Origin of the sequence: Butyrivibrio hungatei, from assembly GCF_900101605.1 — a bacterium.
GTDB lineage: Bacteria > Bacillota > Clostridia > Lachnospirales > Lachnospiraceae > Butyrivibrio > Butyrivibrio hungatei_B.
Genome location: NZ_FMUR01000006.1, coordinates 1 through 57671, shown reverse-complemented (window position 1 = coordinate 57671; position 57671 = coordinate 1). Strand labels below are relative to the sequence as shown.

59 protein-coding genes and 1 pseudogene (1 of these 60 running past the window's edge) are annotated in these 57671 nt (G+C 39.0%); 52 read left to right on the top strand and 8 right to left on the bottom strand.

The features are described 5' to 3' along the window. Positions 1 to 737, top strand: the 3' portion of a protein-coding gene (locus tag BLP87_RS05100; protein WP_074461740.1) for a hypothetical protein. Its footprint begins 412 nt before the window's first position; only the last 737 of its 1149 coding nucleotides appear in the window; its start codon lies off the left edge, out of view; it ends in the stop codon at positions 735 to 737. Positions 738 to 755: 18 nt separating this feature from the next. On the opposite strand, the gene BLP87_RS05095 is transcribed toward BLP87_RS05100, so the two are convergent. Next, on the bottom strand, positions 756 to 1469 hold the full coding sequence (locus BLP87_RS05095) for a hypothetical protein (protein WP_074461739.1): 714 nt from the start codon (positions 1467 to 1469) through the stop codon (positions 756 to 758). Positions 1470 to 1698: 229 nt separating this feature from the next. On the opposite strand from BLP87_RS05095, the gene BLP87_RS05090 reads away from it, so the two are divergent. Both BLP87_RS05090 and BLP87_RS15990 read left to right on the top strand, forming a co-directional pair. Continuing rightward, entirely contained in the window at positions 1699 to 3264 is a 1566-nt protein-coding gene (locus tag BLP87_RS05090) for a hypothetical protein (protein WP_176756605.1), read from the top strand. 199 nt (positions 3265 to 3463) lie between these two features. After that, on the top strand, positions 3464 to 3631 hold the full coding sequence (locus tag BLP87_RS15990) for a hypothetical protein (protein ID WP_176756604.1): 168 nt from the start codon (positions 3464 to 3466) through the stop codon (positions 3629 to 3631). Between the two features lie 65 nt (positions 3632 to 3696). Here BLP87_RS15990 and BLP87_RS05085 read toward each other — a convergent pair whose 3' ends face one another. After that, positions 3697 to 4734 (bottom strand): PD-(D/E)XK nuclease family transposase, encoded by a 1038-nt coding sequence (locus BLP87_RS05085; RefSeq protein WP_074461737.1) that lies wholly within the window; start codon positions 4732 to 4734, stop codon positions 3697 to 3699. A 258-nt stretch (positions 4735 to 4992) separates the two neighbouring features. On the opposite strand from BLP87_RS05085, the gene BLP87_RS05080 reads away from it, so the two are divergent. The 19 genes from BLP87_RS05080 to BLP87_RS04990 all read left to right on the top strand — a co-directional run bounded on the left by BLP87_RS05080 (position 4993) and on the right by BLP87_RS04990 (position 24374). After that, positions 4993 to 5802 carry a HipA domain-containing protein gene (locus BLP87_RS05080; protein WP_027209156.1) on the top strand — a complete coding sequence of 270 codons (810 nt, stop codon included), beginning with the start codon at positions 4993 to 4995 and terminating at the stop codon, positions 5800 to 5802. Then, positions 5789 to 6577, top strand: a complete 789-nt coding sequence (locus BLP87_RS15710) for a hypothetical protein (protein ID WP_083334487.1) — start codon at positions 5789 to 5791, stop codon at positions 6575 to 6577. The genes BLP87_RS05080 and BLP87_RS15710 overlap by 14 nt, the downstream gene beginning before the upstream one ends. 113 nt (positions 6578 to 6690) lie before the next feature. Then, a complete protein-coding gene (locus tag BLP87_RS05070) occupies positions 6691 to 7563 on the top strand; it encodes an alpha-1,2-fucosyltransferase (RefSeq protein WP_074461736.1) in 873 nt (290 codons plus the stop codon). A gap of 84 nt (positions 7564 to 7647) precedes the next feature. Beyond that, positions 7648 to 9456, top strand: a complete 1809-nt coding sequence (locus BLP87_RS05065) for an ABC transporter ATP-binding protein (protein ID WP_074461735.1) — start codon at positions 7648 to 7650, stop codon at positions 9454 to 9456. 30 nt (positions 9457 to 9486) lie between these two features. After that, complete coding sequence (locus BLP87_RS05060) at positions 9487 to 10530, top strand: alpha-1,2-fucosyltransferase (protein ID WP_074461734.1); 1044 nt, start codon at positions 9487 to 9489, stop codon at positions 10528 to 10530. Between the two features lie 44 nt (positions 10531 to 10574). Further along, positions 10575 to 11336 (top strand): DUF5672 family protein, encoded by a 762-nt coding sequence (locus BLP87_RS05055; protein ID WP_242846594.1) that lies wholly within the window; start codon positions 10575 to 10577, stop codon positions 11334 to 11336. Continuing rightward, positions 11333 to 12373 carry a glycosyltransferase gene (locus BLP87_RS05050; RefSeq protein WP_074461733.1) on the top strand — a complete coding sequence of 347 codons (1041 nt, stop codon included), beginning with the start codon at positions 11333 to 11335 and terminating at the stop codon, positions 12371 to 12373. Before BLP87_RS05055 ends, BLP87_RS05050 begins: the two co-directional genes overlap by 4 nt. Before the next feature lie 3 nt (positions 12374 to 12376). After that, the gene (locus BLP87_RS05045; protein WP_074461732.1) at positions 12377 to 13330 is read left to right on the top strand and encodes a glycosyltransferase family 17 protein; all 954 of its coding nucleotides are present in this window, start codon (positions 12377 to 12379) and stop codon (positions 13328 to 13330) included. A 5-nt stretch (positions 13331 to 13335) separates the two neighbouring features. Continuing rightward, on the top strand, positions 13336 to 14520 hold the full coding sequence (locus BLP87_RS05040) for a hypothetical protein (protein ID WP_074461731.1): 1185 nt from the start codon (positions 13336 to 13338) through the stop codon (positions 14518 to 14520). Beyond that, positions 14505 to 15944, top strand: coding sequence for a DUF3329 domain-containing protein (locus BLP87_RS05035; protein ID WP_074461730.1), 1440 nt, complete (start codon positions 14505 to 14507; stop codon positions 15942 to 15944). Before BLP87_RS05040 ends, BLP87_RS05035 begins: the two co-directional genes overlap by 16 nt. Positions 15945 to 16011: 67 nt before the next feature. Continuing rightward, complete coding sequence (locus BLP87_RS05030; protein WP_074461729.1) at positions 16012 to 17004, top strand: glycosyltransferase family 2 protein; 993 nt, start codon at positions 16012 to 16014, stop codon at positions 17002 to 17004. Between the two features lie 6 nt (positions 17005 to 17010). Further along, positions 17011 to 18219, top strand: coding sequence for a polysaccharide pyruvyl transferase family protein (locus tag BLP87_RS05025; protein WP_074461728.1), 1209 nt, complete (start codon positions 17011 to 17013; stop codon positions 18217 to 18219). Then, positions 18216 to 19145 (top strand): alpha-1,2-fucosyltransferase, encoded by a 930-nt coding sequence (locus BLP87_RS05020; protein WP_026514501.1) that lies wholly within the window; start codon positions 18216 to 18218, stop codon positions 19143 to 19145. The genes BLP87_RS05025 and BLP87_RS05020 overlap by 4 nt, the downstream gene beginning before the upstream one ends. Then, the gene (locus BLP87_RS05015) at positions 19145 to 20692 is read left to right on the top strand and encodes a lipopolysaccharide biosynthesis protein (protein WP_074461727.1); all 1548 of its coding nucleotides are present in this window, start codon (positions 19145 to 19147) and stop codon (positions 20690 to 20692) included. Before BLP87_RS05020 ends, BLP87_RS05015 begins: the two co-directional genes overlap by 1 nt. A gap of 2 nt (positions 20693 to 20694) precedes the next feature. Then, a complete protein-coding gene (locus BLP87_RS05010) occupies positions 20695 to 21813 on the top strand; it encodes a glycoside hydrolase family 88 protein (protein WP_074461726.1) in 1119 nt (372 codons plus the stop codon). 155 nt (positions 21814 to 21968) lie between these two features. Then, positions 21969 to 22226 carry a hypothetical protein gene (locus BLP87_RS05005; protein ID WP_026514504.1) on the top strand — a complete coding sequence of 86 codons (258 nt, stop codon included), beginning with the start codon at positions 21969 to 21971 and terminating at the stop codon, positions 22224 to 22226. A 105-nt stretch (positions 22227 to 22331) separates the two neighbouring features. After that, on the top strand, positions 22332 to 22988 hold the full coding sequence (locus tag BLP87_RS05000) for a hypothetical protein (RefSeq protein WP_074461725.1): 657 nt from the start codon (positions 22332 to 22334) through the stop codon (positions 22986 to 22988). Between the two features lie 91 nt (positions 22989 to 23079). Next, positions 23080 to 23637, top strand: a complete 558-nt coding sequence (gene rbr / locus BLP87_RS04995) for a rubrerythrin (protein ID WP_026656696.1) — start codon at positions 23080 to 23082, stop codon at positions 23635 to 23637. Positions 23638 to 23909: 272 nt separating this feature from the next. Further along, positions 23910 to 24374 carry an Hsp20/alpha crystallin family protein gene (locus BLP87_RS04990; protein ID WP_074461724.1) on the top strand — a complete coding sequence of 155 codons (465 nt, stop codon included), beginning with the start codon at positions 23910 to 23912 and terminating at the stop codon, positions 24372 to 24374. Positions 24375 to 24452: 78 nt separating this feature from the next. Here BLP87_RS04990 and BLP87_RS04985 read toward each other — a convergent pair whose 3' ends face one another. Next, on the bottom strand, positions 24453 to 24929 hold the full coding sequence (locus BLP87_RS04985; protein WP_026656698.1) for a hypothetical protein: 477 nt from the start codon (positions 24927 to 24929) through the stop codon (positions 24453 to 24455). After that, positions 24926 to 25138, bottom strand: a complete 213-nt coding sequence (locus BLP87_RS04980) for a helix-turn-helix transcriptional regulator (protein WP_074461723.1) — start codon at positions 25136 to 25138, stop codon at positions 24926 to 24928. The genes BLP87_RS04985 and BLP87_RS04980 overlap by 4 nt, the downstream gene beginning before the upstream one ends. A gap of 274 nt (positions 25139 to 25412) precedes the next feature. Between BLP87_RS04980 and BLP87_RS04975 the strand changes: the two genes are divergently transcribed. The 3 genes from BLP87_RS04975 to BLP87_RS04965 all read left to right on the top strand — a co-directional run bounded on the left by BLP87_RS04975 (position 25413) and on the right by BLP87_RS04965 (position 27149). Beyond that, complete coding sequence (locus BLP87_RS04975) at positions 25413 to 25613, top strand: hypothetical protein (protein WP_074461722.1); 201 nt, start codon at positions 25413 to 25415, stop codon at positions 25611 to 25613. Then, complete coding sequence (locus BLP87_RS04970; RefSeq protein WP_081811933.1) at positions 25597 to 26454, top strand: mechanosensitive ion channel family protein; 858 nt, start codon at positions 25597 to 25599, stop codon at positions 26452 to 26454. Before BLP87_RS04975 ends, BLP87_RS04970 begins: the two co-directional genes overlap by 17 nt. Positions 26455 to 26522: 68 nt before the next feature. Continuing rightward, a complete protein-coding gene (locus tag BLP87_RS04965; RefSeq protein WP_026656701.1) occupies positions 26523 to 27149 on the top strand; it encodes a thymidine kinase in 627 nt (208 codons plus the stop codon). A 50-nt stretch (positions 27150 to 27199) separates the two neighbouring features. Here BLP87_RS04965 and BLP87_RS04960 read toward each other — a convergent pair whose 3' ends face one another. After that, positions 27200 to 28279, bottom strand: coding sequence for a hypothetical protein (locus BLP87_RS04960; RefSeq protein ID WP_074461721.1), 1080 nt, complete (start codon positions 28277 to 28279; stop codon positions 27200 to 27202). A gap of 420 nt (positions 28280 to 28699) precedes the next feature. Here BLP87_RS04960 and glnA point away from each other — a divergent pair, with 420 nt between their 5' ends. The 15 genes from glnA to BLP87_RS04885 all read left to right on the top strand — a co-directional run bounded on the left by glnA (position 28700) and on the right by BLP87_RS04885 (position 44192). Continuing rightward, positions 28700 to 30034: a type I glutamate--ammonia ligase gene (glnA, locus tag BLP87_RS04955; protein ID WP_074461720.1), complete on the top strand. Its 1335-nt coding sequence runs from the start codon at positions 28700 to 28702 to the stop codon at positions 30032 to 30034. Between the two features lie 51 nt (positions 30035 to 30085). Continuing rightward, the gene (locus BLP87_RS04950) at positions 30086 to 30640 is read left to right on the top strand and encodes an ANTAR domain-containing response regulator (RefSeq protein ID WP_074461719.1); all 555 of its coding nucleotides are present in this window, start codon (positions 30086 to 30088) and stop codon (positions 30638 to 30640) included. Positions 30641 to 30865: 225 nt separating this feature from the next. After that, entirely contained in the window at positions 30866 to 31153 is a 288-nt protein-coding gene (flgM, locus tag BLP87_RS04945) for a flagellar biosynthesis anti-sigma factor FlgM (protein ID WP_027209144.1), read from the top strand. Between the two features lie 32 nt (positions 31154 to 31185). Next, positions 31186 to 31704 carry a flagellar protein FlgN gene (locus tag BLP87_RS04940; protein WP_242871815.1) on the top strand — a complete coding sequence of 173 codons (519 nt, stop codon included), beginning with the start codon at positions 31186 to 31188 and terminating at the stop codon, positions 31702 to 31704. Between the two features lie 134 nt (positions 31705 to 31838). Continuing rightward, positions 31839 to 33497: a flagellar hook-associated protein FlgK gene (gene flgK / locus BLP87_RS04935; protein ID WP_074461718.1), complete on the top strand. Its 1659-nt coding sequence runs from the start codon at positions 31839 to 31841 to the stop codon at positions 33495 to 33497. Positions 33498 to 33581: 84 nt separating this feature from the next. After that, positions 33582 to 35435 (top strand): flagellar hook-associated protein FlgK, encoded by a 1854-nt coding sequence (locus BLP87_RS04930; RefSeq protein ID WP_074461717.1) that lies wholly within the window; start codon positions 33582 to 33584, stop codon positions 35433 to 35435. A 177-nt stretch (positions 35436 to 35612) separates the two neighbouring features. Beyond that, positions 35613 to 37724 (top strand): flagellin N-terminal helical domain-containing protein, encoded by a 2112-nt coding sequence (locus tag BLP87_RS04925; RefSeq protein WP_074461716.1) that lies wholly within the window; start codon positions 35613 to 35615, stop codon positions 37722 to 37724. Positions 37725 to 37816: 92 nt separating this feature from the next. After that, positions 37817 to 38275, top strand: a complete 459-nt coding sequence (fliW, locus tag BLP87_RS04920; protein ID WP_074461715.1) for a flagellar assembly protein FliW — start codon at positions 37817 to 37819, stop codon at positions 38273 to 38275. 24 nt (positions 38276 to 38299) lie between these two features. Next, complete coding sequence (csrA, locus tag BLP87_RS04915; RefSeq protein ID WP_026656710.1) at positions 38300 to 38515, top strand: carbon storage regulator CsrA; 216 nt, start codon at positions 38300 to 38302, stop codon at positions 38513 to 38515. Between the two features lie 92 nt (positions 38516 to 38607). Continuing rightward, the gene (locus BLP87_RS04910; protein WP_074461714.1) at positions 38608 to 39792 is read left to right on the top strand and encodes a CgeB family protein; all 1185 of its coding nucleotides are present in this window, start codon (positions 38608 to 38610) and stop codon (positions 39790 to 39792) included. A 211-nt stretch (positions 39793 to 40003) separates the two neighbouring features. Then, positions 40004 to 40477: a flagellar protein FlaG gene (locus tag BLP87_RS04905; RefSeq protein ID WP_074461713.1), complete on the top strand. Its 474-nt coding sequence runs from the start codon at positions 40004 to 40006 to the stop codon at positions 40475 to 40477. Positions 40478 to 40592: 115 nt separating this feature from the next. Then, complete coding sequence (fliD, locus tag BLP87_RS04900; RefSeq protein ID WP_074461712.1) at positions 40593 to 42137, top strand: flagellar filament capping protein FliD; 1545 nt, start codon at positions 40593 to 40595, stop codon at positions 42135 to 42137. A 64-nt stretch (positions 42138 to 42201) separates the two neighbouring features. Next, positions 42202 to 42603 (top strand): flagellar export chaperone FliS, encoded by a 402-nt coding sequence (gene fliS / locus BLP87_RS04895; RefSeq protein WP_242871814.1) that lies wholly within the window; start codon positions 42202 to 42204, stop codon positions 42601 to 42603. Between the two features lie 3 nt (positions 42604 to 42606). Continuing rightward, positions 42607 to 43086, top strand: a complete 480-nt coding sequence (gene flgN, locus BLP87_RS04890) for a flagellar export chaperone FlgN (protein ID WP_074461711.1) — start codon at positions 42607 to 42609, stop codon at positions 43084 to 43086. 275 nt (positions 43087 to 43361) lie between these two features. Then, positions 43362 to 44192: a flagellin N-terminal helical domain-containing protein gene (locus BLP87_RS04885; RefSeq protein WP_074461710.1), complete on the top strand. Its 831-nt coding sequence runs from the start codon at positions 43362 to 43364 to the stop codon at positions 44190 to 44192. A gap of 183 nt (positions 44193 to 44375) precedes the next feature. Here the strand turns inward: BLP87_RS04885 and BLP87_RS04880 are convergent, their stop codons facing one another. Further along, positions 44376 to 44660, bottom strand: coding sequence for an HU family DNA-binding protein (locus BLP87_RS04880; protein ID WP_026513843.1), 285 nt, complete (start codon positions 44658 to 44660; stop codon positions 44376 to 44378). Positions 44661 to 44847: 187 nt separating this feature from the next. Between BLP87_RS04880 and BLP87_RS04875 the strand changes: the two genes are divergently transcribed. The 3 genes from BLP87_RS04875 (at position 44848) to BLP87_RS04865 (ending at position 46273) form a co-directional block, all read left to right on the top strand. Next, on the top strand, positions 44848 to 45567 hold the full coding sequence (locus BLP87_RS04875; protein WP_074461709.1) for an Rpn family recombination-promoting nuclease/putative transposase: 720 nt from the start codon (positions 44848 to 44850) through the stop codon (positions 45565 to 45567). Positions 45568 to 45571: 4 nt separating this feature from the next. Further along, complete coding sequence (locus tag BLP87_RS04870; protein ID WP_074461708.1) at positions 45572 to 45922, top strand: helix-turn-helix domain-containing protein; 351 nt, start codon at positions 45572 to 45574, stop codon at positions 45920 to 45922. A 90-nt stretch (positions 45923 to 46012) separates the two neighbouring features. Next, positions 46013 to 46273, top strand: a complete 261-nt coding sequence (locus tag BLP87_RS04865) for an HNH endonuclease (protein ID WP_051199161.1) — start codon at positions 46013 to 46015, stop codon at positions 46271 to 46273. A 35-nt stretch (positions 46274 to 46308) separates the two neighbouring features. Here BLP87_RS04865 and BLP87_RS04860 read toward each other — a convergent pair whose 3' ends face one another. Both BLP87_RS04860 and BLP87_RS04855 read right to left on the bottom strand, forming a co-directional pair. Next, a complete protein-coding gene (locus BLP87_RS04860; protein WP_074461707.1) occupies positions 46309 to 46734 on the bottom strand; it encodes a DUF3990 domain-containing protein in 426 nt (141 codons plus the stop codon). Between the two features lie 91 nt (positions 46735 to 46825). After that, entirely contained in the window at positions 46826 to 47671 is an 846-nt protein-coding gene (locus BLP87_RS04855) for a PD-(D/E)XK nuclease family transposase (RefSeq protein WP_074461706.1), read from the bottom strand. A gap of 273 nt (positions 47672 to 47944) precedes the next feature. Between BLP87_RS04855 and BLP87_RS04850 the strand changes: the two genes are divergently transcribed. The 9 genes and pseudogenes from BLP87_RS04850 to BLP87_RS04810 all read left to right on the top strand — a co-directional run. Beyond that, complete coding sequence (locus BLP87_RS04850; protein ID WP_074461705.1) at positions 47945 to 48790, top strand: Rpn family recombination-promoting nuclease/putative transposase; 846 nt, start codon at positions 47945 to 47947, stop codon at positions 48788 to 48790. A gap of 683 nt (positions 48791 to 49473) precedes the next feature. Continuing rightward, positions 49474 to 50007 carry a hypothetical protein gene (locus BLP87_RS04845; protein WP_074461704.1) on the top strand — a complete coding sequence of 178 codons (534 nt, stop codon included), beginning with the start codon at positions 49474 to 49476 and terminating at the stop codon, positions 50005 to 50007. A 42-nt stretch (positions 50008 to 50049) separates the two neighbouring features. After that, a complete protein-coding gene (locus BLP87_RS04840) occupies positions 50050 to 51072 on the top strand; it encodes a hypothetical protein (RefSeq protein WP_074461703.1) in 1023 nt (340 codons plus the stop codon). A gap of 137 nt (positions 51073 to 51209) precedes the next feature. Beyond that, a complete protein-coding gene (locus BLP87_RS04835; RefSeq protein ID WP_074461702.1) occupies positions 51210 to 52241 on the top strand; it encodes a hypothetical protein in 1032 nt (343 codons plus the stop codon). Between the two features lie 17 nt (positions 52242 to 52258). Continuing rightward, complete coding sequence (locus BLP87_RS04830) at positions 52259 to 53536, top strand: Coenzyme F420 hydrogenase/dehydrogenase, beta subunit C-terminal domain (protein WP_074461701.1); 1278 nt, start codon at positions 52259 to 52261, stop codon at positions 53534 to 53536. 17 nt (positions 53537 to 53553) lie between these two features. Further along, positions 53554 to 54660 (top strand): polysaccharide pyruvyl transferase family protein, encoded by a 1107-nt coding sequence (locus BLP87_RS04825; protein WP_074461700.1) that lies wholly within the window; start codon positions 53554 to 53556, stop codon positions 54658 to 54660. Positions 54661 to 54807: 147 nt separating this feature from the next. Next, positions 54808 to 56262 carry a hypothetical protein gene (locus BLP87_RS04820; protein WP_143002091.1) on the top strand — a complete coding sequence of 485 codons (1455 nt, stop codon included), beginning with the start codon at positions 54808 to 54810 and terminating at the stop codon, positions 56260 to 56262. Between the two features lie 30 nt (positions 56263 to 56292). Further along, positions 56293 to 57477: a glycosyltransferase family 32 protein gene (locus BLP87_RS04815; protein ID WP_083334483.1), complete on the top strand. Its 1185-nt coding sequence runs from the start codon at positions 56293 to 56295 to the stop codon at positions 57475 to 57477. Between the two features lie 5 nt (positions 57478 to 57482). After that, positions 57483 to 57671 (top strand): annotated as a pseudogene (locus tag BLP87_RS04810) (hypothetical protein); the annotation flags it as partial.

Here is a 57671-nt window from a genome sequence, read left to right as displayed (position 1 = left end):
CGTTGCCTTCCAAACATGTAGGAAACGGATATTTTATTACAATGGCCGATGGTGGAAGTTTCACAGAACTGACTCATTATGAGCCGGCAATAAATGATATGGGAATCATTGCATATCTTAATGGGAATTATAAATCGAACAGAGGTAGTTGTTGGGATCTTTATATTCTAAAAGAAGGCGGTGTTCCTAATATTCATAAAATTAATGATTACGAAGATTGTTATGGTAATCCAAATTATATGCATTCATCACTGGATTATAGCGATTATGATTATGACGTTGACTTTAACTTTAAATATTTTAAAGGAGAGGGCGGTCTGGTAATGAATGAGCTTGGACTTAAGTATGCGGATCTCGTAAAGTCACATGATGGAGAAAATTGGCTAGAGGAACTCACATGGCGATCTGTTGGTGAAATGGTATTTATGAACAGTAAAATTTATTCTACGAAGAATATCTCGTCGGAAATGTCACATCTTTTAAGTGATGTGACAATGACGGTTTGTATTTATATCAATGAAAATGAAAATATTGATACAATAGAGGATTATATTAATTCTTATGGTTATGATAGAGATGGCTTTATAGGAATGATTCAGGACAGAGTCATGTTTGAAGATAAATATGTCAGATATAACGGGAAAATATCGCATAATCAAATTATAACCGATGATGGTTCATCCATGCCCTGTGATGAATTCTATGAACTTGTGAGGGACGTGCTCAAAAACAGCTAAAAAGAAAATGGTATTAAATCAGTATTCACTTAGAGCAGTAATAAATTCTTCTTTGTTACAACCGTCGCAAAATGAATATATAGCTGCTTTTTCGTCATATATTTTTTTCAGTTTTTCATAATATGTTTTTTCATCGACTTCTACATCGTCTATGGCATAGTGAAAATCAAGAAATTTTCCTGCTTCGTCATCCCAACTGCCAAGATCATATGTATATCTTCCGCCTGAAAAAATACATTTCCATTTTCCTTCCGAAAGGGAATAAACTATATCATAATATTGTCCTTGGCACCCATTCGAATTACATAGAAGTCCTTTTTTTTCAATATACGAAAAACCCAACATAAGCGTATGAAGTATGTTTACTTCTCCATGATGAAATGAAACAATCAGACATCCGTCTGCTTCACAATAACCCTCAATAGCAAGTTCGGGAATATCATCGTCATCTACATAAATGAGCCTATAACGCGGGAAATCTGGGGCGGTTTCAATGTATGCTTTATATCCTTCTTGCCATGAAGAAAACCCTTTTCCAAATATCCACTGATTTTCGTGGAAGTCATCGCCGTCGCCATCGTTGGAAATACCAATGGATGCGATATCTTCATCGTGCGTAGAAGTAGAGCCGGCATCAGTGGATATGTCGTTTGCTATATCGGTTTTTGTATTTTGGCATCCTGCAAGCAAAGCTGTTATGCAGATCAGTATTATAAATGCTTTCTTCTTCATAAAAAAATCTCCTAAATGGGAATCAAATTAGTATCCGGCTTATGCATTGTTTACAGTCTTCCTGTCGGTGCGCGCGCCCCTATTAAATCGCATTATACAGTATAACTCATTTGTAGGACTTATTTTGATTATGCGGGGGTAAATCACAAAGAATTCACAATGGCCTTGCAGACTAAAATGTATAATAAAAGCCGTGAAGATTTGTACTATGAAGGATATTTGGAATCAAATGCAGAAAAAGAAAATAATAACAATAATTTCAATAATATTACTTGTGTTAGGATGCAGTTACATAGCATCAAGTAATATACTCTCGAAAAAAAGCGACAAAGAAATTACGTTGTCAAAGGCAGAGCTAAAGAGATTTACAGAAGCGTTTAATACAGATGAGTACAAGGGTTTCCTCGAGAAAACTTTTAACAAACAAGATGAAATAGACTGGGATGTAATGCTTTGTTCGGAAAACGGACTTGTTAAGGAAGTTACTGATGATAGCGAAATAAGAGCGTACAGACGTATAAAGTGCAAAGATAGAATCCCCAATGTTTTGTATTCCGTAAATAAAGAGACTCTTACGGATTATATTAAGAAATACACTGGGAGAGATGAATGTCGGGATGATACGCTTACTTCATGGATATATATTGATGAATTTGATTCTTTTTATTCTGAACATTTAGCAAGTTTAAAAAACACATATACATGCACAGCGGGAAAGAGAAAAGGAGATCATTATGTACTGAGATTTCAGGTGAACTCTGATTCAGACAAGCATTATGGACTTTTTGCCGACAGAGTCATTTCTTTTACTAAATCGGATGAAGACTTTCTCATGGAATCTAATGCTATTCAATGGGATGATCATTGTGACAAAGAGCATTGCTATGAGGCAAAATTGTCACGCGTTCAATTTAACGAGCCGATTAAACTTATCACGTATCCTGCGGAATTAGACGACAGAGTTTCTATTATTCTCACAAAAAATAACCGTTTTCTTACAGAACTGAAGATGAGCTGTGAAAAATCATCGTGGAAAGAAACTCGTTTAATAAAAATTATTGACGTTGGTTTTTTTGATTTTGATGAGGATGGGGTAAAAGATATTATTATTATCGCGGACAGCGAATTCGGAAAACAGGTTCTTCTTTACAGTACAGGATCTCTTTCTACGTTCATACAGCGTAATGAAGATTCTTTTGAGCCTGAATGGATAATCGATGAAAATACAATGTCTAAAATTGGAGGAGACTTTACTGTTGAAAGCATGAAGAATATCTTTTCCGGTATAGATGGTGTATACAGTAGCTATGAAGAGTGCTACACGGCAATTGCCAAAAAGTATTATTTTGACATCGATTGGAATTATTGGAAATATAATCTTATATATGCTGACGATGATGATATTCCGGAACTGGTAGTTGATCATCCCGGCTTTTTTATGTCTCTTTATACGTATGAAAACGGTCATGCCAGGTGTTTAATGAATCATTGGGGATATGGTATGGGAGGGAATCCGGGATACCAATATGCCCCTGGGAAGGGTATATATCATGCAGAAGATGGCAGTATGTCAGGTTCATATGAGGAATATATGTCAAAACGAGACAAGGGCGAATTGGTACCGGATTATGAAATTGAAGATGCGGAGAAGTATCATAATTGTACTGAGAAAGAAATGACCGATGAAGAGATTATCGCAGAAGTGAATAAAATCAAGAAATATAGATTTGAGCAAATTGAAGGGACTATGAGATTTGAAGAACTTATGGGTTCACTAAATGGAGCTGAAGATTGAGACGTATAAAGGAGCATTTGGTACGAAAAAATTGTTTGTAGAAATAGCAATAGGTATAGCATGTTGTCATTTTCTCGCAGGATGCGCTAAATCTGAGATAAAACAGCAAATGAAACAGCAAGTAATCCGGAAAATATGGCTGTGACAACCTCAGAGTGTGTTGCAGAGATAGAACGACTTAAAGAGACGGAGGCGATTTTTGTTATATGAGCCTGAGGCCGGTCGGGGATATATTGAGACAAGAAAGTTTAGTGAATTTATCAAGTGTGCCGGAATGGTTGTTGGGTCAGCTATTCTGCTTATTTTAAATTATCGCAGGGTGGAGAAGAAATATAGGAAGAGAGCCAAGGTAAAAAAGTACGATTGAAATAAATTACGTCCCTTTCAAGATAGACCGAAAGGGACGTAATTCATTAGCTGTTATTATCAAAATTATTTTTTAGATTGCTCATACTCCTTGAGCTTTGCCTTGAGAGTTTCTATTTCAAGATTCTTATCAGCGATAGTGGCATCTCTGGCGGCAATAGTAGCTTTGTTATCGGCAATAGTGGCATCTCTGGCGGCAATAGTAGCTTTGTTATCGGCAATAGTGGCATCTCTGGCGGCAATAGTAGCTTTGTTATCAGCAATAGTGGCATCTCTGGCGGCAATGGTAGCTTTGTTATCAGCAATGGTGGCATCTTTTTTTGAGATTTCCTGTTCGAACTTCTCTGCTGCATCTGTGTATCCGGCAGTATATTGAGAGTTCATCTGTTCTCTGTAACGACGCTGACCTTCGAGAAGGTCTTTTGCACGGTTGTCGTAATTAAGTTCAAAGATCAAGTTGCCTACCTCCTTTATATCGGGATGATCCTTTGCCAGAGCCTTAAATTCTTCCCAAGTTGTTGCGTTGAAAAGTTTTGCCCAAAAGACAAGATTATTGCTGATATCTTCTTCTGTAGCAATATCAATGTGGTTTAATTGTAGCACATTTATACCGAATTTATCAGTGTATAAATCGTGGCTTTTCAGATTGGTAAGACGATATTTGGAATAAAATTCCTCTGTAGCATTTGGAAGAAGCTTTTGATCGGTGATGCAAAACAGTGTGGTGGGCTTTATAAGAGAATAGTCTTCTCCGCTGCCGATGTTGTCATATGCGCGGCAAAGATACAGTATTGAACGTGAAGTCCAGTATTTATCAGGATATACTTGAAGCTCAATGTTAAGAATTTCATCGTTGTTTAGAGTGAGTTTGATATCCATGATGGTTTCTTTACCTGTACTGTTAAGATCAATCGGATTGGTTACTAACAGCTTTTTGACATCCTTCGGAGTGATTCCTTTAAGAGCACATACGAGCCCCATAAGCGCATTTTCAGATTTTTGCATGACGTAGTGGAACATCATGTCGCTCATTAGCGTAAATTCAATTTCGCCTGTTGCCGTTTCATAGGTGAGATTTTTTGATTTACCGTTTACTTCGGTCATTTAGATAATTCCTTTCAGATTAAAATAGAATAGGCATTATGCCCTGTTGTCGGCATTGAATGGCTGTTGAAAAGCCGCCGACTGAATAATGATATCAGATAAATCTTAAGAAATACCGTCGAAATTTCTTAAGATTTTATGTATATGGTAGATTTTTGTGTGGGGTTAAATACGAAAATTCTATTTGACGCGCGTCAAATAGAATTTTATAATATAGAAAACATTTGACGCACGTCAAATAAAAACAAAGGATGTAATATGGCAAAGGTAATAAGAGAAACTCAGGATCTTACATATTTAAATTGGTCGCATGTGCGAAATTCTTCCGGAACGGCAGGGACTTATCTGAAATCGAGTTCGATCATAGGCGGTCACAAGAAGTATTATAAGCTTTCAAACTTTGATTTGGAAAAGGGGATAGTGGGACATGAGTGTATAAATGAAATAATAGTGGATAGACTTCTTGATATTCTTGGAGTGGAACATCTTGAGTATGAACTGATAAATGCTGATATTGAGATTGATGGAAATATATACAACACGTATCTTTGTGCATCATATGATTTCAAAGAGCGTGGAGAGAGTAAGGCTTCGCTTGATGATTTCTACAGACTTAATGCGCAGCCTGGAGAATCACATTATGATTTCTGCATTAGGATGGGATGGAGAGAGTATATCGAGAATATGCTGGTAATTGATTATCTTATCCTTAATCGAGACAGACATGGAGCTAACATAGAAGTGCTGAGAAATGCAAGAGCGCATACCGTTAGGGTTGCGCCTCTGTTCGATCATGGATTGTCTCTGTTATGTTCTTGTTCGTCGGATGACGATGCAAAAAAATTTGACATAATGGGAGATAAACAATGCAATAATTTCATAGGCAGCAGATCAACTTTTGAGAATCTGTCTCTTTTATCCACCAAAGGAAAAACGCTGAAAGGAATACTTGAGGCTAAGCATAAAGAAGAGATATTCAAGGATCTGGAGGGGGTATTGTCAGACTTTTTTATTGATACTATTTGGAATATGATCTATGGAAGGTACAAGGTTTATGAAAATCTATGATATCTATGATGAAGATAATAGTCTTGATATAGGCGTTTTACTGTACCATGAAAAGAGCAAGTCGTTTATGATTGAGCTTAGAAGCGAACTTGATGAGTGGACAGCGCCGCTTCTTTTTGCGAGTTTTGTGAAAAAAGAAATCTATACAATCCCAAGGGAAGCGAGTTTGATGTGGGTGAGAGAACGTGTTATTCCCATAGGAAGGCAGAATATAGGCAATATACTGTCTACTCACAAGCTGAAAGAGTATGATGAAATGAAATTTTTGGAATTGGCGCAAGGACGGTGTTCACAGGATGGACTGTGCATACGGAAGATAGATGAGCTCCCTGAATTTGTTGCGGAGAGGGATGCGCATAATCTGGTTGATTGTACAGCGCTTGCAGGAGATTTTTTGCTGTGTTTTTTTAAAGATAAAACAGTAAAAAAAATATCCCTATCAGACATTGCGGACTTTCAGGGAGTAGATAAGGTAATCGCAAACAGAGGACTTTATGAGTCATGTAGCCTCGGATGGGGGGGGTATTATGTTACGTTCAACGATTCCATAGATATTCCGTCATGGATTCTTTATGAGAAAGGACGAATTATTGATGTTTCTTATGAGGATATTCTTACTTTTATAAGTAAGAATATTGTCGATACGACTAAGGCATGTGAGCTGCTTGAGTGTACAAGGCAGAATCTTTCGTATCTGGTTAAGCAGCATAACATAGAGCCTGTTATGACCGGAGTTAATGGGAATCTTTATCTCAAAAGTCAAATCACCGGCTGACCGCAAATGTCAGGACATTCATAGATGTTTGAGTATATATACATTCTGGGTTATAATGATGTAGTGTATGCGAAAAAATAGATGCTATACGGGGAACTTCATTCGGAGGGTGTATGATTATCATTCAACTTAAGGGCGGTCTGGGTAACCAGATGTTCCAATATGCGCTGTATATAGCGCTGAAAAACAGAGGCAAGACCGTAAAGATTGATGATGAAACGGGATTTGTAAATGACAAGCTAAGGACTCCGGTTCTTGCCGGATATGGGATTGATTATGATAAGGCCACTAAGGAAGAAGTTGTTGCTCTTACGGATTCCAAGATGGATATCATAAGCCGTATCAGAAGGAAACTTACCGGAAGGAAAACCTTTAGAATAGATGAAGTATCGGGAAGATTCGATCCCAAGATACTTGAACTTGAAGATGCGTATCTTGTCGGATATTGGCAGAGTGATAAATATTTCTCGCAGGAGAGTGATATCAGGGATATCAGACATGCTTTTGAGAAGAGACCTCAGGAACTTATGAGCGATGCTGTGAGCTGGTCAGTGCTTCAGCAGATAGAATGTTGTGAGTCTGTCAGCCTTCATGTGAGAAGAACCGATTATATAGATGCGCAGCATAAGCATGTTCACAATCTGTGTTCGGAAAAATATTACAAAGATGCGGTAAACAAGATACTGCAGGAGTATCCCGACGCTGTATTTTTTATCTTTACCGACGACAAAGAGTGGTGTAAAGAGCACTTCAAGGGACCAAATTTCAATGTTGTTGAACTTGAAGAGGGTGAAGGAACTGATATAGCCGAGATGATGCTTATGAGCAGATGCAAGCACCATATTATAGCGAACAGTTCATTCAGCTGGTGGGCTGCATGGCTTAATGATGCACCTGACAAGCTGGTACTTGCTCCTTCCAAGTGGATAAACAACAAAGATATGGATGATGTCTATACGGACAGAATGACAAAGATTGCGATCTGAGCAATGCGGAATTAAATGATACGGAGCAATCTACATATCATTCAGGAAAAATACAAAAGAGGGATATAAGAAAACGTACAGATTATGAGTAATACCGATAATAAAAAAGTCAGTTTATTTTCAAAACTCAGATATATATTTGATAGAAAGCAGAAGGGACAGTTGGTAATATTGGCTGTCCTTATACTCTTTGGTGGTATTTTTGAAACATTTAGTATTTCAATGATGATTCCTGTTATGGCAGGCATTATCAATCAGGATAAGCTCCAAAGTGCCATTGAGGATAACAAAGTTCTAAGAATTATTGCAGAAAGTCTTAATCTCGGTACGGGATCCGAACTGGCTGCTAAATTGACGGTTTGTCTGATTGTTTTGTTCCTGGTAAAAAATGCATATCAGATATTTCTTATCTACAGGCAGAATACCTTTATCACAAGAGCAAGAAACGACATGATAAGCAGAGTCATGAGGGAATTTTTGAACAGACCTTATGAGGATTATCTCGGTGCAGATATTCCGACTGTTTTTAGAATTACAGACAGTGATATACCAAGAACATTTACGCTTATGTTATCGCTTTTATCGCTTTCTACGGAATTGGTCGTTTCCATGGGACTTGGAATGGTGCTTATTATAACCGATCCGATCTTGACGGTTATATGCGTGTTTGTTTTTGTTGCATTAACTCTTTTTAATACCAAAGTTTTAAAGCCTAAGCTTAATAAGACGGGAAAAGAGAATCAGGAAACCCAGTCAAGGATTGCAAAGTGGAGACTGCAGGCAATATATGGTCTTAAAGATGTTAAAGTTCTGAACAGACAGGATTTCTTTATAAGAAATTATTATGAGTCAGGTAAAGTCGGTGCGGATCTGGCAAGGGATTACTCCGTACTTAATAATATGCCGAGAACTCTTATAGAGACCGTGTTTGTAGCTGTTGTCCTCTTGTATGTTCTCTTTTTTAAGTTGAATTCAAACGGTGTACAAAATGCAGGCGATGTTGATAAATTGATAATCGCGCTCGGACTTGTTGCTACAAGGCTTATGCCCGCGGTTAACAGGATAAATACTTATATTGCCGAGATTGCCTACAACCAGTACAGCCTTGATTTTGTATATAACAATCTCACGGATTCAATGAAGATGGATAAGGCGATGAGAGCGGAGAGAGCTGCAATCGCAGGTCCCGAGCTTCATTTGGAAAAAGAGATTGAGATAAAAGATATCACTTTTGCTTATCCGGACGCTGAGACAAATATATTTACCGGAGCAAATATGGTTATTCCTAAGGGAAAATCAGTCGGTATCATAGGACCTTCGGGTGCCGGTAAATCAACTGTTGTGGATATTATCCTCGGTCTTTTGCATGTGCAGAGCGGTGAGATTCTCTGCGACGGAAGCAATATATTCAGTAATTACGATTCATGGCTTGCGCAGATAGGTTATATTCCTCAGACAATCTACATGGTTGATGAGTCTATAAGAGAGAACATTGCATTCGGTATAGATGCAGACAAGATTGATGAGGACAGAATCTGGGAAGTTATGGAAGAAGCCCAGCTTGCTGAGTTTGTAAAGAGCCTTCCGGAAGGACTTGACACGAAGATCGGTGACAGAGGTGTGAGACTTTCAGGCGGACAGAGACAGCGTATAGGAATCGCGAGAGCTCTTTATCATAATCCGGAGATACTTGTGTTTGATGAAGCTACAAGTGCTCTTGATAACGAGACGGAGGCTGCCGTTATGGAGGCTGTCAACAGCTTCCACGGAAAGAAGACAATGATCATCATAGCCCACAGACTCAATACTATTGAGAACTGTGACATCATCTATGAGGTTAAGGACGAGAAGATCACACAGACTACTCTCGAAGGCAGAAACGTTATTCACTGACGCTTTGCTTTTTCAGAAGGAAAAGATAATATGATCGGAACAGAATTTATAAAAGGATACGGACTTGGAAATCAGCTCTTTTTCTATGTTGTGACAAGGTGCATGGCTGAGGAAAAAGGTGTGGATTTCGGTTTCATAAATCCCGGTCAGGTGGGAAACGTTTTTCACTCGAATAAGGGAATGTACTTTATGGACATTGACCTTGGAACTGAGATACCGCCTGAGGACAGAGATAAATATACAATCTTTAATGAGCAGGACGATCGCCTTTACATGGGCAATTCAAGGCACGACATGAGTAACGGGTGTTACATAAGCGGTGCGGACAAAAGACTTTTTGAGATTGAGGACAATACTCTTATCTATGGAAATCTTCAGGATGAGAGTTATTTTGAGAAATATAGGGACAAGATAAAAGACTGGCTCAAGGTTAAGCCCGAGGCTGAGTCATATGAATATACAAGCGACGATCTCTGCATCATCAACATAAGAGGCGGCGAGTATACAAATCACCCCGAGCTATATCTTGACAGAAAATACTTCTTAAATGCGATAGAGCATATGAAGAAGATAAATCCAAATATGAGATTCATGGTGGTAACTGAGGATGAGGAAGCTGCAAGAAAGGTGCTTCCGGAGTACGAATGCCATCATTTCGATATGGGAAAAGATTATGTTACTTTGAAGAATGCGAGATATCTGATCTTGTCGAATTCATCTTTTTCCATAATGCCGGTGCTTTCAAGTACGGAACTTAAGTATGCTATAGCGCCAAAATATTGGGCTAGACATAATATCTCAGACGGCTTCTGGTCCTCTGAGCAGAATATATACAGTTTTTTGCATTATCAGGACAAAAAAGGTCGTATATTTGAGGCAGACGAGTGCAGAAAAGAACTTGAAGAATATAAAAAGAGATCTGTGCTCTATGCAAGAAGAAATATAAGGCCCGGCAAGATAAGGCTCTTTTGCCAGATAATCAGAAGAAAGAGCCTGTACGGTGTCTTTTACCTAAAGAAGATTATCAGAAGCCTTGAGAAGAGAGTCGGAATTATCAAGAAATATCAGTGTTGATCGGATTATAAATTTGATCAAAGTGCGATAGACAGAGGAACGAAATGGAAAAAAAGATTAAGCTCCCTCAGGTTACGCTCTGTGCCATGACGAGTGTCAACGTCTATGAGACTGTGCAGGCGCTTAAATACAGCATGAGGGAAATCGAGTTTGGTGACGTTGTTCTGGTTTCGGATAAGAAGCCTTTTTATCTGCCCAAGAATATCAGATTCAGCTATACATCTAAGCTCGACAGTATCGATAAATTTAATTACAAAATGGTCTATGAACTTAAAGACCACATAAATACTGATTTTGTGCTGCTTGTACATGCGGACGGATTTGTTATTCATCCCGAGAACTGGAATGACGAGTTTCTTGAGTACGATTATATCGGATCGCCCTGGCCGCTTCCGAAGAACGATTATGCATACAGGGACAGCAAGGGCACGATATGCAGAGTCGGAAACAGCGTCTCCATAAGGTCCAAGAGACTTTTGGAATTCCCTTCCAAGTATAACCTTAAGTGGGAAAGAGTTGACGACGGATTCTACAACGAAGATATTTTTATCTGCTGTCATTCCAAGAATGCGATGGAGGAAAAGGGCTTTAAGTGGGCGCCTTTTGAGCTTGCTCTTACATTCGGAAGAGAGCATCCGTTACCTGAAAATAAGGGCATAGAGCCGTTTATTTTCCACAAGTGGTGGGGAGAAAATGCAAATTATCCCAGATTTTACAGCCCGAAGAAACGCTTTAAGATGGCTGTCAGACCGTTCCTGTTTTGGAGAAAGACAAAGAAGTGGAAAGAGGAGCATAATATCACATGATCTTTTCAATCATAGTTCCCGTGTGCAACGGCGAGAAGTATATCCGTGAGGCGGTTGATTCTGCGCTTGCACAAAAAGTAAATAGCGAGGATATGTTTGAGATCATTCTTTCCGAGAACGGTTCGAGCGATAGAACTCCTGAAATATGCGATGAGTACGCCGCTACAAATGATAATGTTTCGGTAATTCACAAGGGAAAGATCGGGCTTTATCAGGCGAGGCAGGAGGGAATAAAGGTCAGTAAGGGCGATTATATCCTTGCTCTTGATGCCGATGACAAGCTCGTTCCCGGAATGTTGTCGAAGCTCGCAGGTCTTATCAGGGATTATGAGAAAAAAGGAAGTACTCCCGAGCTGATTTTTTTCAATGCGACGGAACTTGACGGAGATAACGCGAGGCTAAAAGATTTTTCTTTTACAAACGGAAAAATTTACAGCGGTGATGAGAAGCGCGCCTTTAAAGAACTTGTATTAAAGGGTGATTACCTGAATGCCATGTGGATAAAGTGTATTCACAAGAGTATTGCGTTTATAGATACCGAGAGGATAGGTCTTAACTACGGCGAGGATCTTCTGCAGACCGCGGAGTACGTGGACAGAGCCAAAGGGATAGCCTACTTGGATGAAATCCTGTATTATTACAGAAGAAACGAGCAGAGTCTTACTGCAAGCTACAACAGAGCATTTCTTGATAACCAGAAGATTGTCTGGGGAGAAGTGGACAGATTGGGGAATAAATGGGGGCTTAACGATCTCTTTGATATCCTTGATAAGAGAAAAAGTCTTACCTGTGCCATTGCGGTAGCCAAGATTATTTATTCGGGGCTTTCGTACAGGCAGAAGAAGGTGAAGCTTTCAGAATTGTTCCATGATGATTTTTATAAAAAATATTATGCTGAGACTCTTCCGGCTTTTGCTCCCGAAGAAGACACCCATGTGCATGGGCTTATGATATCGGATGAGGGTAAAGCGCTTTACAGAGAGGCTTTTGTTAGTACCGTTAAGACTGCGGTCAAGAAGATTATAGGCAGGGCATAACAGATGGTTTATGATTTAATACCATTTTTCAACGAACTTGATATATTAAAGCTAAGGCTTGGAATTCTCGATAAGTACGTGGATAAATTCATTATTGAAGAAGCTACGGTGACTTTTTCGGGAGAGCCCAAGGAACTTTGTTTTGATAAGAACAGAGAGCTTTTTAAGGATTATCTTCACAAGATAGTTTATATAACGGTTGATGATACACCTATGGATATCTCAACGCATGAAAGAGATTATTATCAAAAGAACTGCTTAAAGCGCGGACTTGAAGAAGTGGGCGCGACGGCAGACGATGTGCTTATCTTCGGAGATGTCGATGAGATACCGAATCCGTCCGTTCTTGAGAATATTATCGCAAGCTTTGACAAGAATAAGGTATATCATTTGGCTCAGAGAAACTTCTATGTTTACATGAACATGGAAGAGAAGTCGGGAAAGCTTTTGTCCATAACGGGAGAGTTTCCGGAAATAGCTGAAAAAGACAGAAAGTGGCTTGGAACCAAGATCACGTCACTTGATAATATCCCTAAGGAAGGGATTGTAAGGCTTCGCGATATCATCCCCGTAACTGATGAGAGGTCGGTGCGAGTTGCGGACGGCGGATGGCATTTCGGATATATGGGCGGATACAAAGAGACCAATCCCGCAAAGAGGATAGGAATCAAGGTAAAGGCTGCCGCACATCAGGAACACAATGACAAAGAGGTTCTTGCGGAGACTATGGATCATCTGGTTCTCGGTCAGGATATTTTCGGCAGGGCTGCAAAGTTTGAAAGAGGCGAGATAGATGATTCATATCCTGCATATCTTCTTGAGCATATGGATGAATACGGACATCTTGTTATGCCCGGGATAACTGCAGCATCAAAGCTCTATCATTACTTGGATATTACGGCGGGAAGATTTATGAGAAAAGCTTTTCGCAAGATAAAAAGAATTCTTAGCAGGTAGATAACATGAACTTTTTAAGTGAAGAAAAAAAGGCTAAACTTAGTGAAGTTTTATTTTACGTTGCGCTTACCATAGAGCTTGGTATAATGCTTTTGGAAAAGTCTGTTATTCATATGTACAGTTATCAGAGCTATGTATATCGGCTGACTTTTCTTATGACACTTATTGCGGTGCTTTTATTAAAGCATGACAAGAAAGAGTGGATAATAATAGGCGCTGTATGTGCTTTTACTTTTATAAGTTACAGGATCTCGGGAAAAAACGATCTGCTCAGATATGCGGTATTTATGATGGCCGCAAGGGATATCGACATTAAAAAGGCGATGAAGTACATCTTGTATGTTTCGGCAGCGGGGTATTTTCTGATAGCTTTTTTATCCGTGATGGGAAAACTTGGAGTTACGGCTCAGCCGCCGCATGATTACGGAAGAGGTGTCGTGGAGATGCGGTATGAGCTTGGCTTTGGCCATCCCAACACTTTTTACGGAAGTGTGTATGCGTTTGTGCTTCTTTGGATGTGGATTTACGGGGAAGCCGCTACTTTGAGAGAGTGGCTGCTTGTTTTTACTCTTAATTTTATGTCATGTGTTATTTCGGCAAGCAGAACAGGTATGCTGATAAGTTTTATGACATTTGGCATCGGCTTTTTGGCAAGGTATTGCAAGAAAATCGGAGAAAGTAAGATTGTATATATACTTACGGCACTTGTCACACCTGTTTTCTGCGTCGCTTTTTCCGTGTGGTCGGCTATTGTAAGTAAAGTGCCACGTTATGAGTTTGAGCATAAACATTATAAGTTTATCGAATGGATCGATTCAAAGCTGAATAACAGGATACATGACCTGTACAGGGAGACCGAGAAACATGCCGGTTCTATTTGGACATGGAAGCTTTTTTCTGACGGAAGTAGCGAAGAGACATTTGATATGGGCTGGGTAAGGATTTTTTACTGGTACGGAATAATTCCGGCAATTGTTATCGCGGCACTTATTGTTTTGATCATATATATTTGTTATAAGAAAAAAGATATTTGGACTTTGGTAATAATCTTATCGCTTTCAGTCTACACGATCGTGGAAGCGACATTTGTGTCGGAATACATTGGCAGGTTGTTTATTCTTCCCGTGATAGGAGCGTATCTTGGGGAGTTTGTAAGTAGAAAAAAGGATGGAGAATGTCTGAAAAGTTAAGGAAAAAGATTTTTTATATACTGATGGCGGCAGCCTTCTTGTCGGTGCTTATTTATGCGTTTCTCACTCCGAATATGTCGGATGATCTTAATTATGGAAGAGACGTGGCGGAGGCTGAGAATTTTTTTGATCTCTTTAAGCAGGAACATGAGCACTATATGAATCACGGCGGTAGAAGTGTCGCGCATTTTATTCTGAGAGTATTTTTGTTTATGGGGACCAAGAGCGTGTTTAATGTGGTCTCTGCAGTTGTATTTACGATTCTTACTTTACTCATATATGCAAATGTTGATATGAGAAGAAAGTATGATATAAGAGTTTATGCGGTAGTTTTAGGGTTTTTATGGCTGCTTGATCCTACGATCAGTCAGACTGTATTTTGGGAAGACGGTGCCTGCAACTACTTGTTTACAACAACTATCCTGTTGGGATTTATGACTTATTTCAGAAAATGTATGATTGCTGAAAAGAAGAACAATTTGGCTTTGATGATCGTATTTTCTGTCTGGGGAATCCTGGCGGGATGGTGCAATGAGAATACTTCAGGTGGAGTTATTCTGTTTTTGCTCGTATTGCTTTATCTTAAATGGAGAGAAAAAAAGAGCTTATCTTTCATCAAAACATGGATGATATGCGGGCTGATAGGAAGTTGCACAGGTTTTTTAATAATGTTCTTGTCACCCTCTAATTTTACGAGGGGAAGTGACGCGGCAAGTAAGGAGGCTCACTCAGGCCTGCTTGGCATCATGGCGAGATTTTTAAAGATAATCTTAAATATAAAAGAAAATTATATTGTTCTTACACTTATGTTTGTGGTTCTTTTGATACTTATACGAAGTATCTGTGCTTCAAAAGAAAAATATTCAGAAGTATCAGGTTTTATGAAGGTTATGGGATTCATAGCTCTCATTTCGGCGCTGGCACTTATCGCGGTTCCGGAAGGCCCGCAACTGAGAGCTTACTATGGCGCAAGTATTTTCCTTATGATCGCTGTTATCAACGGTATTGCTGTTGTTGGAAATATGGCAAATCTTATGGTATCAGCCGAGGACAGTTTACTTGAGAAGTTAATTCAGGGACTATATACTTCAGCAGTCGTTGTTATGGGAATCTGGCTTTCTTTTGTATATATTGAGCAGGGAGCGCTTGTTGCCCGTGTAAACAGAGAATACAAAGAAAGATATGATTATCTTGAAAGACAGGCTGCAGCAGGTGTTGAGGACGTTGAAGTGCCTATGCTCCGACCGCAGTGGTATAGCAAATATACGGATATGGCATATGAATGCGATATAGTGGAAGGATGGGTTGGAAACGAAGAGGATCCCCGCTATGGTGATTATTATGTAAACAGAAATGTTTATTGTGAACAATATGGATTTGACAGTCTTACCGGAGTTGAAAGGGAAGGCTGGACAGAATATTAAGGTAGGAGTCGTGACATCGAATGTAGGATTCCCGTAGTTTTTTGTTTGTTGTAACATGGAGAAAGTTTTGAACACAGAAATACTCGTTAGCATCATAATCCCTGTATATCAGGCGCAGGACACGCTCAGAGAGTGCGTCTTGTCTTGTGTTACCCAAAAAGGGATTGAAGGTGATGCTTTTGAGGTTATTCTTGTTGATGACGGTTCCAAAGACGAGAGTGCGAAGATTGCCGACGAGCTTGCCGAAGAATACGGGCAGGATAAGATAAAGGTCAAACATATTAAGAACAGAGGCGTTTCCGGAGCAAGAAATATCGGTCTTGAGATGGCGACAGGAAAATATGTGTCTTTTGTTGACGCAGATGATACAATATCTGAGGGTTGTATTGCAAATATGCTCAAACATGCAGACGAAGATACGGTTTTGACTGACGGAAGTGCTGATATTGATTCGCCATATGTGTTAAGCGGTTATCAGTATATTGAAGATTTTACGCTTGAGAGTAACACGCATGTGTGGGGAAAGCTCTTTTTACGAAAAAGGCTTTCGGAAGAACATATCATTTTTAAAGAGGGGCTCACTATCGGAGAAGATCTGCTTTTTTTACTTGATGTGGCACTTTCCGAAGGTAAGAAAAAAGGCGTAAAAGTTGTTCCGGCAGGCCGTGATGATTACAGATATTCGGACAATGAGAACGGAGCAATGAAGGCTTCATTTAAAGCAAGTTTTCTTGACCAGCTTACGTGCTGGGAAGAGGCAGAAGCTAAGCTCAAAGAGGTTTATGAGTTTATCTCCGTTTATTCTTTTGTTAAAGTTGCTGTTTCACAGATACTTACGGCTTTGCTGGTAATTGGTAAAGTAGCCGTCGTTCCCGACGATGAAAAAGACAATGATCTTGCGCGTGAGGCAGTCAAGGCTGCGGGAGACAGGATCAGGCACGCTTTGAAGACAAGAGGAGCATTTGCCGCATTGTCTTTTGGACATAAGATAAAAGTTATTGTATTTAAGATCAGTCCTAAACTTTATGTAAAGATGTATGCAAGATATAAGGACAGGTGAATATATATGAATATTGATTTTAACAGACCGATAATTTTATATATGCACGCAGGTTCGGGGAACCATGGTTGTGAGGCGATAGCCAATACTACAGTTAAGTATATTGCCGAGCAGAGAGAGAAGACCGGAGCTGAGGAGGACCTTCCGCTTATTCTTGTAACCAACAGTGCAGCCGAGGATAGAAAATATTCACTCGGAATTCTTGAAAAAAAGGGACTTTGCACTATTGTTGAAGAAAGACATATAGACAGACACTTTATTCCTCATGTAATCTACTATTTGTGGAGACTTGTCACAAGGGATAAGCAGTCTTTTTTGCGATACAGATATAAGGACGCGTTTAAAGAGTTTGACAATGCTGTCGGAAAGGCCAATAAGAGAAAAGGCGAGAAACCGCTTGCCATCTCGATAGGTGGAGATAATTATTGCTATAAGAGTCTGGTGCCGGATCTTATATTGGCTCACAAAGTCTTTATAAGAAGAGGATTCGAGACGATTCTGTGGGGATGTTCAATTGAGCCTAAGTCCCTCAAGGATAAGAAGCTTGTCAAGGATCTGGCGGCATATGATCTGATCTATGCACGAGAGTCGATTACTTACGACGCGCTTGTCGATGCAGGATTTAATAAGGATAAACTTATTTTTGAAAAAGATCCCGCATTTATGCTTGATACGGCAAAGGTTCCGGGAATCAACGGTTTTCTTCCCGGTAACACTGTCGGAATAAACTTAAGTCCGATGGTTCAGAATCTTGAGAAGACGCCCGGTATCACTATGAAGAACTACAGTAATTTTATTGAGTTCATTCTTAGAAATACTCATCAGAATATTGCGCTGATCCCGCATGTTGTGTGGAAAAACAACGATGACAGAAAGCCGCTTAACGAGCTTTATGAGATACATAAGTACACGGGAAGAGTTGTTATGCTTGCGGACATGCCGGCAGAGAAGCTGAAAGGCTATATTTCCAAATGTAGTTTTTTTGTTGGAGCAAGGACTCACAGTACGATAGCGGCATACAGTAGCAATGTTCCTACTCTTGTTATAGGATATTCGGTAAAGAGTAAAGGAATTGCCAAAGATCTGTTCGGAACATACAAGGAGTATGTTCTTCCGGTACAGAAACTTGCAAGCGAAAATGCGCTTGTTGACGCATATATGCGTATTATGAAAAAGCAAAATACAGAAGCAGAGGCACAAGGAGGAATACAATGATCATAATTCAGATTGCGGGCGGTTTGGGAAACCAAATGCAGCAATATGCGCTATATAGAAAACTCCTCAGTCTCGGAAAAGAAGTTAAACTGGATATTTCCTGGTTTAGTGAGGAAGTACAGAAGAAGATGCTTGCTCCAAGAGAGTTTGAGCTTCCTCTTTTCAAAGATCTTCCTTTTGAAGTCTGTACCGATGAAGAAAGAGACAGATTTTTAAAGCAGAATCTTTTTTCTGCAATCAAGGGAAAAATAACCAAGAAACTTGGACTTACTGCATCTTCAAATCCAAATGTATTTGTTGAGACAAAGATGTACCACCCCGAGATATTTGAGTTTGAAGATAAGTATATTACAGGATATTTCTTATGTCAGAAGTATTATGAAGATATCATGGATGAACTGCGCGAGCTCTTTGTATTCCCGCCTCACAGGGATTCGGATCTTGCAATGAGAAACAGGATCATTTCAGAGAAGATGGAGAGATTTCCTTCTGTCAGTGTACATCTTAGAAGAGGAGATTATCTCGATCCCGCAAATGTAAATATTCTCGGAAATATTGCTTCTGATGATTACTACAAGAATGCGATGGATTATTTTTTGAAAAAAGATCCTGAGACGCATTTCTATATCTTTACAAGCGATCACGATTACGCGAGAGAGCACTACGGCGATATCTCCAGATATACGATTGTTGAATGGAATAATGGCAAAGACAGTATACAGGATCTCATGCTTATGAGTCATTGTAAGGGTAATATCTGCGCCAATTCAACATTCAGCTTCTGGGGCGCAAGACTCAACAAGAGACCCGATCACGAAGTCATAAGAACATACAAGATGAGAAACAATCAGCCGATAGATCCCGAGACAATGCATGATTATTGGAAGAATTGGATTCTCATGGACAATAAGGGAAATATAGTTTAATGGGAAGAGTTCAGGCGGCGAAGAAGAATATATTGTTCGGGTACGTAGGGCAGATTGTAACTATGGTTATGGCCTTTGTTCTTCGTACCTTTTGTATGCGTTATATAAGTGAACAGATACTTGGAGTTGACGGTACTTTCGTAGAAGTCTTGTCATTTCTGAATATGGCAGAGCTGGGCATTGGCACAGCTCTGAATTTTAGTCTTTATAAACCTGTTGCCGAAGGCGATACAGAAAAAATAAAGTCCTACATGCAAATGTACAGGAGGGCTTATTATTATATTGCCGGTGTAGTGGGATTATTAGGCATTTTTCTTGTACCATTTTTGAAGTACCTTGTTAAAAATCCGGGTGTCCCGGAAAAAGATCTTGTTCTTTTTTATCTGATCTTCCTCTTTAATACTGTCAGTTCATATTTTGTTGCATACAAGTATAGCCTTGTTAATGCAGAGCAAAAGAACTATATTCAGACCAATATAATTGCTATAACAAAGATTGTTACATCGGTTTTCCAGATTATTGTTGTGGCTCTTACTAAGAATTATTATTTTTATCTTATTACTGATGCGGTAATTCAGCTTATTCAGAAGATATTTGTTTCAAGATATCTTGATAATATGTATCCATATCTTAAGGAAAAGAATATTGAAAAGCTTGCCAAGGAAGATGAAGAAATTGTTTGGACTAAGACTAAGGCGCTTGTATTTCACAAGGTTGGTGATGTCTTCAGACTTCAGACAGATACTCTTATAATTTCATCTTTATCGGAAGTTGGAGCGGCACTTGTTACGGTTGTAAGAAATTACAACATGATCATAGTAGCGGTCTCAAGTTTTGTAAATATTATTTTTAATTCCGTAATTTCAAGTTTTGGAAACCTGATCGCAACAGAAGACAGAGATAAGCAGTATAGCATGTTCAAGGTATACAGGTTTTTTGCTACATGGGTATATGGTTTTTCCTGTGTTGGTTTCATGCTTCTTTTGACACCGCTTGTGGAGATGTGGACTAAGATTTCCAAAGGAGATAAGTGGACAGATTTTTGGATCTTGCCTGCTTTAGCGGTTTTCCTAATCCTTACGGATTATTATTTTAAGGGCGAAAGGATAGTACTTTCGAATTACCAGGCGGCAGCCGGTGTTTATGAGCAGGATAAATATCTTGCGCTTATTCAGGGAATTGTCAATCTTATTCTTTCAATATGGCTAGTTCAAACAAAACTGGGTATTTCAGGTATTTATGTCGGAACAGTTGTATCGGGAATCATTGCAAACATAACAAAGCCGGTAATTATTTATAAAGCCTGTTTTGATAAAAGCGCTGTGAGTTATTTTATTGATTCATTCAAGTATATTGCTTCCATGGCATTTGTCATGGGGATATGTTATTTTATCAGGCAACTTGTAATGCCTGAGCCTACGATACTTGGATTTGCAGCAATGGTAGTTATTATTACCGTTGTATTTAACGGAGTATATTTCCTTTTATACGGAAGAAGTGAAGAATTCAGATATCTTTGTGGAAAACTCAAGTCAAGAAAGGCGTAATTGTGGATAATTCTGCATATTATGAAGTGGTCAAGGAGACCGTAAAACAACTTAATAATATTATGAATGTAAGCCTTTCTGACAGGATAAAAGATGCTGTAAAAAAGGCACTTGGTAGAAGCGTACGGACAAAAGATCCGCTTTTTTGGCATGCGGGAATGCTTATGGTGGGGCTTGTTTCTGCGCTTGAGTATCTTGAGAAGGTTGATGACGCCAAGGAAATAAGAGATGAGATTAAAGCTTCTCTGGAAGAGCATGTCGATCTGTGGTTTAGGAAGACTGCCGGTAAGGTCGGATTTGTTGACGATGCACTTGCAGGATTTGCACTTGTCAGGGCTTATGAGATAACTGGTAACGAGAAATTTAGAGAAGCTGCAGATGCAGTGAAGACTTATATAGGAAACGCCGGAAGGGATGCAGAAGGAGCAATTCTTTACAATTCCGGAAGAAGCGGAAATATTTTTGTAGATGGAATCGGGCAGGTCTCGATGTTTATGGCAGCTTGTGGAGATGATTCATTTGACGGTAATAAGCAGCTTCGTCTGTTTTATAAATATGGAATGGATGAAGAGAGTGGGCTGTGCTACCACGGGTATGAGCTTAAGAAGGCTGATAACGATGACAGAATTGCCGCTGATAGAAATGATTCCTCAAAGAATGGTTATGTTTCCGATAAGAAGGGAATTCTGTGTTGGGGAAGAGCGTTCGGATGGCTTATCATGGGAGCAAGCGTAAATGCTGCACTTGGGAAAGCAGATGAGGAGTCTTTTTCACAATTCAGAAGTCTGTGCGAGGCGGCACTTAAGTACCAGAGAGCAGACGGCGGCTGGAGCTGGCAGCTGCAGGCTCTAGACGGACATATCGATCTGTCCGCAACGGGAATGATAGCTTATGCACTTGGATATGCAGTTAACAACGATGTTTTCGGTGAAGCAGATCTGCCGGATAAGATAAGAGCTGCGCTCAAGAAGGCAAAAGAGTGCATCTATGCTCATACCAAAAGCGGAATCGTAACAGATTCACTGAGTTCATGTGATGACTTTGCAGTTCACTATCAAACTTACGGAAACTACCCCTGGGGACAGGGCGCGGCTTTGGCAGCATTTTCCGTAATAAATTAAACAGAAAATATATGGAAGGAAATGCTATTTGCTTTAGCATTTCTTTTTTTGTTCAATTTTTTGCTATTGTCATGCCGGAGATATGATGGTATACTCCATGTAGTAATCAATACTACATCAAAAGTTATTAGTATCAACTTGTTGGGAGGTACACCATGAATACTAAGGAATTAAAGAAATTCTTCAAGGAGCATCTCGTTCCTTCGAAATTATATAAAGTTGGAGGACATCACAAAAATCGTGTATGTCTTGATAAAACAGAAAACGGATGGGCTGTTTTTTTCCAGGATAAGAAGGAAAGAATCGGGGTTATAAACTTCCCTGACGAAGCTTCAGCCTGTGACAAAATGAAGGAAGAACTCCGCAAGATGATGGAGCAGCTCTACGGAGTAACATGGGCTCCTGCAAGATAATTAAATAATATTGATTCTTATATTGTTGGATGTCAAAATAGATTTTGGCATCCATATTTTTTTATTGAATAAAAAATGTTTTTTATATAGAGAAGGTGAAAAGCTATGAGAAAGACGTCTGCTTTATATAGTGCAGTTGCGGTTCAGGCAATCATGTATATCGCATTGGGCTCATTTGGAATTATGTCGTTAACGAATCTGAGCTACAGAGGTTTTGTTGTTGCGGCAATTTGGGCTGTGATCTTTGCAAATATTTATATATGGAACGGTGTTGAATCCGAAAACATAATAAAAATGACTGCTATCTGTACTGTGGCATGGATGGCGATATGGACATTTACAGAGTACTTTGTTGCCGGAATTTTTTATAATATCTCTGATTCCGCATGCTATGTGTTTTATGGATTTGAGTGTCTTACGTGCTTTGGAAGTGTGTTTTTGATTGCTGCCAAGCATACAGGTAAGAAGAGTGGAAAAAATCTTTTTATTATATTGGCAATGCTACTTGCAGTAGCCTGTTATATAATTGCGACAGCTCAGGTGATCAAGATATTTCCGGACTATTTGCCCGGAGAATCGCCGCTTGATATTATGTCCGGGAAAGCAACTACGCAGTCTATGTTAGATGTTATAACAGGTGGAGTTACTATGCCAAGACACGATATGATGATAAAGATTAATGCGATATTTTATGCTGTAGAGAGCATTTTACTTATATCTCTTTTTTCCGGTGAAAAAGCTTTATGCAAAAATACAAAATAGTCTTTTTAATGAATATTCTCTATGTTAAAATACGATTACAGGTTGGCTGTGAGTATTTATCCACAAATAAAATGGAAAAGGAGATTAAAATATGGCAAATTTAGAACCCAGAAAAAATGAACTTAAAGGAACAGAGACAGAAAAGAATTTGCTTGCTGCATTTGCAGGTGAGTCTCAGGCAAGGAATAAATATACATATTTTGCTTCAAAGGCAAAAAAAGACGGCTATGTTCAGATCAGTAAGATCTTTGAAGAGACAGCCAATAACGAGAAAGAGCATGCCAAGATGTGGTACAAGATTCTTACCGGAATCGGTTCAACAGTAGAAAACCTCAAGGAAGCAGCAGAAGGAGAGTCATACGAGTGGCAGGAGATGTACCCTTCTTTCGCAGCTAAAGCACGTGAGGAAGGCTTTAATGATATCGCATTTCTTTTTGAAAAGGTTGCTGAAATTGAGAAAGAGCATGAGCAGAGATATAAAAAGCTCCTTGAGAATATCGAGAAAGATCTTGTATTCTCATCAGACGGCGATTCTATCTGGATCTGCTCAAATTGCGGTCATATCGTAGTAGGACCTAAGGCTCCCGAGATGTGCCCTGTTTGCAATCATCCCAAGAGCTACTTCGAGAAGAAGGCTGAGAATTATTGATCGGATAGCCTGACTGATTCGATATTCGTATAAGTTAATATTTATTCAGGATAAAGAGCTTTTGCAGAGATTTAATAAGTCTTTGCAAAAGCTTTTTCTATTGAATGGGAATTAATATTTTTTTTATAAATAAGTACTTGATTTTTTGTTCTAGTTGTTCTATAACATACTTGTAAAGAAAATTAGCAGCCAAGAGATGAGAGTGCTAATACATCATCTCAGGTTGCACAAACTACTACAACAAAAATTTTTTATAAAAGGAGTGATGACTTATGTTGATGCCTATGTTATGGAGTAACAATAATTTGTTTGACGAGATGGATGACTTCTTTGGTGGCAGATTATTCGGTGACCTGTATGATTCCGGACTTATTGAGAAGAACTTCGAGCCGGCATCAGGTCTTATGAAGACTGACGTCATCGAAAAAGATAACAGTTATCAGCTTGAAGCCGAGCTTCCGGGATTTAACAAGGAAGATATCAATATCGACCTTAAGAACGAAGTGCTTACCATCAGTGCTACACATAATGAGAACAAGGATGAGAAGAATGAGAACGGCAAGTACATCCGCCGTGAGAGAAGAAGCTCTTCGTACCAGAGATCCTTCCGTACACCGGGACTTAAACCTGAAGATATCATAGCTCAGTACAAGAACGGTGTTCTTACGGTCAACATCCCCAAGAAGGAAGCTATTCCCAAGAAAGAAGAGGCAGTGAAGATTGAAGTTAAGGATTGATTATAAGAAGTAATAAATATCCCGGCAATCTATGATTCAAATAGAATGCCGGGATATTTATGGATGCGAACAACTATTTTATTCGCCTGAATAAGTTCTTGTATAGTAAATTGAGCATGATTTCTTTGTGATAAAAAGAATAGTTAATGCAGCTAAAAATGCGATTGTAGCTTCGAAGCTTATGAAGCTTACAATAAGCGCAAGGATCAGAAGAACAATTGCGGTAAATTCAACTGCGGATTTGCCGGATAATGATTCAATCTGACATAAACGTTCATCGTTGAGCTCATTGTAGATTCTAATAAGCTTTTTTTCATCTTTAAGAGCATTTATATATTTAGAAATTTGATAAACGCATACTATTTCTATGGCGATAACCATTCCGACCACAAAACCCTGCATAAAATCAGCATGCCCTGATTTTGCATAAAGCGAAGCTATAGATGGTCTTTGGGAAATAATGAGTAAAGCGCTACTTAAAAATGCCACTAATGCATATGCAGTGATTTTTTTCTTTATTGATGCTTTGATTCTTTCTTTTCCGGTGTTAGTCATAAGTTTTCATCCTCCAAGCTGCCGAAATCAAATACTTCTTCAATTGTCATGTTAAAATGGTGCGCTATCTTATATGCCAGTCCCAATGAAGCAGTGTATTTGCCAACTTCAATGGAAGTAATTGTCTGTCTGGTTGTTCCGACAATGTCGGCAAGTTCTGATTGTGATAGCTTATTTGCTTTTCGCAATTCTTTTATTTTGTTCTTCATTGATACCTCATTACTTTTTGCCAAGCTCGCTTTGCATATTTAGCATAGTCTACTTTGCATAAAATGTCAAGCATACTTTGCAAAAAAACTTTCTCATGAGTAAAATCGGTACTTATGACTTAATGAAGGCAAGCATGTTCGAAATCACGATTTTTCCATGATATTCTTTAAATTCGGCTATGAATGATTTACAATGCTTATAGTAATTTGCTTGGAACATAGATTAGTGTCTTTGTTCCAAGCATATAGCATAAAATAGGAAAGTGATAATATTATGGAAAAAGAATTTGAATATGAAGGATATACAGGTACCGTTAATTACGACAAAAACTGCGATTACTATACAGGTGAAGTTGTAATCGACGGAAAAATCTATACATATGAAGGTGACACTCTTGAAGAACTGCGAGAGGACTTTGAAGACATTATCGATTCTATGATCGCATTTGAGGAGATGGATGATGAAGATGCTTGAGTGTGTTTTAGAGTTTGTTGGGCAGGGGAAAGAAGACGAGTTTAAATGGGTGATGGAAATACTTGAATACGGTTCAAAGTATGTTTTGCCGATCCTATGCGCTTATGTCATAAATCTTTTACTCAATAAATATATCAGTAAGGAAAGACTTCGCGGTAAAATTCATCTTATTTTTTTGAGAGGTATTATAACTACGGTCATATGGGGACTTGCTCTAACAACTGTTATTGGAAATGTGCCGGCATTTTCCAAGATCTGGAGAGGTGTCGCTACATCATCCGCACTTATTGCCGCTGTCCTCGGTCTTGCAGCCCAGTCAACACTTGCCAATGTATTTGCAGGTATTGCGATTTCGGCATCGAGATCCAGACCCTTTGATGTCGGAGACAGAATCAAGATTGACTCTATCGATCCCGGTTATGTTGAGAACATCACGTTGAGACACACGGTTATCAAGACTTATCAGAACGAGATTATTTACATTCCCAATTCTACAGTTGGTTCGGCGACTATCATCAATTACACTCAGGAAGAATCGTTTTCTTTTCCGATAGTGATTTCTGTGGCGTATGGAACGGATATGCAGAAGGCTATGGATATCATGGCTGACGTTATTGTTGAGCATCCGGTGCATCATGGAGGAAGACCGACGGTTTTGTGTAAGAGCTGCGATGATAGCGGCGTCACATTAAGGGCACTCGTTGAGACGGAAGATTTCAAGGATAACCCGAAGGCATGCTCTGACTGTCTTGTAGAGATAATGAAGAGATTTGCAAAAGCGGGAATCGAGATTCCTTACAACAAACTTGTTCTTATCAACTCAAATGAGAAACAAAATTGATGCGCATAAAAGCTAAAAAAGCGTGATACAAAGGCATAGCGCAATTATACATAGACACGGGAGAAGGTATGGGAAAGTTATATTTCAGATACGGGGCAATGGGGAGCTCAAAGACAGCCAATGCGCTGATGGTGCAGTACAACTACATCGAGAAGGGGCAAAAATGTATTTTGCTAAAGCCTAAGACCGATGACAGGGACGGAGAAAAAATCGTCAAGTCCAGAATGGGGCTTAGCGCTGAGGCGACATTTGTAGAAGAATTCATTGATGAAGTAAAAAATGAGTGGTTTACGGGAAAAGCGGAAGGCTGGAAAGAGCTTGACTGCGTGATTGTTGATGAAGCGCAGTTTCTTACTGAAGAACAGGTGGATATTCTTGCGGAAGTTGTTGATAGATACGATCTTCCTGTTATTTGCTACGGACTTCGTACCGATTTTACAAGTCATCTTTTCCCGGGATCCAAGAGGCTCATGGAAATAGCAAACTATATTGAAGAAGTTCCGACCGTGTGCTGGTGCGGACGCCGCGCACACTTCAATGCGAGAGTCAGTGACGGCAAGATCGTCCGAACAGGCGAGCAGGTTATGGTAGGAGGAAATGAATCCTACGTATCACTTTGCAGACGTCATTTCTTAAGCGGAGAGGTATATGGCAAGAGAGAGCGTGAGCTCTCGGACGGAACCAAAATGAATTAATGAAAAATACGGAGCGCCGGTAAGACACTGAACCGGCCTCCGTATTTGTTTTATGAAATGGATCGATTTTCTAAAGCTTCTTCGTGAGTTGCAAGGTCAATCTGCTGGACGACTCCCACGCCTCCGCTTTCTTTTAGGAATACACCGCTTGCGCGCAGCTTTGCAGCTGTGTTAAAAGAACTGTCCCGTAAGCTGTAGTCTGTTATGGCACTTCCAAGATAAATTGCACCGACATCGGCTTCTTTTAACGAAAGAAGCGTATCGGTACCGTCTTCGTTACGAATCCAGACTTTGAGAGCGTTGTATACATCGTCGTTTTCATCAATCCAACCGTTTCCGTCATGATCATATGCGGACAGGTCTTTGAAGCCGTTTCCACTTTTTGTGCCGAAAAGTTCCGAGCCGTCGTTTATATGCCCGTCGCCATTTTTATCAAGGGCAAGGAAACCTGTACCTTTTGACAGATTCGAAATTTTATCCTCTTTTCCGTCGCAGTTAATGTCAAAGAAGAAGGTCTGATCGCTTATTGATGTTACTTCGCTGCCGACATTGATCGTAAGCGGATCCAGGAAGTTTTTGGGGCTTGCGATGCTTATGCCGGATTCGTGTACAAACCTTGATGACATGGAAAATTTAACTCCAAAATCAATACTTCGGCCGTCTTCTGTAAGAGCGGTTCCTGTGCCTTCAAAGGTTACAGCCTCTTCTTCAAAATGGCTCTCGGTTATTGTTGTTACGGACATAAAACCGCCGGCTCCGATCATTCCCGACATATTATCTAATGATTGACCGAAGCTTTCACTCATATCATCGCCGCCAAGAATCCTCATGAAGCGGAGAATCCGTTCGAGAAGTGAAGTCCTTATGGCCATCAGCTGATCTTCAAGAGAGCCGGTAGTTGTGCTCAGGTTTCTTGACATTGAAGGCTTTAGCGAGTTGTAGGTTTCACTTCCCAGGGCAAATTCGCCGGTGGATGTCGAAAAATCATCAGATGTAAGTTTTTGTTTTTGAGATTCAAGGCTGTCGCTGAAACTTCCGCGTGGAACCGTACTTACCGATACACTTACAGAAGTTCCTTCACTGTACGATGAACTCGACATCAGGTTTACGTTACTTTGTGCAATTTTCATGGTTCTTTCCTCCGTTGGTCAGTTGAAGGTTCAGAATGTTTGCAAACACAATTTTTTTGCGCAAAAAAATTGAACCTTCAATACTGAAGATTGTTAATCCTCCTTGAAGATCCATGCTTTCCCTAGCTGATATACCATACCTTATGCTCACCGTTCTTTTAAATAGAATATATGCTTATTGGATGTAAGCAATGTAAGCAAAAAGCACAGTGATATTTCACAATATATATCGGCGCAAAAATAAAATATATTAGGAAAAAAGGGGATATAAAATAATCGATTGACACATCAAACCAAAGAATAATAATATATAGGAAGTAAATGTGAACGGCAAGGGCGCCTTTAACACGAGCAGGAGAGCTCGCTGTTTTAGGTGTTCTTTTTTATATTATAGCGAAATGCTTTTTTATGGAGGTAAATATGAGCAAATATACCAAAGAAGACATTTTCCGTATCGTTGAGGAAGAGGACGTGGCTTTTATAAGGCTTCAGTTTTGTGATATCTTCGGAATTCCCAAAAATATCGCGATAGCTGCAAGTCAGCTTGAATGTGCACTTAATAATGAGTGTATGTTTGACGGTGTGTCTGTTGAAGGTTTTGTCAGAAGTGACGAGAGCGATATGTACTTATATCCCGATCTTGACAGTTTTGAAATATATCCGTGGAGACCGCAGGCGGGCAAAGTAGCAAGAATGTTCTGTAATGTCTATACGGTTGACGGAAAACCTTTCATGGGAGATTCGAGAAATGTTCTTCATGAGGTGGTAAAAAAAGCTGAGAAACTTGGACTTAACTTCAAACTTAACCCTGAGCCGGAATTCTTCTTGTTTGATTATGACGATGAGGGCAGACCTACAAACAAAACGCATGAAAAAGGCGGATATTTTGATGTCGCACCCGCAGATCAGGGTGAAAACGTAAGAAGAGACATCATTCTTAATCTTGAAGAGCTTGGATTTGATATTTCATCTTCGCACCATGAGATAGCGCCTGCGCAGCATGAGATAGATTTTAGGGAAGAAGATGCAGAGCGCACCGCAGATATGATCATGACTTTCAGGATGGCGGTTAAGACAATCGCCAAGAAACATGGTCTTTACGCAACATTCATGCCCAAGCCTACAGAGGGAATAAGCGGATCGGGTATGCACATAAACATTATCGCGCACGACAAGGCCGGTAATAACATATTTGTAGATGATAAGGGTGAACTTTCAGATACGGCAAAGTATTTCATTGCGGGCGTTTTAAGCCACGTAAAGGCAATGACACTTGTGACCAATCCAATCGTCAACTCATACAAGAGACTTGTTCCGGGATATGATGCTCCCGTAAATATTTCATGGTCTTCTTCGGGCGCAAACAGAAGCGCTCTTATCAGAATACCTTCAAAGCGCGGACAGGATACAAGAATAGAGCTCAGAAATCCTGATTCTACATGTAATCCTTATCTTGCAATCGCACTTATCCTCGCAGCAGGTATGGACGGTATAGAAAAGAAGATGACTCCTCCCGAGGAACTTGGCGATAATCTCAAGAATGCAACATATGACGACCTTAGAGAGAGCGGACTTGAGACACTTCCGATGACACTTGGAGAAGCAATCGAAGCTTATCAGGATGATGAATTCGTAAAAGAAGTTTTGGGAAGTTCCATATTTAATAAGATACTCGACGCAAAGCGCAAAGAGTGGAAAGATTTCCGCACCTGCGTGACACAGTGGGAAATCGGAAGATATCTCAATATCTTTTGATCGGTCACTGTTGTATTAAAATCTGTTTTTATGGAAACTTGAGGCTTATTTGTGAATATAATCATTGTGTTTGCGAAATCGGAAGATGCGCAAAATTTTAAAAGCATATTAAGCCGTGGCGGATATGACGGAATGGTTACCTGCACTTCGGGAGCGCAGGCTCTTTCTGCTATGGAAGATTTGGGAAGCGGAGTCGTTATCAGCGGCTACCGTTTAAGTGACATGCTCTATTCAGAGCTTGCGGTCGATCTTCCCCAATTTTTTCAGATGCTTATGATAGCGTCGCCTGACAAGGCTCCTCTGGATAATTGCGGAGATAAACTGGTATATTTACCGACTCCGCTCAAAAAGTCGGATCTTTTTTCCACCCTCGAACTTATGCTTGAGGGCGTGACAAGAAGTAGGAAAAAGGCAAAAGAGAAGGCCAAGAAAGAGGGTAGGTCCGACGAGGACAAGAAGATAATAAATCAGGCAAAAGAGATCCTGATGGACAGGCACCATATGACAGAGCCGGAAGCGCACAGATACCTCCAAAAGTGCGCGATGGACTCGGGAACCAATCTAAAAGAGACGGCGGAGATGGTTATTTCGCTCTCGGCAATTTAATTGAAGTTTTTTGATCTTTTTTATAAAATTAATCTAAAGTTTTGTGTAATAATGTCCGATAAAAATAATGTAGGGTGAAAAAGGGTGCATACCTTGGGCGTTTGAGCCATAACTTACAAAAGTTTCCGGGGGAGAATAATTTCGTACTCAGAACTAAAGTTATGGAAACTTCTTCCGATAAATGTAGTAAGAAGTACAAAATGCTCCAAGGAAGGAGGAAAAGATATGCGTATAGAAGCGTACAATCAAGTTCAGCAGATCTATTCAAACAACAAAGTTAACAAGACTCAGCAGGCTAAGAAGACAAACGATGTAAGAGATACAGTTTCGTTTTCTTCTATAGGAAAAGATATTCAGGTTGCTAAGCAGGCTGTAAAGGCTACACCTGATGTCAGAGAAGATCTGGTTGCTTCGCTTAAGGCTGCTGTAAAGAACGGCACTTATGACGTAAGCGGAGAAGCATTTGCTGACAAATTGCTTGCTAAATTTGAAGAAGCAAATGGCTTGTTATAATTAAATACAAATAATCCAGGAGGATGATTCCGGTGGCAAGCTTAATGGAGAATCTGGTCGACGTGCTCGACCGGGAGTGTACAATGTACGAAAAATTACTGGGGTTATCTAGCCAAAAGACTTCCGTCATAATAGAAGGAAATCTTGAGGCACTTGCGAAAATCACGGATGAGGAGCAGTGCGTAATAGGTAATATCCAGTCTCTTGAGAAAAAACGCGAAGAGGCAATGAAAGATATTGCAAACGTACTAAACAAGGATGTTAATTCATTGAAACTGACCGATCTGATCGAAGTATTGGAAAAAAGACCTGTCGATCAGAAAAACCTGGCAGTGCAACGCGATAGGCTCGTTGGTGTTGCAGGAGATGTCAGACGTGTAAACGGACAGAATCAGGAGCTGTTGCGCAGTTCACTTGAGATGGTCCAATTCGAGATGAATATCATCCAGGCCTCAAAAAGAGCTCCTGAAACAGCAAATTATTCGAGAGCTTTAGGCACTACAGGTGAATGTCTTGGTTACACATCGGGCGGGTTTGATGCAAAGCAGTAATGTATCACATGAGCATGAAAGTGATACAGATGCATGTGGATAACCCCCTTTGGTAACTAAATGAAAAACTGTAGTGTCTTTTTTGTGCAAAAAAAATGCATTAAAAGACCTATAAAGATCAGGAGGAAAGATATATGTCCCTCATGGCGAACTTATATGTCGGCACATCAGGGTTGCAGACATCGCAGAACGCACTCAATACAACTGCACACAATATGGCAAACCTTGATACCGAAGGATATACAAGACAGCAGATATCGCAGGGAACGAAGGCATATCAGACTCTTGAGAAAAGAAATAACTGCATTGCCTGGAAGCAGATAGGAACGGGCGTTGAATATAATAATTGTAAGCAGGTAAGAGATTTTTTCCTTGATAAAGCATACAGAAAAGAAGCCGGAAGGTTCGAATATTATGATGTATCAAAAAAAGCTCTTGAAGAGATAGAAGATCAGCTTCAGGAGATGAACGGAACAGAGTTTAGCGAGTCTTTAAATAATCTTTGGACATCAGTGCAGGAACTTGCCAAAGATCCTACATCTGCAGTTACGCAGAGTGCACTTGTGACAAGGGCAAATGAGTTTTTGACAAAGGCAAAGAGTGTATATGACGGATTTGTTTCATATCAGGACAATCTGGATACCTCTGTTTCGGATATTGTTAACAGCATAAATGATATCGGTGATAAGATAAGAGCCTTAAATGAAGAGATTGTAGATATTGAATCCGGAAGAGTAGAGAAGGCGAACGATCTTAGAGATACGAGAAACACCCTTCTTGATAAACTCGGTCAATATGGAAAAATAGATTATTCGGAAGACATTTTCGGTAATGTGACGGTTCTTTTTGAAGGATCGAGTTTCATAACAACCGATCATGTAAATCATATGGGAATAGATGTTAAGCTCGAAAGCAGTGTCGGATATGCCACCCCTTATTGGGAGTATGCTGCGGTTAAGGAATATGACAGAGAGGGAAAAGAAGTTGTTACATCGATCGAAGGAGCACATATCTTTGACCTGACGCAGCCGGTGTCCACAGCTACGGATACCGATATAGGTAAGCTCAAAGCGGTTCTTCTTGCAAGAGGAGACCACCATGCGTCTTATCACGACATTGTAGAGAGCACAGATTATTATAAAAGTAATATTTCACAGTCGGTCATTATGAATGTCGAGGCGGAATTCGATCAGCTGATACACAATGTTATGACTGCGATCAATAAAGTCATGGAAGATGCAGAGAGCAATCCTGCGACTATGGACAATTCGCTTGGAAGAGCTTCGGATTATACGATGTTCATAGTATCAAATGAAGATGATACTTTGGCATACAAGATAGATGACAAGCATCCTGCGGGAAGTATAAAGACGGGATTTACGATAGAGAATGCGCAGGTTAATCCGATTCTTTTGACCGATCCGACAACATTCACATACAGGACTGTTGAGGGTAACGAAGATACAGCTACGGTAAAGGCGTTAAAAGAAGCTTTTATAAAATCGGACTATACTTTAAATCCAAATGTTTATACAAGAAACGACCTGTTGTCGTATTACAACAGCCTCATTTCACAGATAGCCAACACGGGAGATAAGTTAAAAAGTGTTGCGGACGCTCAGGAACAGACAGTTTCATCGATATCTTCCGCAAGAGAGCAGATTATCGGCGTATCAAGCGATGAGGAGCTTGAATATATGATCCAGTTCCAGAATGCATATAACGCATCAAGCAGATACATAAACGTTGTAAGTGAGATGCTGGAACATCTGGTATCGACACTTGGAGCGTGATCTCGAAATTGATTTTTGAAGCGCTTATATAAAGCGATATTGGCACATTGGCACAAAACATAAATATGTCGGAGGGAAGAGATTATGACATCGACATTTTTTGGACTTAATATTGCAGCATCCGGACTTAGAGCCGCAAATGCAGCACTTAACACAACAGCAAACAACATATCGAATGTAAATACCGATGGATACAGCAGACAGAAGGTTAAGCAGGAAGCTTCCGATGCTATAAGAGTATTTGCCAAGTATGGCTGCGCAGGTGCCGGTGTTGATACTATCGCGATCGAGAGAGTACGTGACAGCTTCTATGATGCTAAGTTCAGAAATAACGAACAGCTGCTCGGAAACGTAAGCCAAAAGAACTATTACAACAAGCTGATCGAGCAGTATCTTGATGATGACGGAACGACCGGTTTCGCATCTCTTTTCACCAAGATGAGTTCTTCGCTTCAGTCGGTAATGACGGCAGCGGGAACGACAGAGTCAAAGAGCACGTTCATATCGCAGATGAAGAGTATAACTGAGTATTTTAACAATGCCTATACCAATCTTCAGGGCGCGCAGTCGGACGTAAATTCGGAGATAAAGCTCTGTGCCGACAGAGTTACGTCGATAGCTCAGGAAGTTGCTTCCATCAACAAGCAGATCAATATAATCGAGATGACGGGAACAATCGCAAACGAACTCAGGGATAAAAGAGATCTTTTGATAGACGATCTTTCCAAATTGGTCTCGGTTGAGGTAAAAGAGACTCCTATCGTTGATGATACGCAGCCTGACAGGGAAACCGGCGCTACACGTTACCAGATCTGGGTTGCCGGTGGATATGAGCTTGTTGATACTTACGACTTCAGACAGATGGTCTGCGTTTCAAGACCGTCGGACGGAGCTACAAACCAGAATGATATTGACGGACTTTACGATATTAAGTGGGGAAGTGCAAGCTATAAGGATGGCGATAATATAGCGGAACTTTCTGATTTTGCCATTGATTCAAAGCTTATCGGCGGAGAACTTCAGGGACTCCTTGCTATAAGGGACGGAAATAACGGTCATTACTTTAACGGAGACTGTACGTTTGTGGACGACGGTTCGCATCCTGTCAAGGTGACCGTAAAAGTCACCGACAAAAATCTTATGGATATGACTAAGTGTACGCTTCCAATTCAGGGCGCAATCCATATCGGTGATCAGGATTACAGATATGACAGCTGGGAATATGACGGAAAAGATACTTATACATTTACAATAGACGATGAAACGCTAAAGACTCTTCCCGATGCGAACAGAAAAGTTTCCGTCGGTAAATTTAACGATTATCAGGGAATTCCTTATTATCTCTCACAGATGAATGAGTGGATAAGACAGTTTTCGTCAGCTGTAAATGATATTATGACCACGGGATATCCTTCGGGTTCCGATGAGAAACCCGGACAATTCCTTCTTACCGGAGGAATCGATATGAATTCGGCAGCACAGTATTCATACGATCAGCTTACGGAAAAATCTGAGAATAAGGGATATTACATGCTTCGCGGAGGCAATTTTGAGGTGAATGGTGTTCTCCTTAAGGATGCAGGCAGACTTACGACAAGAGCCGACGTTACTGAGGGTGAATCAGAATTTGGAAATCTCACGAAATTAAGAGATATGTTTAACACGGCTAAGATATTCAGAGGAGCGACATCGGGAGAATTTCTTACCAAGGTACTTGGCGATGTGGCACTGAATTCAAGCAATTCAGGCACTCTTGAAAAGACTTATAGCGCGCTCGAAGTGACTATCAATAATCAGAGATGTTCAGATTCCGGCGTAGATGAAGATGAGGAAGCGGCAAACCTCGTTAAGTTCCAGAATGCATACAATCTTTCATCAAAGATGATACAGACACTCACTGAGATTTACGACAGACTTATACTCCAGACCGGAGTATGATAACAAACAGAAAGCTAAAGCAAGTTCAACCACGCTTTAGCTTTTTTCTTGATTGATATAAAGAAACAGGGCGTACCAGCCGATATTCATAGTGAACTAATATACAATAGCAAGATGCTGCACGGATGCGCATTATTTTTTGACTAAGGATGGTCTTTATACGGAGGTCTTTTTGCCATGCGTATCACGAATAAGATAATGCAGAATAATTCACTTTATAATATCAATAACAACAAGCTCACCGAGGATCAGCTCAATAACATGTTGGCAACGGGAAAGAAGATAACAAGACCTTCGGATGATCCCATTATCGCCATAAGAGCATTGCGCCTTCGAAGCAATGTGACTCAGCTCTCACAATATTATGAGAAGAATGCGAAAGATGCCGAAAGCTGGCTCGATGTAACAGCAGATGCTTTATCTACGGTTACATCGGTACTGACAGATACTGTAAAGCAGGCGACAAAGGGAGCAAACAAGGATCTTACGGTGGACGATCTTGATACGATAGTTGCTCAGATGGAGGCTCTTTCAAAAGAGTATTACGCAACAGGAAATGTTGATTATGCCGGAAGATATATCTTTACAGGCTACAGAACAGATACGTCGCTTACTTTTTCTGAGACGACAACTGCCGATTACACAGGTATAAATGATGAGTTTAACGCTATAGATGTATCATCTTCAAGCAGAGTGGCCGGAATGAGCAAGCTTGAGTCCACAAATCTTCTGGGACAGAGCGCAGAGGCTGCCGTAGAGGAAAGCAATATTGTAGAATACAACGTTGGCAAGATAAGACTTTCTTATGACAATCTTAATTACAGAAGCGGAGACAACGATTTCTCGGCTCCTTCGCTTAAGTGGAGAGAGAATCTCAAGCAGCCTGCGACAAGTTCGGTAAACGGAAATGTAGAACTTATAAATCTTACGTATACAACGGCGCTCGGAGCAACTCATCATGTATCGCTTCCGTCACCCAACGGACTTGAGGACGGTGAAGCATATACGATAACAAGTGAAGGAATTATATATAATGTCACAAGTAATCCCGACGGTTCTCATAGCATAAAGGCTACGGAAGGCGGCACGGAATATCAGTTTGGTATAGATAGGAACGGGGTTTACGATACATCTTTTCAGAGCTTCAATATCGAGTCGGGTACCGCTTCGACTGAGAGGGTTCAGAAGACAACACTTACATATACAAATGACGAGGGCAAAAGAGTAAGCTTTAAGCTTCCTTTGGTTGATGCAATCGGTCAGACTTACAACATGAAGCTTGAGTATGACGGAAAGATTGCAACGGCTGTAGTTAACAGCGACGGTACATATACCGTTACTGACGGAAGAGTCGTAAAAAATCCCGACGGAACAAACACAAAAAATATTATCAATGTTACCGCAAACGGAAGTGTGTATTCGTCATATAAAGAGACGATATTGGAAATACCTTCGTCAAACATGATCTTCACAACTACAAGCGAAGATGAAATTGACAGGGTATATAAGACCATTGATTCGACACCGAAAGGATCGGTTGCATATCTGAATGCGGCAACGGGAGAAGTTCTTTTGAATAAAGAACTGTCCGATAAGCTCGCTACACTGCCCAAGCTTATCAATGCCAATGCAATCGATGTTGTATATGACAAAAAAGAGTGGGACAGCGGAGACATAAGACCGCAGAACCTCTTCAACTGTACGTATACCGATGACAATGGCAAGAAAATACTTTATAATAAAGGCTCAGCACCGCACGACATCGCTTATGATGTGGGATTCGCACAATCGGTTGTTGTTAATACCACAGCTGATGCGGTTTTCACAACAAGTGTAAAAAGAGATATCGACGATCTTTCAAATGTGCTCGGAGCACTAAAGCAGATAAAATCCACTATGAAGACACTTGAAGAAAAACTGTCCGGCGCAGCCAAGGAATCTGCTGAATGGAAAAAAATCGACGCAGAGCTTTCCGCAGCCAAAAAGGCATATAACTACCAGAGAGAAAATATCCAGAAAGAGTTTGAGCACAAGCTTACATCTCTCCAGGGCGCTCTTGATATTGCGAACATAGCCGTTACCGACAACGGAACAAGATCCAAGAGACTTGACCTTGTAAATTCAAGACTTATGACACAGACAACGACATTCGAGTCACTTAAGTCTGAGAATGAGGATATCGATCTTGCCACTGCGGTTACGCAGCTTACATCTGCGCAGGTGACATATGAGGCAAGCCTTATGGCAACAGGTAAGATCAGCCAGACATCACTTATGAATTACATTTAATTCTTTCATATAGTATGGTAATTGTACGTTTTTACGTATATAATTAAATAGTGATAAATAACATTTTTTATCAGGATTATGGAGGTTACAGCATGAAATTAAACACTAGAATCTTTGGAGAGGTTGAGATTGAAGATAGTAAGATCATTTCTTTTCCAAATGGAATAATCGGTTTTCCTGATCTTAAGAGATTCACACTTATGCACGATGAGGAGCAGGGAACAAATACTATTAAGTGGTTGCAGTCAGTAGAGGAACCCGGATTTGCAATGCCTGTTATGGATCCGCTCTTTGTTTGCCCGGATTATCAGCCTATGGTAGATAAGGAAGCTGTAGCTGACATCGGAGATCTGCAGGATGAGGATATGCTCGTGCTTGTAACGGTTACGGTTCCGCATGATCTTAAGCAGATGACAGTAAACCTTAAGGGACCCTTCATCATCAATACAAAAGAGATGAAAGCTACCCAGACAATTATCGATAATGAGGAATATCCTGTAAAGTTCCCTATTTATGAGATTTTGCAGAACAACAAAGCAACTAAAGCATGATCATACCATAGGGAGGGAAAGGATATGTTAGCATTATCAAGAAAAAAGAACGAAGCTATCGTTATTAATAACAATATAGAGATTACTGTACTTGATATCAGAGGAGACCAGATTAAGATTGGAATCGCGGCTCCCAAGGATATCCCGATTTATAGAAAAGAAGTATATATCCAGATTCAGAATGAGAATAAAGAAGCAACAGATGTATCCGGAATCGAGGAACTCAAGAAATTGCTTTGATCGAAGTGAATTACAGCGGCTGCTACCGGAAATGGGGCAGCCGTTAGTTTTTGCGTAATACTTTTTATACATGGTACACAACGAGGGACGGAATGCGAATACTTTACTACTACTGGGATGAATTTAACGGCGAAGACTGCATGGATGCAATGAAAAGGCTTGGGCACGAAGTCGATGTCATCAAGTTTAAGCTGCATGGTTATAAACTTACAGATGAAGATGATGCCGGATTCAGAGCTCTTTTGACCAAGGAAGAAGCGGGCAAAAGATATTACGACATAGTCTACAGCTTTTGCTATTACCCGAGCATTTCCGAAGCATGTATGAAGTATGATACGCCATACGTGTCGTGGGTATTTGACTGTCCGCATTATACGCTTGATTCACATACCATAAAAAATCCGGTGAACAGAGTATATGTCTTTGACAGGGGAACCTACGAAGAGATGGTGGCCAAGGGAATAGAGACCGTTAAATACTCGCCTCTTGGAGTTAATGAAAAAAGACTGTCAGGATTTTGTAAGGAACTTGATGCGGAGACGGACGGAAGGATAGTATACTTGCACGATGTCTGTTTCTTGGGAAATCTATACGACAACGAATTTAATTTTTACGATCAGGTGGAGTATCTTCCGCCCGATCTTAAAGAATATATAGATACGGTGATAACTCTTCAGGAAAAGATATACGGTCATGACCTTTTTACAGATGAAAAGGCGATAACACCCGAGCATATAAAGAGGCTTCGCGAATATATCAGATTTGAAGATACGGGAAATTACGATCTTGATTATGACAGGGTTGTCCGTGATATGCTGCGAAAAAAAGTCACGGTCAACGAAAGAAGGCATATTCTTGAGAAGATGGGTGAGCGATTCGATACGGTTTTGTATACAATGCCTGATGCAAAGCCCATTGAAGGTGTCATCAATCTGGGGATTGCGGACTATTTGACCAAGATGCCGCAGGTGTTTAGGCGTAGCAAAGTTAACCTTAATATTACGCTACGGTCTATCATCTCGGGAGTTCCGCTTCGTGTGCTTGATGTTCTGGCAGCAGGCGGATTTCTTATCACCACATATCAGAAAGAAATCGATGAGTATTTTGAGAATGGAAAAGAGCTTGTGATAGCACATACGCCTGAAGAAATGATTGAGCTTACATCATATTATCTTGAGCATGAAGATGAGAGAAAGGCTATCGCGGAGAACGGACAGAAGAAGGTGTTTGAGAAATTTGCATATACGAAACTTCTACCGAAGATACTTGAAATATGATCGTAACGGACATAAAAGTCTTAAAAATTTCTAAAATTTACAATTTTCTTTTCCATATAACTAAAGAATAAAGTACATCGGCCGATATAATCAGTAAGAAATACTATGTTCATATCATTACAAAAAAAGCTTATAACGGAATGAGTTATAGACGCACGTAAATGTTGATATATACAGGTGATTCCTGATTCTGACATGGAGGTATGGGATTATGGGAATGGATGGAATTAACGGATTTGGCCCGCTTATTCAGCAGGTACAGCCACAGGTAAAAACACAGATTAATAATCAGAGCCAGGCTCAGAGTGAAGTTGTGGATTATGAAGCTAATGCTGCCGCACAGAATATGGATCTTACGGTTGAAGCAGCTGACAATGCCGCAGGCTCCAAGAATGAGTCATCTGCTCAGAATTTTGCAAGCAATCAAAATAAGAGAGCTGAGACAGAGGAGCAGATACAGGCAGATAACGCCAAGATCAAGAAGGCAATCTCGGAGATGACCAAGAAGGTTCAGTCCAATGCTGAAGCTGTTTTTGGTATACATGAGAAGACCAACAGAGTGACTATCAAGATGGTGGATAAGGAAACAAAGAAGGTTATAAAAGAGTTTCCGCCCGATGAGACTCTTGATATGATCGCCAAAGTCTGGGAAATTGCGGGAATACTTGTTGATGAGAAGAGGTAATCGGCAATATTCTAAGCGGCAGTAAATACATGAGTGAAAAGTAAGCCGTACAAAGCGGCTCTATCAGGAAAAGGATTTCCGATTATGTCTCACGGATTGAGAAAGGAGAAACATTATGCCTATCAGAATTACGGGAATGAACTCAGGTCTTGATACAGAGAGCATCATCACAGCTCTTACGCAGAAAAAGAAAGATAAAGTCGATACATATACGGGAGAGCAGAAGAAGCTTACCTGGAAACAGGATAAGTTAAAGGCTCTTAATAAAAAGGTCAATGATTTTTATAACGGCACTTTGACTTCCATGAAGTTTTCGTCTGCTTATTCCAAGAAGATAACAACGGCTTCAAATGCAAATGCCGTAACTGTAGTAACAGGCGAGTCTGCAATGAATGCCACTCAGACACTGGATGTTATAGGCCTTGCAAAGGCTGCATATCTGACAGGTGAGAAGGTTAAGGTAGGCGATAAAAACGCTTCCAAGACAACTACAATGGCAGAACTTGGTATCTTTTCCGAGGACAGTGATGAGTCTGAAACAAAGACGCTTAAATTTAAAATAGGCGGAGACGATCAGGACAATATCGAAGTTTCAATCGGAAAAAATGATACGATTGAGAGTGTTCTCAGTAAGCTTAAAAGCGCAGATTCTTCCAAAACACATACGAAGCTTGACTTTAACTATGATGAAGGTAACGGAAGATTTTATGTGGCATCCAAGGAGATGGGAAAAGCGGCATCATTCGAAGTTACCGAAGGCGATGCAATGTCAAAGCTTGGCTTTGTCGTAAATGCAGCGGGAACAAATTACATTAAAGGAAGCAGTGCCGAGATAGTTCTTAACGGAACAAAATATACTTCCGATTCAAATACCTTTGAGGTCAACGGACTTACGATTACCGTTAACGAGGAAGTCAAGGGAATAACTCTTTCTACTAAGCAGGATACAAGCGGTATTTATGATAACATCAAGAAGATGCTCAAAGAGTACAACGATCTTATGAAGGAGTTTTCTACTCTTTATAATGCCGATAAAGCAAAGAAGTACAAGATGCTTACCGACGATCAGAAAGAGGCGATGTCTGACAAAGAGGTTGAGGAGTGGGAAAAGAAAATCAAAGACGGAATCCTCAGCGGTGATGAGAACATCGGCAATGTAAGAAATGCTCTTAAAGATATCATGAGTAAGGCTTTTGAAGTAACATCGAAGGATGGCACTACAAGTAAGATTACTCTTGCGACATTTGGTATTGCGACGGGAAGTTATTTTTCGACAGATGAGAATGAGAGAGAGATGCTTCACATAGATGGTGACAAAGATGATACTGTAAGCAGCGGAAATCCGGACCTTCTGAGTGCAGCAATCTCAACGGATCCGGATATGGTTCAGAGCTTCTTTATGCAGTTATCAAGCACTCTTTCCGATAAGCTCTTTAATCTTATGAGGGGTACGGAATACAGAAGTATGTTTACTATCTATGAAGATAAGTTGATGGCTTCACAGTACAGTGCCTATACGACTAAGATCTCGGATGCGCAGAAAGCACTTGAGGCTGCACAGGATAAGTATTACAAGAAGTTTTCTACTATGGAGACGACTCTTTCAAAGATAAACAGCAACAGTTCTTCTCTGGCAGGCTTCTTTGGTGGAGGACAGTAATGGCATAAAAAACAATGACTGATGATTATACGGATATTTTTTTACAGAATGCGAGGGAACACATATGCCGGTAATGACAACTCAACAGAAAGCTTATGCTCAGTACAAAAATAATAAGGTTATGGGTGCAAGCGGCCCTGAACTTACACTTATGCTCTATGATGGAGCAATAAAGTTTCTTAATATCGCGGATTATGCGATTGAGAATAACGATGTGCCAAAGGCGCATGAAAACATTATGAAGACGGAGCGCATCATCGATTATCTCAGAAGCACTCTTGATATGAAGTATGCTGTTGCACAGGACTTTGAAAATATGTATTCTTATATAGGAAGAAGACTTGTCGAAGCCAATATTAGCAAAGACAGAGAGATAGTCGCTGAGGTCAATAAACATATGCATGCCATCAGGGACAACTGGGTAGAAGTCATGAAGGCGAACAACATCGCCGTTAAGGAGGCATAATAGATGTTATCTTCAAGTATGGATATGCTGGAAGAAAGTCTTATTAAGAAAATCGACATTATGTCGGAGATCGAGGCAGAGAATGAGAAACAAAAAGAGATTCTCTCCGATCCCGATAATGTTGATGAAAATGCATTTGACGATACCGTTGATAAAAAGAGTGAACTTATCGATAAACTTAGTTCTCTTGATGATGGATTTCAGTCTCTTTTTGACAGGGTAAAAGAAGAAGTTAATGCCAATAAAGACCAATACGCCGATCAGATCAGGCGTATGCAGTCACTTATTCAAGAGATTACCGCAAGGAGTGCTTCAATCGAAGCTGCGGAGCATCGAAATAAAAGGCTTGCCGAGAAATATTTCGATACGGCACGTCGCAAGATGAGCACCAGTAAGCAGACATCCGCTGCGGCATTTAATTACTACAGGACCATGAATAACTTTAAGGAAATCCCGCCGCAGTTTTTGGATAAGAAAAATTGAATTTTGTATAAGAATGATACAAAGAGGTCGCTGCCATATATCGGCAAGCGATCTCTTTTACTTTAGGAAAAAAACGAAAAAAGTCAAAAATAATTCATTATTGTATGTTTTTTTGAAAAAAATAAAAAAAAGGGTTAAGTAAACGGAATCACAGCCGATAATAATAGTGTAAAACAAAAAACAAGCAGCCATGGAAGGGAGTCCGCGTAAGCTGCACAATATTAAGGATGAAAAAAGGCAGCAGGGAAGCGGCCCCGTTCATGGAGGATTATAATATGGTAGTACAGCACAATATCACAGCGATGAACTCAAACAGACAGCTTGGAATCACAACAGATGTACAGGCAAAGTCAAGTGAGAAACTCTCATCAGGTTACAGAATCAACAGAGCAGCAGATGATGCAGCAGGACTTGCAATTTCAGAGAAGATGAGACGTCAGGTAAGAGGTCTTACACAGGCTTCTGCAAATGCACAGGACGGTATCTCGGCAGTACAGACAGCTGAAGGTGCGCTCAATGAAGTACATGATATGCTTCAGAGAATGAACGAACTTGCAGTTAAGGCATCTAATGACACTCTTCAGACTTCAGACCGTGATTACATCCAGAGAGAGATTAAAGCGCTTGTTGATGAGATTCATAGAACAGGTGCATCTACTCAGTTTAATGACACAAATCTTCTCGACGGATCATTCACAGGTAAGAAGCTTCAGGTTGGATCAGAGGCAAAAGATACCAATCAGATTGAAATCAGCATTGTTGCACTTACAGCAACAGGACTTTCAATTGACGGAACAAAGGTTAAAGTTACAGGTTCAAACGGCGTAAATGCAAGAAATTCCATTCAGGTAATCAAGGATGCACTTGAGCTTGTATCAAGCCAGAGAGCTGACCTCGGTGCCGTTCAGAACAGACTTGAGCATACAATCAAGAACCTTGATAACGTCGTTGAAAATACACAGGCAGCTGAATCACAGATCCGTGATACAGATATGGCTGAGGAGATGGTTAGATATTCCAACAACAATATCCTTGCTCAGGCAGGTCAGTCAATGCTTGCTCAGGCTAACCAGACAAACCAGGGTGTTCTCTCACTCCTTCAGTAAGATAAATATTAGAAAACATAACCCACTGATATATATAAACTCGCTCCGGATTCAACATCCGGAGCGAGCTTTATTTTTTATCTAAGGCGCGCAAAGAGTTGCAAAGCAACTCTTTGTTCTAGGCATTGAAAAAGCGTAGCATTTGACTTCAGCCAAATGCTACGCTATAAACTGCTCAATAAATTATTTCTTCTTACCGTTAACGGCATCCTTAAGAGCTTTGCCGGCCTTGAACTTAGGAACGGTAGCTGCAGGAATTTTAATAGCTGCGCCTGTCTGAGGATTCTTACCTGTTCTGGCAGCTCTCTTAGCTGTCTCGAAAGTACCAAATCCAACAAGCTGAACTTTGCCCTTTTTCTTAAGCTCCTTAGAAACTGTCTCTGTGAAAGCCTTTACAGCCTTCTCAGAATCTTTCTTAGAAAGACCGGTCTCTTTTGCAATAGCATCAACGAGTTCTGTCTTATTCATGATAATACCTCCCTCAAAATGAGTATTTTAACTACTAATCAAGATTTTACAATGTTTTTATGCGCCTTACAAGAGTTTTGAATCGAAAAAACGCCAAAAATTATAGTATTTTTTAGTGCATAATACTGAAAAGTCGCATGAATAAATGGTTTAAAATGAGCAAGGAGGAGCAAGGGCAGAATAATTGATGAAAGCAGAAACGGTAGATTATGTAATTCGCATATGTGTGCATGTTTATAAAGCTGTCAGGTTGACAGCAATAGGATTCGAGAATGAAACTGCAGAAGAATCTGATATGCCGCTAAGAGTTATGAGTTACGACGCAGCAGGCTACAGAGCACAGATTTCCAATGGAAGCGATAGACGTTACCCGGTTGTATCACTTGTGCTATACTATGGTTACAAGAAAAAATGGAGCAAGGCCAAAACATTATATGACAGACTGGAAGTTCCAGATGAACTTAAGAGATATGTCTTTGATTACGGCATGAATCTGTTTCAGATTGCGTATCTGGACGATGCTACCGTAGCAAAATTTAAGAGTGACTTTAGGTTTGTTGCAGATTATTTTGTGCAGATGCGCAAGACAGGAAGATATATCGCACCGGATGAGAAGATAACGCATGTTCAGGAAATGCTTAGCTTAATGAGTGCTTTAACGGATGATAATAGATTTTCGGATGTATATGAAGGTATAAAAGGAGAGGAGCGTGTCAGTATGTGTACAGTTCTTGATGAAATTGAAACAAGAGGAATAGAAAAAGGAATAAAAGAAGGAATAGAACAAGGTCGTGACAATACCTTGATATCTTTGGTACATGATGGTTTGCTGAGTATAGAGGTTGCAGCAGACAGAGCAGGAGTAACACTTGATGAGTTTAAGGCTATGATGAAGAAGGTATATTGACGACATGACTATAAGAGATCGCATATTTGATAAATTGCAGGAAATGAAAATGACACAGAAGGAATTTGCTAAACGTACAGGAATAGCAGAGAGTACGATAAGCGACTGGCGCAAGAAGAATACAAATCCTACTGCAGAGAAAATCATGATCATCTGTAAAGTTCTGGATGTTACGCCGCAGTGGCTTTTGTCCGGAATCGAATCACATGGCGACAGAGGAAATCCTTCTGAATGGTATGCGATTGATGCTTTGACAGAGAGCGGACAACTTATTAAAGCATTCAATTCAATGGATAAAGCTCAGCAATCAAGATTGCTTGGGTATGCAGAGGCGTTGACTAAAATGCCTGATTAACGATGATAATTTACGGCAAGATATCAATTCGTTTTGATATCTTGCCGTAAAATGTATAATATTGTCATATATAACACATGGAGAAAACATATGAGGGGACAGAAGCAAAAAAAGCGAAACATAAAACGCATAATCCATGCAAAGACCGGTGGTGTCTGCGCTAAGTGTGGCAAGATACTTCTGCTCGAAAAGACAACCATCGACCACCTCATTCCCAAGTACAGAGGAGGAACGGATGAGATTAGCAATTTGATTCCTATGTGCAAGCATTGTAACAAGCAGAAGGGATCGAGAATTGTAAAAAGAGATGAAGTGCCGTATCTTGATCCATTTTATAGTATAGGAAGATAGAAATAAAACTTGTTTGTACAATTTTAACAAACAAGTTAATATTTCCCTTCAATCAATTGTTTTTTACATTCGTCGCGTTCAGGTGCGCAAAGGTAATATTTTTCTATCGGAATCAGCTTGTTTAAGGCTTTTTCAGTTTTGAAAATATACTGAAATCCAAGCTTTGACGCTGATAATGAATGAAGAGCAACATCAGCGTTTATTTCACCATCAGTAAACTGTGCCATAACGTAGAACATCTTATTATCAGCGATTGGAGCAATAATTACGTCAGCAGTATTTATTTTATCTACGATATGCTTTATCTTTTCGCTATCCGAATAAGGACCAAGTGTTCCGCGATGATAGCAAATGGCGAGCATCCATTCCATAGAACAATCAAATTTGCAAATATCTAGTCCATCAAGGGAACATCTAAATGAATATACAGAGGACTTATCATTTTCAAAAACAAATGACAAAGCTTGATTATAGAGAGTGTCAAGTTACAAAATTTCTTACCCGCGGAGTCTACGAGTACGTAGATAAATACCGCGGGATTTCTTTATATAATCATTTGTCTGAGATTCCGTGTTCCTTGAGGAGCGCCTGGAGACGGTTCACTTCATCTTCCAGATCATCGATTATCGGCTGAAGTTCTTTCTTACCGTCTATAACCCCGGAGGCGTATTGCGTAGCCATCTGTTCTCTATAGCGGCGCTGACCCTCAAGAAGCTCTTTGGCTTGATTGTCATAATTAAGTTCGAAAATCATAGTTCCCACCTCCTCTATTGCGGGATTATCCTTTGCAAGTGCTTTAAAATCTTCCCAAGTCGTAGCTTTGAAAAGATTGGCCCAATATACAAGGTTATTATCAATATCTTTCTGTGTTGCCAGTCCTGTGTGGTTTAATTGTAGCACGTTTATTCCGATAATATCAGAGTACAATTTGTGATTTTTGACATTAAGAAACTGATATTTTGAATAAAACTCAGGGTCAGCGTTAGGAAGGAGATTCAGATCGGTGATACAGTAAAGAGTAGTAGGCTTGATCTGGGTATAATCTTCGCCATGGCCTATACAGTCATAGGCCATGCATAGATAAAGGATAGAGTGCTGAATCCACTTTTCTTCAAAATACATCTGCAGCTCAATATTCATGATTTCATTGCTATTCAGCGTAAGCTTGATATCCATGATTGTTTCCCTCACTGCGTTATTAAGGTCGATAGGATTTTCAACATGGATGTCTTTGACTTCAGACGGTGAGATACCCTTTAGGGCGCAGACAAGCCCTGTAAGGGCGCCTTTGGATTTCTGCATGACGTAGTGGAACATCATGTCGCTTTGCAGGGTGTACTCAATCTTACCTGTGGCAGTCTCGTAAGTCTGTCCCTGCTTTAAGTTTTTAGTTTTCATTAGAAAAAACCTCCTAGAAATAATAGATGGCATAAAGTCGTAGACGTCGGCAAGAATGACCGCATTACTTTATAGCGGTTAACCGACAAAGACTATTCTATCAAATAAATCTTAAGAAATACCGTCGAAATTTCTTAAGATTTTTTGTAGTGGAATTTTATCGAGATAAGAATCTTAAAATGAAATGAGCATGAATATGTTATATTGACATCTTATCATTTTTAAGATAGAATCCGCATAGTAGTATAAATTTATAGAAAGTGGTTTGTAGAAATGGGAACAAAAGATATTACAGAGAAAGCGCTTGAAGACTACAACGATGTATTTGCGGATATCGTTAATGTCCTGCTATTCGATGGCGCTGATTATGTGCGGCAGGAAGAGTTGACAGAAGGGAGTCCGTATAGCAACTATACGGAAAATGGTAAAATAAGAGATCAGGAGCGGGATATTTACAAGTATTGGAATAATAGCCGGATCAGGTTGGCAGCAATAGGATTCGAAAATGAAACTGCAGAAGAATCTGATATGCCGCTAAGGGTTATGAGTTACGACGCAGCAGGCTACAGAGCACAGATTTCCAATGGAAGCGATAGACGTTACCCGGTTGTATCACTTGTGCTATACTATGGTTACAAGAAAAAATGGAGCAAGGCCAAAACATTATATGACAGACTGGAAGTTCCTGATAAACTGAAGAGATATGTTTTTGATTACGGCATAAATCTGTTTCAGATTGCGTATCTGGACGATGCTACCGTAGCAAAATTTAAGAGTGACTTTAGGTTTGTTGCAGATTATTTTGTGCAGATGCGCAAGACAGGAAGATATATCGCACCGGATGAGAAGATAACGCATGTTCAGGAAATGCTTAGCTTAATGAGTGCATTAACGGATGATAATAGATTTTCGGATGTATATGAAGGTATAAAAGGAAAGGAGCGTGTCAGTATGTGTACAGTTCTTGATGAGATTGAAACAAGGGGAATAGAGAAAGGTCGTGACAATACTTTAATATCTTTGGTGCACGATGGTTTGCTGAGCATAGAGGTTGCAGCAGACAGAGCAGGAGTAACACTTGATGAGTTTAAGGCTATGATGAAAAAGGTATATGGCTGATGGAATAAACATTGTATTGTGTGATGATTGTGTTTTTGCAGCAATATGCTATATAAAAATATCTTTCCCGCGGAGTCTACAAGTACGTAGATTCCGCGGGATTTTCTGTTTGCAACCATTAATGGAGGAAGCGTGTCAGTACACTACCTTTTAGTCAAATATAAAAAAACTATAAAATCATACGCAATACTATAAATATCTCAATACAATTTTCCGATATGTGAATTAGTAAATCCTTTATTGGTGCGTTATATCGGACACACCATAGCGGATGTTACGTAAAAAGTTGTATTCTGTGCATTTATTGACGCTATGACGTGCAATTTTGTATAATCAGAATACTTTAAACTACATGATTTTCAAGGGTAAAAAAGTCCTTGTACGGCCCGGATTATGAAATAGGAATCCAAGACTTGATGCTGATGACTTGATGAGCAACTTATTAACATGGACTGAATGGGTTCATAGGATTCAGACTAATAAGTAGTCAGAAAGTGCGGGTGGTTAGTATGATAACTCGCAGAAAGAAAGTCAAATCTGAAAGTTCGGATTTGCAAAGGGCACGAGAACGACCTCCGTAAGTATTGCATAAACAGTGTCTATAGTTGGCGTCTTATCTCCGGAAATAGATATGGAATGCAATTCGGAGAAGACATAAATACATTAGAATGAGGAGAGAACATATGGCAAAACAGCAAGATACAAATACGAGTAAAAGCCGCGTAATAGGCATTTGCGTAGCAGTTGTGATGGCTGCGCTGGTTGGAGTTATTGTTTATCTGCTGGTTACCAGAACAACTGGGATCAAGGAAGAACCCAGAAATGTTGTTGTTACTCAGAATAATGTGGAGAAGGTGCTGGATAATCTCGAGAAGATGGAAGAAATTGAATCGGTAGCACCGGGATATTATACGGTTACCATGAATCCTACATGGCATTTTAAGACAGGATCTGAAGCATCCTATGATGCTGTGGTAAAAAATGTCGAAGCCAATACCAACGACGTGTTCTTTGATATTGTGCTTGAAGAGGATGAAAATAAGGTACTATATAAATCTCCGGTTATACCCAGAGGAGGCGAACTAAAGGATATAGCTCTTGAAGAGCAGTTATCTGCAGGAACGTATCCTTGCGTTGTTATCTACCATTTGATTGATGAGGACCAGAACACACTCAGTACCTTGAGAGTTACCTTAAGTATCATAGTTGAAGGGTAATTCTTAAAAGAAACAAATCGGTGAAGGCAAGGAGGAATTCACATGAGCGCAAAGAGAATTAGAAAATTATTAACAGTTGTACTTACAACATCAATGGTATTAGGATGCACAATTACTGCATTTGCAGATACTACAATTGATGGTAAGGGTGATTATGAAGGTGGAGCAATACAGTATCCGGTAATGTCCATTACTCTTCCAACTATTGGTGAACATGATTACGATTATATCGCAGATCCTAATGGATTGATTGCAGCAACATCTGCGGCACATTATGGTGGAGCTACTTTTAACGGAACAACCGGAGTGTTTTTTAAGACTGTAGATGCAGATGGAGATACTAAAGCTACTTATACAGATAAGAGTAAAGCTTTTACTGTAACAAGTCAGAATGCACGCGATGTTGATGTCACTGTTAAACTCGAGCAGAAAACAGCCGGAAGTGATATAATAGAGTATTCAAATAGTGCTACATTTGAAAACACAGATAAAGCCAATAAGTTATATCTTGCTGTTACAGATGGAGCAGCACAGGATCCTAAGACAGCAGCTCTTAGTTCAGCAGCTGCAGCAACATTAACCACAACAGTTCCGGGTATACCTGCGAATTATGAGAAAAAGTGGGATCAAGATAAGGGTTATGAATATGAAGTGAAAACACAGAATCTTGCAGATTGGAATACATGTTCATATAATCTTGCAGGTGCTCTTAATAAGAATGCTACATGGGAAGATGGTGTAAATTTCCCTGTAATTAAGGTTACATGGTCATATGCAGAGCATAAAGATGGTCCGTCAGCATCACCTGTGTCAATGAGCACAGCAGTTAAATCTGCAACAATAAGTGGTGTTGCTAGTGAGGCTACATTAAAATCTGCCAAGGTTATAAAGGTTGATGATAGTGCGGTTGTACTTACTGTAAGCACACAGTATACATATACTAACAATGTATTTGCAATTGTGACAGGAAAAGAAGTTCTTCTTGATGCAACTAAATATAAGAAGTTTATCTTAACATATAGCGATAATACTGTTGTTGAAATTCCTATTGTGGCAGCAGATTAAGCAGGATAATGTAGAGATAAATTTATGTAGCTTGTAATATTGCATAATTTTAAGACACACCTGCTATATGAAATGAATTTAATGTTTATTTCATAGGCAGGTGTGATTTTTTTGAAAGAAAAGGAAGTTGGGGATAAATGAAAACACTTACTGCATATGATATATTGAATATAGATGGGGCAATTTATTATGTGTGCAATGAATTTAACGCATTGATTAAATATGAAAATACGGATCAGCATGAATTAGTAAGCGATATCCCTGATGAGGGCATATATGCACAAGCACTGGTTTCGCAGATTTTTTGTGTTGATAAACGTATTATACTAATACCTTTGAATGCAAAAAAAATATGGATTTATCATTTGGAGCAGAAGATGTGGAAAGGTATAGAAATTGAAAATCCAGATTGTGATTATAAGTTTTTGAAGGCAGTTAAGTTTGAAAATAAGATCTACTTGCTTCCTAGTAGATATAGAAAAATTGTCGTATTGGATGTTGTATCAAATGAAATAGAGTATATAGATATACGAAAAGGTATGGATAATAAAATAGGAGGAGTATATTTCAGAAATGATATTGTGATACATGGAAGCATTATATATGCAGCGTATTGTAGTGGGGGATATGTTTTTAAGTTTGATATGTCAAATTTAAAATATGAATGGATAGAAATTGTACCAGAAAGCGATGGATTTTCTGGAATTGCTTATGCTGAAGACAAGTTTTGGCTTTCTGCAAGAAATGATAGTAGAAAAATTTATGTTTGGGATGGAAATGCAATTTGCAAAGAAATAATTATTGAGAGTGAAAAAAAAGCATATTCTAGAGGAATATATATTATCGATAAAAAAATATATGTAAAAAAAGAAAATAAAACATTAGTTATAGATATTAATGATTTAAATAAGATTAGTGAAAGGAATGTTTCATATATTTATGTTAAGAAAACCAAAGAAGGTGAAGAATATCTTACATATGATGGTGAGTATATATGCTGCTTGGAAGAAATGACTAAATCTGTCAAATTGGTAATAGAAGAAAAAGATAGAGAAAAATTTATTAAAGAGAGAATAACGACTAGGGATGCTGAATATTTTATGAATAGAGGAATTGTTCAAGAAAAAAGAGATTTTGATCTTTCAGACTTTTTGATTCTTATGTCATAAAAATGGAGAATTATTAAATGGAATCAGAGTATTTGAAACAAACAAATATTATAGCTACATATGCTGGTTATTATAGAGATGAAATTGCACTAAAGGCATCTTCCTCAGGAGGGGTTGTGTCCGCTATTTCTGAAATTATATTACGTAAGGGTGGAATAGTATATGGAGCAACTTATTCAGAAGATTTTTACTCGGCTCATTATTTGCGTGTGGAGGAGTGCTCAGCATTAACAAAATTAAAAGGCAGTAAATATGTTTATGTAAAAAAACAAGTGTATTTAGATGGTGAGTGGAAATCTGTATACGAAGCGGTTTGTGAGGACGTAGCTATTGGAAGAACGGTTCTTTTTATAGGTTTAAGTTGTGATGTGGCTGCAGTGAAAAGAATATGTCAGAATAAAAATATTGAAAATGATGGATTATATACTATTGAACTATTATGTGATGGTGTTACTAATGAAAATGTTCATGAGGAGTATATAAGAAAAATTGAGGATATACATAAGTCAAAAGTAGTTGATTTTACTGTCAGAAATAAGAGAGATGGTTGGACGCCATTATATATATGTGCAAAGTTACAAGATGGCAGCGAACATATAATTCCTTTTTATAATTCTGCTTATGGCTATGCATTCAATTTTTACAAGAAAAAAGCGTGTTATAGATGTGTATTAAAAGGGAAGAATCGCTATGCAGATATGACTGTTGGAGATTTTTGGGGATGTGAGCCCGAAATGAAAGAGTATAACGAGGATGGTGTTTCTATAATATATGTTCAGACAGATAGAGGGAAACATTTATTAGAAAAGGTTATTGATGTGAATTTTATGTTGATGGAAACAGATGCTGAGTATGCATTACGCCATAGTCCCAGATATTTCAATTCACATCCTGAAAATAAAAAATGGAATGAATTTGATCGAGATATAAGAAAAATAGGGCTTTGGGACGCAGTTAGAAAACAATCTAAAGTTTATATGCCTGCTTGTATGAGGTGCATGGAGGATAAGCAAGTTGTATTATGGGGGGCAGGATATTGCTTTCATAAGCTGGCTCCTTATGTTATGGAACGAATAAAAGTAAAATATGTAGTGGATAGTAATCCTGAGAAATGGGATAAAATTACTGAATATGGAATAATGTGTAAGGCACCTGAAACGGTAGTAGAAAATGATGTTTTTGTACTTATTATGGTTGAGAATACTGCTGTGGTATGCCAAATAATTAATAAACTAATTGATATGGGGAAAACTAGTTTTGATTATATAGATAACTGGATAATTAACACTCTCTGAAGGAAGGGCATATTATATTGAAAATTGTAATTACAAATAATTCAATTATGTATAATCGTGGATCTGAAGCGGTAATTAGAGGCGTTGCATTTATATGTAGATTTTGGCATCCGGAAGCGAGAATTGTAATTTCTAATGGCAACTATGGTGAAGTTTTAAAAGATATTTCAGATGCTGATGTTATTTTGCCGAAATATGATGCTTCAGGTACTATTAGTTACTTGTTAGATGAGGTCAGAAATGCTGATGTGGTACTTGTTACAGGGGCAGATAATTATGATTATGGGTATGACAATACTCATATGATTCATGTTAACAATGAAATATTTAAAAATACAAAAGCAAGAACTATATTATATGATTGTTCGCTTCTGCCAGAACATTTGATGACTTCAGAATTTGAGGATATAAATAGATTTTCGGTAATAACAGCTAGAGAGAAACGTACGGCGAATTTGTTTAAGGAGAAATTTGGTATGGAAAAGTCATACTATTATCCTGATCCGGCATTTGTTTTACCAATAGAAAAATGCAGTTTGCCATATGGGTTTGAATTTGGAAATACTATAGGCATAAATATTAGCAATTTGATAATGGGGAAAAGAGTAGGTAATTCTGAGGAGATTGTTTTAGCTAATTATAGAAATGTTATTAATTATATATTACGTGAAACCACATTTAATGTTCTTATTATTCAACATGTTATGAATAATGGTTTTGATTTAGAGGCTGCACGAAAATTGTATATAGGATTTGAGGGAGAAACTCGAGTTTCTATTATGGAATCGGAATTATTGAATTCAATGCAGATAAAATATATTATTTCAAAACTTAGATTATTACTTACGGCAAGAACACATGCATCAATTGCAGCCTATTCAACAAACGTTCCTACACTTGTTGTAGGATATTCAGTGAAATCAATTGGTATTGCAGAGGATATATTTGGAGAAAGTGAGCCTTATGTGATAAATGTTAGAAAACTGAATGATGATCTTGATTTGACAAAGAAATTTAAATATTTTTTGGACAATGAGCAATCAATAAAAAAGCATCTTATAAAGAAGATGCCTGTTTATAAAAAGAAAGCATTAGATTTTGGTGAAGTATTAGATGAATGCTGAGTATGAAAAAGGATAAGTTGAGAATAGAGGTGCTGGGTGACTTGTAATAGCTATTTTGAAGTACGTGAAGGTAAGGCAACTGCGACATTTATTGGACGAAGCGTCATTCGTGATTACTTGTGCTATGTACTTGGAAATGGGATTCAGATGAACGTTTCTGATTCTGTAGAGGATGATAGTAATACTGATTTTTATATAGTCGATGATATCACAGAGGATAATCATATTGAAAAATCATCAGATGACAGGATTATTATGCTCTCTGATTTTATAGATGTACTAAATGATGTACATATTCCCAATGATAGACCTGTTGCGCTTTGGGGCGGAGGAATTGAGCTTGATAAACAAATAGGAACAATAATGAAGTATTGTAGCCCTAAAGTCATTATCGATCAATCTAAGGAAGGTGAGTATTTAGGCATTCCATTTGTTCGGAAAGAGCAAATTGATATCGGTGATTTCTTTATTATCGTTACAACAACAAAGTATGCGGGAGAAATAAGTAGTTTTCTTGTTAAGAGTGGAAGAAAAGAAGGGGAAGATTTTATATTGGGAGCTAACCCCGCTTTTCTTAATAATAATGCTCAATTGTTTAGAAGGGCAATTACAGCTGAACCATTAAAAAGAGTAGCATGTAGGAGACCGTTTACTTATTTGAATGTAGGTGTAAGCGGTTTATTAACGCATTGTTGCTATGAATGGTTACCTATTTTTGTTGGAAATGTATTAAATAATTCAGAAAATGCTTATGATACTATAACATCAAGAATAATACGGGTATCATTTATGAATCAGAGTTATGCTTTTTGCAATACAGTATGTTGTCCGTTTATGTCTAATACAAGAGATATGTTGTGCTTAGAAGACAAAAATGTAGTGGATGATGAGTTGTATATGCATGATCAGAACATTGTTGATGTGGATGTTGCATTTGACAATACTTGTAATCTGTTCTGCGAATCATGTCGGGATAAGTATATTATTGATAATTCTGATGGAAATATCCAAATAGCAGAAAAGATATCTGAAAGTCTTTTACCGAAGGTGCACAGGCTTACGGTTGCCGGAAATGGAGAGGTATTCTTAAGTAAGGCATACGCCAGGATTTTTGATAAAACATATCCCAATACTGTTCTTACCATTCTGTCGAATGGAAATATATTTACCGAAGATAAATGGAAAATGATAGATGGAAAATTTAAGGATATAATTTTGATGTTTTCTGTTGATGCCGCAACTAAAGAAACATATGAGAAAGTCAGGCGTGGAGGAAGATGGGAAAATGTTATGAGAGGGCTTTCTCTTGCTTCTAAACTTAAAAAAGAAGGAAAAGTCAGTAAATTTATAATAAGGTTTGTGGTTAGCAATAGAAATTATATAGAAATGCCTGATTTTGTAAAACTTGGAAGTAAACTTGGATGTGATATCGTGGATTTCTCAAGAATTGAAAATTGGGGAACATTTTCAGAAAGTGAATTTGAAGAGGTTTCTATGTTTAATGGTGATGAGCCCAAAGAAGAAATGAAAAAAGTTTTGTCGCTTCCTGAAATGAGAAATGAGATTGTGCATTATACAAATATAGTTGCCGGAAATACATAATAAGAGTGAATATTGTTGTGGGTAGCGATCATGGTGAGATTACAAAATATTTCTTATGATGAATATGTAAGGAAGTATAGTGATTATCGTGTTATTTTAATTGGCGCTGGTGGAACATTTAGAAATTTTATTCAATTCCATCAGGATAAATTTTTTTTACTGAATAATATTGATTATATATTGGATAATGATAAAAAAATTGAAGGCAACGAAGTGCAGATATTAGATAGACATATAAAGATACGATATCTGCCTGCTTTTTCTGAAAAAAATGTTGCTGAAAGATATGTGGTATTTATTCTTGTTGCAGATAAGTACGTTGTAGATGTGGCGGAACAACTTGACGGAATGGATTTATTTGAAAATATGCCATGTATATATGGAATAGGTACATTTCGTTGGGGATATTCATACTTTCCTTCGCCTAAATATCGAGCAGAAATTGATACTGAAAGTTGTGATAATGAAATAATACCCAGAATTATACATTATTGCTGGTTTGGAGAAAAAGATATTCCGCAAAAAGATATTAGATGCATTGAAAGTTTTGGTAAGTACCATCCGGATTATCAGATAATCAAGTGGAGTGAAAAGAACTTTGATATAGAGAATGCTCCGAGATATGTGAGGGATGCGTATAAAAGAAAAAAATATGCTTTTGTATCAGATTATGTGAGATTATGGGCGGTGTATGAACATGGTGGAATATATCTTGATACTGATGTGGAGTTGTTTGGGAAACTTGATTTTATTCTTAAATACAGAATGATGTTTGCATATATGGAGTATGGCGAGTTAGCAACGGGATTAGGCTTTGCGGCTGAAAAGGGGGCACAAGAGTTAAAAGAAATGCTTGATATGTATGAAAACATCCCGTTTGTATATGATGATGGAACACTCAATCTTACTCCATGTCCTAGGTATACAAATGAATACTTTAGGCATAAAGGCTTTTATCTTGATAATTCGCTTGATGTTGTAGATGATATTTTATTTTTATCAAGTGATTATTTGTGTCCTTTAACACCGGTTGAATGTGAGGATGGTAGTTACCAGTTGGCGCAGCTTACACTTACGGATCGAACAGTAGGAATTCATTGGTGTAATAATTCTTGGAAGGATCAGGATGAGATAGGAATATTTGAAAGAGAAAAGAGTCTCAGAGAAAAAATAAATAGTAGGCTTTTTGCGGACTGGAAAAGAACGAGGGGATAAAAAGGATGAAAAAAGTCGGTATACTCACGCTGTACTACAAGACCTATAATTTCGGAGCACAGCTTCAAGCATATGCACTGCAAAAATATATAGAAAAACAGGGTTATATGTGCGAGATTATAAGGTTTAAATGGAGCAATGAAGAAACGATTGCGGGATATGAGAATGCCAAGATTGATCAAGCTAAGTTTGCG

What these genes read in the sequence shown, in the direction of transcription:
- BLP87_RS05025 (WP_074461728.1), top strand. Translation starts at nt 17,011, where the DNA reads ATGAATATTGATTTTAACAGACCGATAATTTTATATATGCACGCAGGT.
- BLP87_RS04870 (WP_074461708.1), top strand. Translation starts at nt 45,572, where the DNA reads ATGACTATAAGAGATCGCATATTTGATAAATTGCAGGAAATGAAAATG.
- BLP87_RS05020 (WP_026514501.1), top strand. Translation starts at nt 18,216, where the DNA reads ATGATCATAATTCAGATTGCGGGCGGTTTGGGAAACCAAATGCAGCAA.
- BLP87_RS04970 (WP_081811933.1), top strand. Translation starts at nt 25,597, where the DNA reads ATGATGAAGATGCTTGAGTGTGTTTTAGAGTTTGTTGGGCAGGGGAAA.
- BLP87_RS05065 (WP_074461735.1), top strand. Translation starts at nt 7,648, where the DNA reads ATGAGTAATACCGATAATAAAAAAGTCAGTTTATTTTCAAAACTCAGA.
- BLP87_RS04855 (WP_074461706.1), bottom strand. Translation starts at nt 47,671, where the DNA reads ATGAAAACTAAAAACTTAAAGCAGGGACAGACTTACGAGACTGCCACA.
- BLP87_RS05095 (WP_074461739.1), bottom strand. Translation starts at nt 1,469, where the DNA reads ATGAAGAAGAAAGCATTTATAATACTGATCTGCATAACAGCTTTGCTT.
- BLP87_RS05045 (WP_074461732.1), top strand. Translation starts at nt 12,377, where the DNA reads ATGGTTTATGATTTAATACCATTTTTCAACGAACTTGATATATTAAAG.
- BLP87_RS05055 (WP_242846594.1), top strand. Translation starts at nt 10,575, where the DNA reads ATGGAAAAAAAGATTAAGCTCCCTCAGGTTACGCTCTGTGCCATGACG.
- BLP87_RS04885 (WP_074461710.1), top strand. Translation starts at nt 43,362, where the DNA reads ATGGTAGTACAGCACAATATCACAGCGATGAACTCAAACAGACAGCTT.
- flgM (WP_027209144.1), top strand. Translation starts at nt 30,866, where the DNA reads ATGCGTATAGAAGCGTACAATCAAGTTCAGCAGATCTATTCAAACAAC.
- glnA (WP_074461720.1), top strand. Translation starts at nt 28,700, where the DNA reads ATGAGCAAATATACCAAAGAAGACATTTTCCGTATCGTTGAGGAAGAG.
- fliD (WP_074461712.1), top strand. Translation starts at nt 40,593, where the DNA reads ATGCCTATCAGAATTACGGGAATGAACTCAGGTCTTGATACAGAGAGC.
- rbr (WP_026656696.1), top strand. Translation starts at nt 23,080, where the DNA reads ATGGCAAATTTAGAACCCAGAAAAAATGAACTTAAAGGAACAGAGACA.
- BLP87_RS04930 (WP_074461717.1), top strand. Translation starts at nt 33,582, where the DNA reads ATGACATCGACATTTTTTGGACTTAATATTGCAGCATCCGGACTTAGA.
- BLP87_RS04925 (WP_074461716.1), top strand. Translation starts at nt 35,613, where the DNA reads ATGCGTATCACGAATAAGATAATGCAGAATAATTCACTTTATAATATC.
- BLP87_RS04960 (WP_074461721.1), bottom strand. Translation starts at nt 28,279, where the DNA reads ATGAAAATTGCACAAAGTAACGTAAACCTGATGTCGAGTTCATCGTAC.
- fliW (WP_074461715.1), top strand. Translation starts at nt 37,817, where the DNA reads ATGAAATTAAACACTAGAATCTTTGGAGAGGTTGAGATTGAAGATAGT.
- BLP87_RS04840 (WP_074461703.1), top strand. Translation starts at nt 50,050, where the DNA reads ATGAGCGCAAAGAGAATTAGAAAATTATTAACAGTTGTACTTACAACA.
- BLP87_RS04815 (WP_083334483.1), top strand. Translation starts at nt 56,293, where the DNA reads ATGGTGAGATTACAAAATATTTCTTATGATGAATATGTAAGGAAGTAT.
- BLP87_RS05035 (WP_074461730.1), top strand. Translation starts at nt 14,505, where the DNA reads ATGTCTGAAAAGTTAAGGAAAAAGATTTTTTATATACTGATGGCGGCA.
- BLP87_RS05050 (WP_074461733.1), top strand. Translation starts at nt 11,333, where the DNA reads ATGATCTTTTCAATCATAGTTCCCGTGTGCAACGGCGAGAAGTATATC.
- BLP87_RS15710 (WP_083334487.1), top strand. Translation starts at nt 5,789, where the DNA reads ATGAAAATCTATGATATCTATGATGAAGATAATAGTCTTGATATAGGC.
- BLP87_RS04820 (WP_143002091.1), top strand. Translation starts at nt 54,808, where the DNA reads ATGAACGTTTCTGATTCTGTAGAGGATGATAGTAATACTGATTTTTAT.
- BLP87_RS04910 (WP_074461714.1), top strand. Translation starts at nt 38,608, where the DNA reads ATGCGAATACTTTACTACTACTGGGATGAATTTAACGGCGAAGACTGC.
- BLP87_RS05070 (WP_074461736.1), top strand. Translation starts at nt 6,691, where the DNA reads ATGATTATCATTCAACTTAAGGGCGGTCTGGGTAACCAGATGTTCCAA.
- BLP87_RS04880 (WP_026513843.1), bottom strand. Translation starts at nt 44,660, where the DNA reads ATGAATAAGACAGAACTCGTTGATGCTATTGCAAAAGAGACCGGTCTT.
- BLP87_RS04905 (WP_074461713.1), top strand. Translation starts at nt 40,004, where the DNA reads ATGGGAATGGATGGAATTAACGGATTTGGCCCGCTTATTCAGCAGGTA.
- BLP87_RS05085 (WP_074461737.1), bottom strand. Translation starts at nt 4,734, where the DNA reads ATGACCGAAGTAAACGGTAAATCAAAAAATCTCACCTATGAAACGGCA.
- fliS (WP_242871814.1), top strand. Translation starts at nt 42,202, where the DNA reads ATGCCGGTAATGACAACTCAACAGAAAGCTTATGCTCAGTACAAAAAT.
- BLP87_RS04980 (WP_074461723.1), bottom strand. Translation starts at nt 25,138, where the DNA reads ATGAAGAACAAAATAAAAGAATTGCGAAAAGCAAATAAGCTATCACAA.
- BLP87_RS05090 (WP_176756605.1), top strand. Translation starts at nt 1,699, where the DNA reads ATGCAGAAAAAGAAAATAATAACAATAATTTCAATAATATTACTTGTG.
- BLP87_RS04965 (WP_026656701.1), top strand. Translation starts at nt 26,523, where the DNA reads ATGGGAAAGTTATATTTCAGATACGGGGCAATGGGGAGCTCAAAGACA.
- BLP87_RS04865 (WP_051199161.1), top strand. Translation starts at nt 46,013, where the DNA reads ATGAGGGGACAGAAGCAAAAAAAGCGAAACATAAAACGCATAATCCAT.
- flgK (WP_074461718.1), top strand. Translation starts at nt 31,839, where the DNA reads ATGTCCCTCATGGCGAACTTATATGTCGGCACATCAGGGTTGCAGACA.
- BLP87_RS04975 (WP_074461722.1), top strand. Translation starts at nt 25,413, where the DNA reads ATGGAAAAAGAATTTGAATATGAAGGATATACAGGTACCGTTAATTAC.
- BLP87_RS05015 (WP_074461727.1), top strand. Translation starts at nt 19,145, where the DNA reads ATGGGAAGAGTTCAGGCGGCGAAGAAGAATATATTGTTCGGGTACGTA.
- BLP87_RS05060 (WP_074461734.1), top strand. Translation starts at nt 9,487, where the DNA reads ATGATCGGAACAGAATTTATAAAAGGATACGGACTTGGAAATCAGCTC.
- BLP87_RS04830 (WP_074461701.1), top strand. Translation starts at nt 52,259, where the DNA reads ATGGAATCAGAGTATTTGAAACAAACAAATATTATAGCTACATATGCT.
- flgN (WP_074461711.1), top strand. Translation starts at nt 42,607, where the DNA reads ATGTTATCTTCAAGTATGGATATGCTGGAAGAAAGTCTTATTAAGAAA.
- csrA (WP_026656710.1), top strand. Translation starts at nt 38,300, where the DNA reads ATGTTAGCATTATCAAGAAAAAAGAACGAAGCTATCGTTATTAATAAC.
- BLP87_RS04850 (WP_074461705.1), top strand. Translation starts at nt 47,945, where the DNA reads ATGGGAACAAAAGATATTACAGAGAAAGCGCTTGAAGACTACAACGAT.
- BLP87_RS04985 (WP_026656698.1), bottom strand. Translation starts at nt 24,929, where the DNA reads ATGACTAACACCGGAAAAGAAAGAATCAAAGCATCAATAAAGAAAAAA.
- BLP87_RS05005 (WP_026514504.1), top strand. Translation starts at nt 21,969, where the DNA reads ATGAATACTAAGGAATTAAAGAAATTCTTCAAGGAGCATCTCGTTCCT.
- BLP87_RS04990 (WP_074461724.1), top strand. Translation starts at nt 23,910, where the DNA reads ATGTTGATGCCTATGTTATGGAGTAACAATAATTTGTTTGACGAGATG.
- BLP87_RS04875 (WP_074461709.1), top strand. Translation starts at nt 44,848, where the DNA reads ATGAAAGCAGAAACGGTAGATTATGTAATTCGCATATGTGTGCATGTT.
- BLP87_RS04835 (WP_074461702.1), top strand. Translation starts at nt 51,210, where the DNA reads ATGAAAACACTTACTGCATATGATATATTGAATATAGATGGGGCAATT.
- BLP87_RS05000 (WP_074461725.1), top strand. Translation starts at nt 22,332, where the DNA reads ATGAGAAAGACGTCTGCTTTATATAGTGCAGTTGCGGTTCAGGCAATC.
- BLP87_RS04845 (WP_074461704.1), top strand. Translation starts at nt 49,474, where the DNA reads ATGGCAAAACAGCAAGATACAAATACGAGTAAAAGCCGCGTAATAGGC.
- BLP87_RS05040 (WP_074461731.1), top strand. Translation starts at nt 13,336, where the DNA reads ATGAACTTTTTAAGTGAAGAAAAAAAGGCTAAACTTAGTGAAGTTTTA.
- BLP87_RS05080 (WP_027209156.1), top strand. Translation starts at nt 4,993, where the DNA reads ATGGCAAAGGTAATAAGAGAAACTCAGGATCTTACATATTTAAATTGG.